55 protein-coding genes, 1 other RNA gene and 2 pseudogenes (2 of these 58 running past the window's edge) are annotated in these 55,725 nt (G+C 69.4%); 28 read left to right on the forward strand and 30 right to left on the reverse strand.

Features of this window, described 5'->3' with window-relative positions; genetic code table 11:
- On the forward strand, positions 1-963 hold the 3' portion of the coding sequence (locus QM711_RS16075; protein WP_415101145.1) for an MFS transporter. The gene continues 267 nt to the left of window position 1, outside the view; 963 of the gene's 1,230 nt are visible here — the last part of the coding sequence; its start codon lies beyond the left edge, outside the window; its stop codon occupies positions 961-963.
- 119 nt (positions 964-1,082) lie between these two features.
- The gene (locus QM711_RS16080) at positions 1,083-1,796 is read left to right on the forward strand and encodes a class I SAM-dependent methyltransferase (protein WP_415101147.1); all 714 of its coding nucleotides are present in this window, start codon (positions 1,083-1,085) and stop codon (positions 1,794-1,796) included.
- 264 nt (positions 1,797-2,060) lie between these two features.
- On the opposite strand, the gene QM711_RS16085 is transcribed toward QM711_RS16080, so the two are convergent.
- The 4 genes from QM711_RS16085 to QM711_RS16100 all read right to left on the reverse strand — a co-directional run bounded on the left by QM711_RS16085 (position 2,061) and on the right by QM711_RS16100 (position 4,575).
- A complete protein-coding gene (locus tag QM711_RS16085) occupies positions 2,061-3,389 on the reverse strand; it encodes a DUF222 domain-containing protein (RefSeq protein WP_415101149.1) in 1,329 nt (442 codons plus the stop codon).
- A gap of 297 nt (positions 3,390-3,686) precedes the next feature.
- Positions 3,687-3,842, reverse strand: a complete 156-nt coding sequence (locus tag QM711_RS16090) for a hypothetical protein (protein ID WP_415101151.1) — start codon at positions 3,840-3,842, stop codon at positions 3,687-3,689.
- Between the two features lie 95 nt (positions 3,843-3,937).
- Positions 3,938-4,234, reverse strand: a complete 297-nt coding sequence (locus tag QM711_RS16095; RefSeq protein ID WP_415101153.1) for a hypothetical protein — start codon at positions 4,232-4,234, stop codon at positions 3,938-3,940.
- A gap of 20 nt (positions 4,235-4,254) precedes the next feature.
- Positions 4,255-4,575 (reverse strand): ArsR/SmtB family transcription factor, encoded by a 321-nt coding sequence (locus QM711_RS16100; protein WP_415101155.1) that lies wholly within the window; start codon positions 4,573-4,575, stop codon positions 4,255-4,257.
- 265 nt (positions 4,576-4,840) lie between these two features.
- On the opposite strand from QM711_RS16100, the gene QM711_RS16105 reads away from it, so the two are divergent.
- Positions 4,841-5,188 carry an SHOCT domain-containing protein gene (locus QM711_RS16105; RefSeq protein WP_415101157.1) on the forward strand — a complete coding sequence of 116 codons (348 nt, stop codon included), beginning with the start codon at positions 4,841-4,843 and terminating at the stop codon, positions 5,186-5,188.
- Between the two features lie 8 nt (positions 5,189-5,196).
- On the forward strand, positions 5,197-5,700 hold the full coding sequence (locus tag QM711_RS16110; protein WP_415101159.1) for a hypothetical protein: 504 nt from the start codon (positions 5,197-5,199) through the stop codon (positions 5,698-5,700).
- Here the strand turns inward: QM711_RS16110 and QM711_RS16115 are convergent.
- Positions 5,690-8,224: a LuxR C-terminal-related transcriptional regulator gene (locus QM711_RS16115; protein ID WP_415101161.1), complete on the reverse strand. Its 2,535-nt coding sequence runs from the start codon at positions 8,222-8,224 to the stop codon at positions 5,690-5,692. The two genes, QM711_RS16110 and QM711_RS16115, sit on opposite strands and share 11 nt — an antisense overlap.
- Before the next feature lie 154 nt (positions 8,225-8,378).
- On the opposite strand from QM711_RS16115, the gene QM711_RS16120 reads away from it, so the two are divergent.
- From QM711_RS16120 to QM711_RS16140, 5 genes are all read left to right on the forward strand, one after another.
- The gene (locus QM711_RS16120) at positions 8,379-8,756 is read left to right on the forward strand and encodes an SHOCT domain-containing protein (RefSeq protein WP_415101163.1); all 378 of its coding nucleotides are present in this window, start codon (positions 8,379-8,381) and stop codon (positions 8,754-8,756) included.
- A 14-nt stretch (positions 8,757-8,770) separates the two neighbouring features.
- On the forward strand, positions 8,771-10,660 hold the full coding sequence (locus QM711_RS16125) for an alkyl/aryl-sulfatase (RefSeq protein WP_415101165.1): 1,890 nt from the start codon (positions 8,771-8,773) through the stop codon (positions 10,658-10,660).
- Positions 10,661-10,880: 220 nt separating this feature from the next.
- Positions 10,881-13,115: a carbon starvation CstA family protein gene (locus QM711_RS16130; RefSeq protein ID WP_415101167.1), complete on the forward strand. Its 2,235-nt coding sequence runs from the start codon at positions 10,881-10,883 to the stop codon at positions 13,113-13,115.
- A 5-nt stretch (positions 13,116-13,120) separates the two neighbouring features.
- Positions 13,121-13,369: a YbdD/YjiX family protein gene (locus QM711_RS16135; protein ID WP_415101169.1), complete on the forward strand. Its 249-nt coding sequence runs from the start codon at positions 13,121-13,123 to the stop codon at positions 13,367-13,369.
- A gap of 163 nt (positions 13,370-13,532) precedes the next feature.
- Positions 13,533-14,093, forward strand: coding sequence for a hypothetical protein (locus QM711_RS16140; RefSeq protein ID WP_415101171.1), 561 nt, complete (start codon positions 13,533-13,535; stop codon positions 14,091-14,093).
- 83 nt (positions 14,094-14,176) lie between these two features.
- Here QM711_RS16140 and rnpB read toward each other — a convergent pair.
- Positions 14,177-14,565, reverse strand: an RNA gene (gene rnpB / locus QM711_RS16145) — RNase P RNA component class A.
- Positions 14,566-14,727: 162 nt separating this feature from the next.
- Here rnpB and QM711_RS16150 point away from each other — a divergent pair.
- Positions 14,728-15,288, forward strand: coding sequence for a calcium-binding protein (locus QM711_RS16150; RefSeq protein WP_415101173.1), 561 nt, complete (start codon positions 14,728-14,730; stop codon positions 15,286-15,288).
- A 78-nt stretch (positions 15,289-15,366) separates the two neighbouring features.
- On the opposite strand, the gene QM711_RS16155 is transcribed toward QM711_RS16150, so the two are convergent.
- From QM711_RS16155 to QM711_RS16165, 3 genes are all read right to left on the reverse strand, one after another.
- Positions 15,367-15,957 carry a DapH/DapD/GlmU-related protein gene (locus tag QM711_RS16155; RefSeq protein ID WP_415101175.1) on the reverse strand — a complete coding sequence of 197 codons (591 nt, stop codon included), beginning with the start codon at positions 15,955-15,957 and terminating at the stop codon, positions 15,367-15,369.
- A complete protein-coding gene (locus QM711_RS16160) occupies positions 15,954-16,847 on the reverse strand; it encodes an acyltransferase domain-containing protein (protein ID WP_415101177.1) in 894 nt (297 codons plus the stop codon). Before QM711_RS16160 ends, QM711_RS16155 begins: the two co-directional genes overlap by 4 nt.
- Positions 16,848-16,944: 97 nt before the next feature.
- Positions 16,945-17,718 carry a VOC family protein gene (locus QM711_RS16165; protein WP_415101179.1) on the reverse strand — a complete coding sequence of 258 codons (774 nt, stop codon included), beginning with the start codon at positions 17,716-17,718 and terminating at the stop codon, positions 16,945-16,947.
- Positions 17,719-17,781: 63 nt separating this feature from the next.
- Between QM711_RS16165 and QM711_RS16170 the strand changes: the two genes are divergently transcribed.
- Positions 17,782-18,444 carry a winged helix-turn-helix transcriptional regulator gene (locus QM711_RS16170; protein WP_415101181.1) on the forward strand — a complete coding sequence of 221 codons (663 nt, stop codon included), beginning with the start codon at positions 17,782-17,784 and terminating at the stop codon, positions 18,442-18,444.
- A gap of 112 nt (positions 18,445-18,556) precedes the next feature.
- Here QM711_RS16170 and QM711_RS16175 read toward each other — a convergent pair whose 3' ends face one another.
- The 5 genes from QM711_RS16175 to QM711_RS16195 all read right to left on the reverse strand — a co-directional run bounded on the left by QM711_RS16175 (position 18,557) and on the right by QM711_RS16195 (position 24,775).
- Positions 18,557-19,996: an RNB domain-containing ribonuclease gene (locus QM711_RS16175; protein ID WP_415101183.1), complete on the reverse strand. Its 1,440-nt coding sequence runs from the start codon at positions 19,994-19,996 to the stop codon at positions 18,557-18,559.
- A gap of 75 nt (positions 19,997-20,071) precedes the next feature.
- Positions 20,072-21,754: an alpha/beta hydrolase gene (locus tag QM711_RS16180; protein WP_415101185.1), complete on the reverse strand. Its 1,683-nt coding sequence runs from the start codon at positions 21,752-21,754 to the stop codon at positions 20,072-20,074.
- A 237-nt stretch (positions 21,755-21,991) separates the two neighbouring features.
- Positions 21,992-23,671, reverse strand: coding sequence for a phospholipase D-like domain-containing protein (locus QM711_RS16185; RefSeq protein WP_415101187.1), 1,680 nt, complete (start codon positions 23,669-23,671; stop codon positions 21,992-21,994).
- A gap of 166 nt (positions 23,672-23,837) precedes the next feature.
- Positions 23,838-24,035, reverse strand: coding sequence for a hypothetical protein (locus QM711_RS16190; RefSeq protein WP_415101189.1), 198 nt, complete (start codon positions 24,033-24,035; stop codon positions 23,838-23,840).
- On the reverse strand, positions 24,035-24,775 hold the full coding sequence (locus tag QM711_RS16195; protein WP_415101191.1) for a zinc ribbon domain-containing protein: 741 nt from the start codon (positions 24,773-24,775) through the stop codon (positions 24,035-24,037). Before QM711_RS16195 ends, QM711_RS16190 begins: the two co-directional genes overlap by 1 nt.
- A 103-nt stretch (positions 24,776-24,878) precedes the next feature.
- On the opposite strand from QM711_RS16195, the gene QM711_RS16200 reads away from it, so the two are divergent.
- The 8 genes from QM711_RS16200 to QM711_RS16235 all read left to right on the forward strand — a co-directional run bounded on the left by QM711_RS16200 (position 24,879) and on the right by QM711_RS16235 (position 32,698).
- Positions 24,879-25,442, forward strand: a complete 564-nt coding sequence (locus QM711_RS16200) for a histidine phosphatase family protein (protein WP_415101193.1) — start codon at positions 24,879-24,881, stop codon at positions 25,440-25,442.
- Between the two features lie 3 nt (positions 25,443-25,445).
- Complete coding sequence (locus QM711_RS16205; protein WP_415101195.1) at positions 25,446-26,939, forward strand: aminopeptidase P family protein; 1,494 nt, start codon at positions 25,446-25,448, stop codon at positions 26,937-26,939.
- A gap of 49 nt (positions 26,940-26,988) precedes the next feature.
- Positions 26,989-28,038, forward strand: coding sequence for a magnesium and cobalt transport protein CorA (locus QM711_RS16210; protein ID WP_415101197.1), 1,050 nt, complete (start codon positions 26,989-26,991; stop codon positions 28,036-28,038).
- A 182-nt stretch (positions 28,039-28,220) separates the two neighbouring features.
- A complete protein-coding gene (locus QM711_RS16215; protein WP_415101199.1) occupies positions 28,221-29,537 on the forward strand; it encodes a TrpB-like pyridoxal phosphate-dependent enzyme in 1,317 nt (438 codons plus the stop codon).
- A 199-nt stretch (positions 29,538-29,736) separates the two neighbouring features.
- A complete protein-coding gene (locus QM711_RS16220; RefSeq protein ID WP_415101201.1) occupies positions 29,737-30,009 on the forward strand; it encodes an AbrB/MazE/SpoVT family DNA-binding domain-containing protein in 273 nt (90 codons plus the stop codon).
- Entirely contained in the window at positions 30,006-30,422 is a 417-nt protein-coding gene (locus QM711_RS16225) for a PIN domain-containing protein (protein WP_415101203.1), read from the forward strand. The genes QM711_RS16220 and QM711_RS16225 overlap by 4 nt, the downstream gene beginning before the upstream one ends.
- Before the next feature lie 117 nt (positions 30,423-30,539).
- Positions 30,540-32,483: an ABC1 kinase family protein gene (locus QM711_RS16230; protein ID WP_415101205.1), complete on the forward strand. Its 1,944-nt coding sequence runs from the start codon at positions 30,540-30,542 to the stop codon at positions 32,481-32,483.
- Positions 32,480-32,698, forward strand: a complete 219-nt coding sequence (locus QM711_RS16235) for a hypothetical protein (protein ID WP_415101207.1) — start codon at positions 32,480-32,482, stop codon at positions 32,696-32,698. Before QM711_RS16230 ends, QM711_RS16235 begins: the two co-directional genes overlap by 4 nt.
- Before the next feature lie 131 nt (positions 32,699-32,829).
- On the opposite strand, the gene QM711_RS16240 is transcribed toward QM711_RS16235, so the two are convergent.
- On the reverse strand, positions 32,830-33,792 hold the full coding sequence (locus QM711_RS16240; RefSeq protein ID WP_415101209.1) for a hypothetical protein: 963 nt from the start codon (positions 33,790-33,792) through the stop codon (positions 32,830-32,832).
- 239 nt (positions 33,793-34,031) lie between these two features.
- Here QM711_RS16240 and QM711_RS16245 point away from each other — a divergent pair, with 239 nt between their 5' ends.
- Entirely contained in the window at positions 34,032-34,895 is an 864-nt protein-coding gene (locus QM711_RS16245) for a hypothetical protein (protein ID WP_415101211.1), read from the forward strand.
- Here QM711_RS16245 and QM711_RS16250 read toward each other — a convergent pair.
- Positions 34,870-37,368, reverse strand: a complete 2,499-nt coding sequence (locus tag QM711_RS16250) for a BTAD domain-containing putative transcriptional regulator (protein WP_415101213.1) — start codon at positions 37,366-37,368, stop codon at positions 34,870-34,872. The genes QM711_RS16245 and QM711_RS16250 overlap by 26 nt on opposite strands.
- 158 nt (positions 37,369-37,526) lie before the next feature.
- On the opposite strand from QM711_RS16250, the gene QM711_RS16255 reads away from it, so the two are divergent.
- Both QM711_RS16255 and QM711_RS16260 read left to right on the forward strand, forming a co-directional pair.
- Positions 37,527-37,943, forward strand: a complete 417-nt coding sequence (locus tag QM711_RS16255; RefSeq protein WP_415101215.1) for a hypothetical protein — start codon at positions 37,527-37,529, stop codon at positions 37,941-37,943.
- Between the two features lie 28 nt (positions 37,944-37,971).
- Positions 37,972-38,463, forward strand: coding sequence for a hypothetical protein (locus QM711_RS16260; protein ID WP_415101217.1), 492 nt, complete (start codon positions 37,972-37,974; stop codon positions 38,461-38,463).
- A gap of 93 nt (positions 38,464-38,556) precedes the next feature.
- Here the strand turns inward: QM711_RS16260 and QM711_RS16265 are convergent, their stop codons facing one another.
- The gene (locus QM711_RS16265; RefSeq protein WP_415101219.1) at positions 38,557-38,976 is read right to left on the reverse strand and encodes a DUF2752 domain-containing protein; all 420 of its coding nucleotides are present in this window, start codon (positions 38,974-38,976) and stop codon (positions 38,557-38,559) included.
- 97 nt (positions 38,977-39,073) lie between these two features.
- Between QM711_RS16265 and QM711_RS16270 the strand changes: the two genes are divergently transcribed.
- Complete coding sequence (locus QM711_RS16270) at positions 39,074-40,180, forward strand: RDD family protein (RefSeq protein WP_415101221.1); 1,107 nt, start codon at positions 39,074-39,076, stop codon at positions 40,178-40,180.
- Between the two features lie 85 nt (positions 40,181-40,265).
- Here QM711_RS16270 and QM711_RS16275 read toward each other — a convergent pair whose 3' ends face one another.
- The 3 genes and pseudogenes from QM711_RS16275 to QM711_RS16285 form a co-directional block, all read right to left on the reverse strand.
- Positions 40,266-40,409: a hypothetical protein gene (locus QM711_RS16275; protein WP_415101223.1), complete on the reverse strand. Its 144-nt coding sequence runs from the start codon at positions 40,407-40,409 to the stop codon at positions 40,266-40,268.
- 350 nt (positions 40,410-40,759) lie between these two features.
- A pseudogene (locus QM711_RS16280) lies at positions 40,760-41,260 on the reverse strand (general stress protein); the annotation flags it as partial.
- A gap of 64 nt (positions 41,261-41,324) precedes the next feature.
- On the reverse strand, positions 41,325-42,512 hold the full coding sequence (locus tag QM711_RS16285; RefSeq protein WP_415101225.1) for a LacI family DNA-binding transcriptional regulator: 1,188 nt from the start codon (positions 42,510-42,512) through the stop codon (positions 41,325-41,327).
- 315 nt (positions 42,513-42,827) lie between these two features.
- Between QM711_RS16285 and QM711_RS16290 the strand changes: the two genes are divergently transcribed.
- From QM711_RS16290 to QM711_RS16300, 3 genes are read left to right on the forward strand one after another with little or no spacing between them, the layout of a single operon-like run.
- The gene (locus QM711_RS16290) at positions 42,828-43,304 is read left to right on the forward strand and encodes an SRPBCC family protein (RefSeq protein WP_415102288.1); all 477 of its coding nucleotides are present in this window, start codon (positions 42,828-42,830) and stop codon (positions 43,302-43,304) included.
- Entirely contained in the window at positions 43,301-44,662 is a 1,362-nt protein-coding gene (locus QM711_RS16295) for an MFS transporter (RefSeq protein WP_415101227.1), read from the forward strand. The genes QM711_RS16290 and QM711_RS16295 overlap by 4 nt, the downstream gene beginning before the upstream one ends.
- Positions 44,663-44,678: 16 nt before the next feature.
- Positions 44,679-45,179 carry a universal stress protein gene (locus tag QM711_RS16300; RefSeq protein WP_415101229.1) on the forward strand — a complete coding sequence of 167 codons (501 nt, stop codon included), beginning with the start codon at positions 44,679-44,681 and terminating at the stop codon, positions 45,177-45,179.
- Positions 45,180-45,249: 70 nt separating this feature from the next.
- Here QM711_RS16300 and QM711_RS16305 read toward each other — a convergent pair whose 3' ends face one another.
- The 5 genes from QM711_RS16305 to dapA form a co-directional block, all read right to left on the reverse strand.
- A complete protein-coding gene (locus tag QM711_RS16305; protein WP_415101231.1) occupies positions 45,250-46,404 on the reverse strand; it encodes an Mrp/NBP35 family ATP-binding protein in 1,155 nt (384 codons plus the stop codon).
- 183 nt (positions 46,405-46,587) lie between these two features.
- On the reverse strand, positions 46,588-47,118 hold the full coding sequence (locus QM711_RS16310; protein WP_415101233.1) for a DUF1003 domain-containing protein: 531 nt from the start codon (positions 47,116-47,118) through the stop codon (positions 46,588-46,590).
- A complete protein-coding gene (locus QM711_RS16315; protein ID WP_415101235.1) occupies positions 47,105-48,376 on the reverse strand; it encodes a magnesium transporter MgtE N-terminal domain-containing protein in 1,272 nt (423 codons plus the stop codon). The genes QM711_RS16310 and QM711_RS16315 overlap by 14 nt, the downstream gene beginning before the upstream one ends.
- Positions 48,377-48,418: 42 nt before the next feature.
- Positions 48,419-48,823, reverse strand: a complete 405-nt coding sequence (locus QM711_RS16320) for a sec-independent translocase (RefSeq protein WP_415101237.1) — start codon at positions 48,821-48,823, stop codon at positions 48,419-48,421.
- A 123-nt stretch (positions 48,824-48,946) separates the two neighbouring features.
- The gene (gene dapA / locus QM711_RS16325; RefSeq protein ID WP_415101239.1) at positions 48,947-49,828 is read right to left on the reverse strand and encodes a 4-hydroxy-tetrahydrodipicolinate synthase; all 882 of its coding nucleotides are present in this window, start codon (positions 49,826-49,828) and stop codon (positions 48,947-48,949) included.
- 116 nt (positions 49,829-49,944) lie between these two features.
- Here dapA and QM711_RS16330 point away from each other — a divergent pair, with 116 nt between their 5' ends.
- Positions 49,945-50,604 (forward strand): O-methyltransferase, encoded by a 660-nt coding sequence (locus QM711_RS16330; RefSeq protein WP_415101241.1) that lies wholly within the window; start codon positions 49,945-49,947, stop codon positions 50,602-50,604.
- 194 nt (positions 50,605-50,798) lie between these two features.
- Here the strand turns inward: QM711_RS16330 and glgC are convergent.
- Positions 50,799-52,017, reverse strand: a pseudogene (gene glgC, locus QM711_RS16335) (glucose-1-phosphate adenylyltransferase).
- A gap of 155 nt (positions 52,018-52,172) precedes the next feature.
- Between glgC and glgA the strand changes: the two are divergent.
- Positions 52,173-53,357 carry a glycogen synthase gene (glgA, locus tag QM711_RS16340; protein ID WP_415102290.1) on the forward strand — a complete coding sequence of 395 codons (1,185 nt, stop codon included), beginning with the start codon at positions 52,173-52,175 and terminating at the stop codon, positions 53,355-53,357.
- A gap of 62 nt (positions 53,358-53,419) precedes the next feature.
- On the opposite strand, the gene QM711_RS16345 is transcribed toward glgA, so the two are convergent.
- From QM711_RS16345 to QM711_RS16360, 4 genes are all read right to left on the reverse strand, one after another.
- Positions 53,420-53,593 carry a DUF3117 domain-containing protein gene (locus tag QM711_RS16345; RefSeq protein WP_298131522.1) on the reverse strand — a complete coding sequence of 58 codons (174 nt, stop codon included), beginning with the start codon at positions 53,591-53,593 and terminating at the stop codon, positions 53,420-53,422.
- Between the two features lie 137 nt (positions 53,594-53,730).
- Complete coding sequence (locus QM711_RS16350) at positions 53,731-54,132, reverse strand: DivIVA domain-containing protein (protein ID WP_415101243.1); 402 nt, start codon at positions 54,130-54,132, stop codon at positions 53,731-53,733.
- Between the two features lie 42 nt (positions 54,133-54,174).
- Entirely contained in the window at positions 54,175-54,915 is a 741-nt protein-coding gene (locus QM711_RS16355; protein WP_415101245.1) for a TIGR00730 family Rossman fold protein, read from the reverse strand.
- Positions 54,916-54,949: 34 nt separating this feature from the next.
- Positions 54,950-55,725 carry the 3' portion of an LCP family protein gene (locus tag QM711_RS16360; RefSeq protein ID WP_415101247.1) on the reverse strand. It continues 127 nt past the right edge of the window, so the window shows 776 of its 903 coding nt (coding positions 128-903); its start codon lies beyond the right edge, outside the window; the stop codon is at positions 54,950-54,952.

Below are 55,725 nucleotides of genomic sequence, written 5' to 3' on the forward strand. Positions count from 1 at the left end.
ACAATGACGGCGTTCGCACTGGTCGCTTGGCTGGGCATGACCGGCGTCCTCACCGGCACCGGACTGTTCGCGCTGTTCGTGCTGCTGCGCGGCGTCGGCTTCGGATCGGCGATCGCCGCCGTCCCGCCGACCGCGCAGGCCTACATCGCCGACGTCACCAGCGACGAGCAGACCCGGGTGAAGGGCATGGCCGGCATTGGGGCGGTGCAGGGCGTCGCGATGATCGGTGGTTCCGTGCTCGGCGGCGTCCTGGCCGCGTTCGGGCTGATCGTTCCGCTGCTCGCCGTCCCGGTGCTATTGGCGATCGGGCTGGTGCTGCTGGGCGTCCGGCTTCGTCGTGAGGCGCACACCGAACTCGTCGAACAGCCGCCCCGGATCAGTCCGCTGGACGCGCGGGTGTGGCCGTTCCTGCTGGCCGGCTTCGGCATGTTCACCGCGCTCGGCTTCATTCAGGTCATCACCGGGTTCATCGTTCAGGACCGGCTCGGCCTCGACGCACAGACCACTGGCCTGGTCACCGGCGGCGCACTACTGGCAGCCGGCGTCGGCATGGTGGTGGCGCAGGGCATCATCGTGCCGCGCAGCAGCTGGGCGCCGCCGACCCTATTGCGGGTTGGCAGCACGGTCGCACTGACCGGCTTCGCCGCCCTGATACCGGACGCCGGCGCGGCGGTGCTGTTCGTCGCGATCCTGCTGATCGGGCTGGGGCTGGGCGTGGCCATGCCGGGCTACACCGCCGGCCCGTCGTTGCTGATGCGGCGCGAGGAGCAGGGCGGCCTGGCCGGCCTGATCGGCGCCACCAACGGGCTCACCTTCGTGATCGCCCCCACCCTGGGCACCGCTCTGTACAGCCTCTGGCCGCTGCTGCCGGTCATCCTCGGCACGGTCGTGATGGCGATCGTGGCCGCGTTCGTCCTGCTCCACCCGCGATTCCGCGGCACCCCGGCAGCCATTATCGGTTGAGCCTCGACACCCCTTGTCAACCGCATGTTTGAGGTCTCGACCAGCTCGACCAGCCGGGAAGTGACCGGGTTCGGCATCGTCACGATCACTCAACCTCGGCCCATAGACGAAGGACACCGATGACCGACCACTACGCCGAGCTCGGCGAGTTGCACGACCTGTTCATGCCGGACGCCTGGGATCCACTCGTAGGGACGCTGGCAACGACCTTTGGCAGCCTCGGACCGGACGCAACCATCCTCGATCTCGGCGCGGGTAGCGGCGTGGGTACCGTGCGCTTGGCCCACGCAACCCGAGCCCAGATCGTCGCCGTCGAGCCGTCCCTCACCATGCGGTCCGTGCTGCTCGCCAGGATCGCCGACGACCCCGAACTGTGCGAGCGGGTCAGCGTGTACGCCGGTGCGGCACCCGAGATTCTCGACGAGATCGGGCCTATCGACGGTTTCCTCTGCGCGCACATGCTGGGCCATCTCAGCGCCGAGGAACGCCGAGCCACCTTCGAACGGCTGGCCACCCTGCTCACCCCGGACGGTGTCGGGCTGGTCACCGTCCGTCCACAGTCCGCGCCCGTCACCGACATCGTGATCGAGGAGCGCCGGATCGGGCGGCATCGGTACGTCGAGCGTCTGCTGCCGACCGAGTTCCCCGGCACCTCCGTCGCCGAGTACCAGGTCTTCGACGGCGAGCGGCTGATCCGGTCCGCATCGTTCACCTCGTCCTGGGCGATGCCGTCCCAGGACGGACTGCGCGACGAGCTACGCGACGCGGGACTGGCGCTGAAGACAGCCGATCGCGGCCTCGCGGTGGTGCGGCACACGTCAGTGAGTCAGTAGGCGACACGCCACGCGGGCCCCTCGACTCATGTGGGGCCTTTGCCCCGGACCCGCTTCGATTCCTTCGATCAGGCGGTAGCCGTGCCCGGATTGGACGTCGTCCTACCGCGTCGTGTCACCAACGGACTGAACGTAACTCTGGTGCCGGCGAGGCCGGTAGTCGCCCGGCATCCATTCCTGCCCTGCATCCATTCCTGCCCTGCATCCATTCCTGCCCTGCATTCAGTCCGCGGCGGCTTCAGTGCCGAGAGTGGATATCTCCGGCTATTCGGGTGGTCGGAATCGTTGGTGGCGTCGGGGACGTCGGTGTTTGTCCACAAACCGTGGTGGAATCAGCTCTGGTATCCCATCGTTCGAGATGCGGATCTGCCATTGCAACTCAGGCGCCCGTTTCGGGTCGGGTTCCAACAGATTGTGGTGATGCTTACACAACAAACACAGATTCGACAACGCGGTCGGCCCACCGTGCGCCCAGGGGGTGATGTGGTGGGCGTCGCAATCAGCCGCCGGCCGATCGCAGCCGGGGAACACACAACCCTTGTCCCTGACCTGCAGCGCGTGGCGGATATCGGGAGTGACCAGGCGTTGTTCGCGGCCCACGTCGAGCACGCCGGAGGGGCCGCCCAGGATCACCGGCAGCACGCCGGCATCACACGCGTGCTGGCGGAGCTGGCCGGCGGTCAGCTGGGTGCCGTCAGCCAGACCGGCACCGTGACAATCGGCCAGCAGATCCAGGTAGTCGATCAGCACCACCAGATGGGGTCGGTCGCCGCCATGTCGGGGTGCCGACTGCTGGATCGCGATCCGGCGGGCCAACTCGACCAGCGCATCGGCACGGCGTTGCGGCCAGGTCGGTTGCGGCACGCCCGGATCGCGTAGTTCCAACGCGGTGCGATGCATCTGCTGCGCCAACGCCTCAATCTGGGCTTTGATCAGCGCCGCGTCCGCGGTTGGCAGGCTGCCTTTGATGGTGGTGGACCCGTGCCCGTCATCAGCAAAGTTCAAATGCCGGGCTTGTTGGGCGTCGCGCAACTCCCGTTCCTGCCGTTTCGCCTCCACCTCCTCAGCAACCTCGGGAGCCACCACGTCCAGCAGATGCCGTGACAAGCCGGCGAGTTCATGACTGTCGAAGTCGCCGCAGTGGCCGATCATCGTCGCTTGCGCTTTCGCTTCAGCTTCGACACCCAGATCGCTGGGGAGCTTCTTCAACACCTGCGTGATTGCCCGGGCTTGCCGGTCGTTCGCCCGCCCGTCACGCAGCGCAGCACCGAGCTGGCTGAACCGGTGCAGATCGGCCGCATGATGAACCATCGCCGAGGCCTCGCCACGGGTGTGGCGCAACTCGGCGGCCAGCCAGCTGGTGGTGGGGATGCCGTGGGCGGTCATGGCTGCTTCGGCCCGGTCGACCTGGCCGAGCACGGTGTGCACCACCCCCGACAGCCGCGACTGCACCGTCAATAGATCAGCCATCAGATCCAACTGCTTCCGATCCGTCAACAAAGCCACACTATTGTGGTCGAGGTGATCGAGCAGACCAGTTACAGCCGTGGCGAAATCCGCCACCGCTATCCCGACCTCTGCCCCGATACTCATACCTGGACCCTAACCTCTGCCACCGACACTTTTCGCGAGCGGCCAGCCAGGAATAGATCCCACAGCCAGAATGATCGACCGATTCATGCATCCACGGTAAAGGCTTCCTCTGACAGTTTTCAGCCGGCGCGGCACGGATCGGTAGCGTTCGCGAAAGTGACAACACTCACACCGGTCCTGACAACACCTACGACAACACTGTTTCACTGGACAGACGTTGCCGAAATCAACAGCGGCCTGATCCCGCAGGTGACCCGATCCTGCGCTCGATCGGGCTGTCGGCATCTGCCGCTCACCCTAGGACACCCGGGTGTCACTGCGGGCCAGCATGTTGCCGAGTACCTGGTCTTCCTGCCGCTCGGCCGGCTGCTGTGCCAGCACTAGGCCTTCGGCGTCCAGCGCCCGGGCCCCAATGGCGTTGCAGCACCTCGGCTTCAGCGCACGCCCTGCCAACGCCGCGAGGCCGGTTCATCCGAAAGAACCCCCTCGCCGCCGGTCGAACTCGTCGAGACCAGGGCTCGACGAGCTCAGCCGGCGAGGACCACTACTCAGTGCTCGTCGTAGTGATCGCCATGGACGGCGTGCCGATGCCCGTCGTGGACATAGTCGACATGGTCGCCGTGCTCGACGGCCTCGTGACCGCAGTCGTCGCCATGGGCGTGGTCGGCCGGGGCGTGCTCGGCGACCTCCTCGTGCTCGTCGTAGTGATCCTCGTGCGCGGCGTGCCGATGGCCGTCGTGCAGGTAGTCGACATGGTCACCGTGCTGCACCTCCTGATGGCCGCAATCGGTGCCGTGAGCGTGCTCTGCCTGGGTGTGCTCGGCCGTGTCGTGCTGGGTGGTCATGAAAGCTCCCTTCCTGGAGTTCAGTCGTCCGTCTCTGGGTCGAGAACGGGTTCCTGGACGTGGGCGAGGGCGTCCGCGATGACGTGGGTGACGTGCCGGTCGGCAAGGTGGTAGGTGACCTCCTTTCCGGAACGACTGGCGACCACCAGGCCGCCCTGACGCAGCGTGCGCAGATGCTGGGAAACCAGCGGCTGCGAAAGTCCCGTTGCCGCGGTCAGCGCCCCCACGGTTCGCGGCTCCTCACCGATCAGCGTGAGCAACAACAACCGCGACTCGCTGCCGAGCACCTTGAACAGTTGCGCCGCCGCAGCCAGACCGGCCTCCGCGTCCATGGGCACCATGTCACCATACTTATAAATAGATTGCAATATGTCTATATCTGAGAGCGGTTCTCATGGTCATTGTGCCGGCCTCGGGATGCCGCGCGGACTCCTCCCCCGTCGTGACCGACCCGATCGTGCTCGATCATGCGGATAACCCGGCCGGGGTGATGTCGATGGGCGGGCAAAGCTGCGAGGATTGCCGTTCGGACCGCCGTGCCCACGCCGCGACGATCCCACTCACGATGGCCGCCCGAGAGGTAGCGCCCGACCGAAGGAGAAATCAATGCGTCGTCGACGAGCCGGACGCCCGTCCCTACTCGGCACCGCGGCACGCACTGCAGTCGTGGCCGGCACCGCAACCGCGGTTTCCGGCAACGTGGCCCAGAAGCAGGCCGCGCGGCAGCAGGCGGCGGCCCAGGAGGCTGCCGCCAAGCAGGCCCAGGCGACCGAGATCGCCGGCCTGCAGGCCCAGGTCGGTGCCCTGCAGGCGCAGGCACCCGCGGCTGCCGAGCCCACCGCGTCCAACGGCGGCGACCTGATCGCCAAACTGCAGCAGTTGGCCGATATGCACCGCAGTGGCGTCCTCGACGACGCCGAGTTCGCCGCGGCGAAGGCGAAGTTGCTGAGCTAGGACGCCCCATGCTGCCGAACCGCGCACTCGAGCGTCTCGGCACGGAGTCGGCGGTCTACGGAGTCATCCTGGTCGCCGGACTGGTGGTGATCCTGTCGGATTCGGACGCGGCCTCGTGGGACGTGCTGGTGAAGGTGGTCGCCACCGTGCTGGTGTTCTGGGCCGCGCACATCTACGCGGGCGCCGTCGCCCATCTGGGTGATGAGCTCGAACTCGACGTGCCCGCCGGACAGCGCCTGGCGCATGCCGCCCGACACACCGTCGAGCACTCCTGGGGGATGCTGGTGTCGGCGCTGCTGCCGGTGACCGTGCTGCTGCTCGGGGTGGCGAACGTCGTCTCCGACCAGGCCGCGATCTGGGGCACGCTGTGGCTCGCGGTCGTCGTGCTCGGTGTCCTCGGCTATCTCAAGGTCGCCGCGTGGTCGCAGCTGCAATGGCTCCGGATCGCGAGCGCGTCGGTGACCGCGCTTCTCGGCATGGTGCTGATCGGCCTCAAGGTCGTCATTCACTAGCGGCGAGCCGGCCCACCCGGACGGCATCGCGCCGGTTCGTCACGCCCAGCTTGCGATAGATCGACCGGACGTGCGATTTGAGCGTGTTGGCGCTGATGTACAGCCCCGCCGCGATCTCGGCGGCGGTCATCCTGGTCTCAAGCAGGCTCAGCACCTCTGCCTCACGTGCACTGAGCTGCGCACCGACCGCGGACGCCGTCACCGCGCGCTGGCGAGTGATCGCCTGCGCCAGGAACTGCTCGTGGCTCGTCCCTCGGTCGGCGTGTTCAGCGAGGAGTTCGGCCAGGTCCGGGTCGGGACGGCTGAACGGCCGCAGCAGGCCCTCCCGCGCCCCGAGCGCCAAGGCCTCCTCGATCAGGGTGTGGGCGGACGCCGTCGCACCCGTCCTGCGGTCGCAAAGTGCGGCCACCACGAGGCCGCCGATCCGGAAGTACCCGGGCAGGTCGCCGCGGGCAAGATCGGCCTGCCGCCTTGCCGCGTCCGGACGCCCGCAGCGCCAGTACAGGGCGGCCGCCTGAGCATTGGCGGCGGGTATCGCGTGGTCGGAGAAGATGACGGCGTCGAGGGTCGCCGCAGCCTCGTCCAAGCTGCCCCGGGCGGCGAATATCCCGGCCTGCGCGACGCCGCGGTACACCGCCCAGGGCAGGCCTTGAATCGAGTGATCGGGAATGTCGGCCAGCAGCGGCTCAACCCGGGCGAGCAGCACGGGGTCATTGCTCTCGACGGCGGCATCGAGCAGCCAGCACCGGGCCAACAGCGCATACGAGACCAGCCCGCCGCCCTGGTCCACGGCCCGCTGCAGGGCCTCCATCGCCACGCGGGCTTCACCTCGCCAGTACTGGATCCAGCCGAGGGTGAACCATTCGATCGCGCCATCGGCGCGGCGCCAGGTCCCTTCACCGGTCCCCGTCGTGCCCGACTCGGCGAGGACCGCCTCAGCGCCGTCGAAATCACCGGCGAACGCCAATGCGAAGCCGTAGTTGGCCCGGGCCCGTCCGGCCAGGTCATCGAGGCCCTCAGCACGACACCGCTGCGTCGCCTCGGCCAGGATCGGTAGGGCCGCCCGGACCCGGCGCAGCCGAAGCTCCGTCCAGCCGACCAGCAGCAGCGCGCAAGCGTGCAGGACGCCGTCGATCGGCGAGTCCTCCGACAGCCGCTGGAGGACCAGTCGGGACTCCTCGCCCAGCGCCCCGCCGTCGTCCAGCACGAAGAGCCGGGCGAGCAGTCGGGTCAGGTCGAAACGCCGGCGGCGGGCGGCGTCCAGCCTGGACGCCCCGGCGAGCGCCCGGCGATCGAGGTCGACCGCGCCGGCGGCGTCGCCGGCGTTGCGCCGGCACGCGGCCACGACGGCAAGGATGTCGGGGTCCTGCGACCAGGGCAGCGGCAACCGCCTGCACAGCTCGGCAAGCTCGTCGGAGTCGCCGCGCAGGACGGCGGCGAGCCAGTTCGACCGGATCAGCTCGGCGGCCAGAGCCGGGTCGCCGCCGCGCAGGGCGTGAGCTGCGGCCGCGAACGGATCCAGGGCGCCGATGGCGCGGGCCGCCACCAGATTGAGCCGTCGGGCGCGCGCCGGATCGCGGCGCAGCAGGATCTCACGTCCGCTGTGCGCCATCACCGGGTGCCACCGGTAAACCGGCTCGCCCTTGAACGAACTGATGCGCTCCAAAGGCAGGCCGGCGGCCACCACCCGCTCGAGTTGTTCGGCCCCGTTGTCGATGCCGACGAGCCGACCGGCCAGCGCCCCGGTCAGCCAGTCGCAGGTGCAGGCGGGCAGCACGAAGTCCCGCAGATCGGGTTCCAGAGTGTCCAGGACGTTCTCGACCAGGTACTCGGGCAGGTCGGGGATGCTCGGCCCGTCCGCGGGTGGCCCCACGACATCACCTTTTGTCGGAGGCGCGATAAGGGCGAGCCGCACCGCGACCGGCCAGCCGCCGGTGGTGGCCCACAGCCGCGAGGCCCGATCGGCACTGATCGGACGGCCGACCGCACGCCCGACCTGATCGACCTCGGCGACGCTGAACGCCAGGTCGTCGACGCCGAGCCGGCCCACCTCGCCGCTGGCGACGAGCCGGGTCAGGCCGGGCGGGGTCGCTCGCCCCGCCAGCACCAGGCGCAGACGGGCCGGGGGCTGCCCGATCAGGGGCACCAGCACCTGCCGCGCCTGCTCGACCGCCAGGTGGATGTCGTCGACCACGAGCACCCGCTCCACCCGCGCGACCGCGTCGCGCTGTCCCAGGCTGACCAGCGCCGCATGCAGGCCGCGCGCGAGGTGCTCGGCATGCCGGTCGTCCTCAGTGAGCGACAGCCAGGCCACCGTGCGATCCGCCTGCGCCGCCCACGCGCTCAGCAGCGTGGTCTTGCCGTACCCGGCAGGCGCGACGACCAGGGTGATCCGATGCTCACCGACCATGCCTTCCAAGCGGCGCCAAAGGGTCGGCCGCTCAATGTCCCGCCGACCCGGCGGCGGCCTGGTCAGCACGACTGCGGAGACGGCGGGTGCGACCGCCGGACGCAACGGCTGCATGGCGCGACTCTATTGACTCCCGCTCCGAACCTGCACTGATGATCGGCGAATCACCCTGCGAGGGTGATGCCGTCCCGAGATGCCCAGATCAGTGTTGACGCTGTCGCCGACAGCCGCCGGCTGCTGCGGCGCGAGACGAAACGGAGCGTGAAACGTGCATTTCTGGGACTTCTTCTGGCTGATGTTGTGGGCCTTCATCTTCATCAGCTACCTGATGGTGCTCTTCCAGGTGATCGCCGACATCTTCCGCGACCGCGGGCTGAACGGTTGGGCGCGCGCGGCCTGGGTGATCGCCTTGTTCATCGCGCCGCCGCTCACCGCACTGGTGTATGTGCTCGCCCGCGGTCGCGGGATGGCGCAGCGGCAGCGGACCGGGGCCGAGGAGGCCCAGGCAGCAGCCGAGGAATACATTCGTTCGGTGGCCGGCGAAGCCGACCCGACCGCGCAGATCACCCGGGCGAAAGCGCTCCTCGACAGCGGTGCGATCACCCCCGCCGAGTACGACCGGCTCAAGACGAAGGCCCTCGGCTGAAAGTGGAGGAAGCCATGACCGAACCCAAGCCGGCGACCCCGGCCATCGTCGCGCAGCATCGCGAACTGCTCGACTCTCTCCCGTTCGCCGACCGGCAGGACTTCGAGGACGCCCATCGCGGCTTCATCGCCGCACTCGAGCCCGGCGTCGTCCATGCCGCCGACGGACGCGTGGTGTGGGACAGCGACTCCTACGACTTCCTCGCCGGTGACGCGCCGGACACCGTCAACCCCAGTCTGTGGCGCCAGTCACAGCTGAACGCCATTCAGGGACTGTTCGAAGTCGTGCCCCGGGTCTACCAGGTGCGCGGGCTGGACCTGTCGAACATCACCTTCGTCGAGGGCGAGCGCGGGGTGATCGTGATCGACCCGCTGATCTCCACCGAGACGGCGGCGGCCGCCCTCGGCTTGTACCGCGCGCACCGGGGCGAACGTCCGGTCACCGGCGTGATCTACACCCACAGCCACGCCGACCACTTCGCCGGCGTCCGCGGCGTCGTCGACCAGGCCGATGTCGACTCGGGAGCCGTTGCGATCATCGCGCCGGCCGGCTTCACCAGCCACGCCGTCGCTGAGAACGTCTACGCCGGCACGGCCATGGCGCGACGAGCGGGCTATATGTACGGGGCCGCGCTGGAGCGAGGACCCCGGGCACAGGTCGGCGCCGGGCTCGGCCAGACCACGTCCACCGGAACGGTGACCCTGATCCCGCCCACCATCGAGATTCGCGACACCGGCGAGGAGCTCACCGTCGACGGCGTCCGGATGGTGTTCCAGATGGCGCCGGGCTCCGAGGCGCCGGCCGAGATGCACTTCCTGTTCCCCGACCTGCGCGCGCTCTGCCTGGCCGAGAACGCCACCCACGTGCTGCACAACATCCTCACCATCCGGGGGGCACTGGTCCGCGACCCACACGCCTGGGCGCGATACCTGGCCGACGCGATCCGGCTGTTCGGCGACCAGACCGACGTGGTGTTCGCGTCCCATCACTGGCCCACCTGGGGGCACGAGCGGGCGATGCGGTTCCTGGCCGAACAGCGCGACCTGTACGCCTACCTGCACGATCAGACCGTCCGGATGCTCAACCAGGGCATGACCGGCCCCGAGATCGCCGAGGTGTTCCAAATGCCTCCGGCGCTGGAGAACGCCTGGCACGCGCGCGGCTACTACGGTTCGGTCAGCCACAACGTGAAGGCGATCTACCAGCGCTATCTCGGCTGGTACGACGGCAACCCGGCCACCCTGTGGCAGCACCCGCCGACCGCCGCGGGCGAACGCTATGTCGCCTGGATGGGCGGCGCGGACGCCGTCGTCGCCAAGGCCCGGGACTCCTTCGCCGAAGGCGATTTCCGCTGGACGGCCGAAGTGCTCAGCCACGTCGTCTTCGCCGAGCCCGGTCATGCCGAGGCCCACGAACTGCTCGCCGACACCTTCGAGCAGTTGGGCTATGGCTCGGAGAACGGGACGTGGCGTTGTGCCTACCTGTCCGCCGCGCACGAACTCCGGCACGGCGGATTCGGCACCCCGGCCACGTCGGCGGCACCGGACCTGTTCGCCCAACTCACCCCGGAGCAGTGGTTCGACGCCATCGCGATCCGGGTGGACGGCCCCCGCGCCTGGAACGAGTTCCTGCGGGTGGACGTGGACCTGACCGACCTCGGCGAGGTGCATCACCTGACCCTCAGCAACGGCGTGCTGTCGCACACCACCGGCGTCGACAGCGCACCCGCCGATCTGGTGCTGCGGCTGCCCAGCAACCGGCTGGCCGCGTTGCTGACCGGGCAGGTGCCGCCGGACGGACTGGCCGCGGCCGGCATCGTCACCGAGGGCGACCTGGGCACGCTGGGTCGGCTGATGGCGGTGCTCGACGAGACCGATCCGGACTTCGCCATCGTCACGCCCTGACGACGGCGAGTCGTACGGCGAGCGGCCGGGCGCAGCCAGTGCGCCCGGCTGGGGTCGCGCAGTAGCCCAGATCGGTGGATCCGGGTCACGTGTCCCGAGACGGGTCGAATAGAGCACCGACCCCTTCGGGAAACAGGCCTTGACTGCTCCTGGGCGCGGCGGTTAGGTGAGGACACTCGGGCACCGCCGCCCCGGATACCCCGTCCGACCAGGAGTGATCATGACCACCGACCAGCTTCCCCCCGTCAGCCTCACGCCCGAGCAGATCGCCAAAGACCAACGTCGCTGGACGCCGGCGCGGATCGCCATCTGGGTGACGATCGCGCTGTTGGGCGGGACGGCCTGGCTGATGATCGCACTGGCCCGCGGCGAGACGATCAACGCGATCTGGTTCGTGTTCGCCGCGGTCTGCACGTACTTCATCGGCTACCGGTTCTACGCGACCTACATCGAGAGGAACATCACCAAGCCCGACGACACCCGGGCCACTCCGGCCGAATACCTGGAGAACGGGCAGGACTACATGCCCACCGATCGCCGGGTGCTGTACGGCCACCACTTCGCCGCCATCGCCGGCGCCGGACCGCTGGTCGGGCCGGTACTGGCGGCCCAGATGGGATACCTGCCCGGCACGATCTGGATCATCGTCGGTGTCGTCCTGGCCGGAGCCGTGCAGGACTACCTGGTGCTGTTCTTCTCGATGCGCCGGGGCGGACGCTCTTTAGGCCAGATGGCCCGCGACGAACTCGGCGTCATCGGTGGCACCGCCGCCCTGCTCGCGACGCTGACCATCATGATCATCATCGTCGCCATCCTGGCGCTGGTCGTGGTCAACGCCCTCGGCGAGAGCGTGTGGGGCGTGTTCTCGGTCGGCATGACGATCCCGATCGCGCTGTTCATGGGGGTCTACCTGCGCTATCTGCGGCCCGGGAAGGTGACCGAAGTCTCGATCATCGGTTTCGTGTTGCTGATCGCCGTGATCGTCGCGGGCGGTTGGGTCGCCAAGACCGACTGGGGGCAGCACTACCTGCACCTGGATCGTCCGATGCTCGCCTGGTTCGTCATCATCTACGGGTTCATCGCGGCCGTCCTGCCGGTGTGGCTGCTGCTGGCTCCGCGCGACTACCTGTCGACCTTCATGAAGGTCGGCACCATCGTGATGCTGGCCGCCGCGATCATCATCGTGCGGCCCGAGATCACCGTGCCGGCGATCAGCGAGTTCGCCGGACGGACCGACTCGCCGGTGGTACCGGGCGCCCTGTTCCCGTTCCTGTTCGTCACGATCGCCTGCGGCGCACTCTCCGGCTTCCACGCCCTGATCTCATCGGGCACCACCCCGAAACTGATCGAGAAGGAACGCCAGACCAAGCTGATCGGCTACGGCGGCATGCTGATGGAGTCCTTTGTGGCGATCATGGCGCTGGTCGCCGCCATCTCCATCGATCGCGGCATCTACTTCGCGATGAACGCCTCCGCGGCAGTCACCCAGGGCACCGTCGAGGGCGCCGTCCAGTTCGTCAACAGCCTCGGCCTCGCCGGCGTCCACGTCACGCCCGACGTGCTGGAGTCGACGGCGCAGGCGGTCGGCGAGCACTCGATCGTCTCCCGGACCGGAGGAGCCCCGACGCTCGCCGTCGGGCTGGCCACGATCATGCACCACCTCATTCCCGGCGAGGGGATGATGAGTTTCTGGTACCACTTCGCGATCATGTTCGAGGCGCTGTTCATCCTCACCGCCGTGGACGCCGGCACCCGGGTGGCGCGGTTCATGCTGCAGGATTCGCTGGGCAACTTCCTGCCCAGGTTCAAGGACACCTCATGGCGGCTGGGAGCCTGGCTGGCGACGGCCATCATGGTCGGCGGCTGGGGGGCGATCCTGATCATGGGGGTGACCGATCCGCTCGGCGGCATCAACACCCTGTTCCCGCTGTTCGGCATCGCCAACCAGCTGCTGGCCGCGATCGCGTTGGCGGTCTGCCTGGCGATCGCCGCCCGCAGCGGACGCAAGGCGTTGTGGGTGATCGTGCTGCCGCTGGCGTTCACCTCGGTGATCACCATCTACGCCTCGATCGAGAAGATCTTCAGCAGTGTCCCGGCGATCGGCTATTGGGCGCAGCACCAGGCGTACGCCGACGCGCTGGCCGCCGGCAAGACCAGTCTGGGCAGCGCCAAAACGGTGGCGGCGATGGAGGCGGTCGTCCGCAACACCTTCATCCAGGGCACCCTGTCGATCATCTTCGTCAGCCTGGCCATCATCGTGATCGTGACCGCGCTGATCGCCACCGCCCGGACGCTGCGCCACGGTGGCGGGGAGAGCACTGAGGACCCGGCCGTGCCGTCCACGATCTACGCACCGGCCGGCATGCTCACCTCGCAGGACGAGAAGGCTTTGGAGGCGGAATGGGCCGCGTATCACGCCGAGCATCCGCCGCTGGTCCGGCGTGGGCACCACTGAGTCCGATGACCGACATCCGCGCATCCCTGCCGTCCGGCAGGCCCTCATCCGGCCGGGCCTCGGTCGGACCGGACGCCGGCTGGTGGGCACACATCCGCTGGTTCGTCAACGGGTTGACCGGGCAGAACGCCTACCAGGCATACCTGGCCCATCACGCCCGCACCGGCTGCGCCGCGCCGCCGATGTCCGAGCGGGAGTACTGGCGTCAGCGCAACGACTGGCAGGACCGGAACCCCCAGGGCCGGTGCTGCTGAGTGTAGGCGAGCTCAGAGTCGGGTCTCGACAAGCTCGACCAGCGATGATCAGCGCTTCCCGAAGGGGGCGCTGACAGGTTCTCGACAGCCCTGGGCCAGGGCAGTCCCAGGAAGCGCGGGGATGGTTGAAGCCACGTACCACCGAGTCCGAGGAGTTCTCATCGTGTCCCGTTCCACCAAAGTCGCTGTCGCATCGGGCGCCATCGGCCTGCTCGCCCTGGGTGGCGGCCTCAGCATCGCCGCCCAGGCGTCCGCCGACCCGACCGCCTCCCCGTCGTCCAGCCCGTCCGCATCGCCGTCCACCCCGGGCACCGGCAAGGACGGCCACCGTGGCGGCCCCGGCCGCGGCGTCCACCAGTCCGATCTGGCCCAGAAGCTGGCCGCGAAGCTCAGCCTCGACCAGGCCAAGGTCACCGAGGCGCTGAAGGCCGTCCGCGAGGCGAACAAGCCGACCGCGCGGCCGTCCGCCGGAGCCAGCCCGTCCGCGCGACCGGACCCGGCGACCCGGGACGCGGCGCTGGCCAAGCAACTCGCCGAGAAGCTCGGCGTCGCCGAAGCCGACGTGACCAAGGCGCTGGCGGAGATCCGCGCCGAACGGCAGAACCAACGGGCCGCCGCGCTGAAGAGCCGGCTGGACGAGGCCGTCAAAGCCGGGACGCTCACCCAAGCCGAGGCGGACGCGGTCACCAAAGCCGTGGCGAAAGGGGTGATCGGCGGCCGGTGAGCCGGTGACAACCTGGCCGGAGCCTCGACGTCCAACCGAGGCTCCGGCGTCACCTCGAATGCATGACGCCTTGTCCGGTGGAAGGGACGAGCCGGCCATAAGCCGGATTCTGTGGCCCGAAGGCCGGTGATCATCCATCTGCGACCGCCGTTGCCGGCGGCCTTCGCCCGAAGGCGTGCGACCTACCCGGACGCCTCGCGCGGGCAGCGCTCGAACGGCGTCCGCGGGCCTCGCGTCCGAAGACACGAAGCCCTTCTTGGTCTTGCTCCGGGTGGGGTTTGCCGAGCCACCCCGGTCACCCGGGGTGCTGGTGGTCTCTTACACCGCCGTTTCACCCTTACCGCCGTCGCCGGCGGCGGTCTGTTCTCTGTGGCACTTTCCCGCGGGTCACCCCGGGTGGGCGTTACCCACCACCCTGCCCTGTGGAGTCCGGACTTTCCTCAGCTTTCGCCGCGATCACCCGGCCGACTCGTCCGCGCCCATGGTAACGCCGATCACCCGCGCGGTGCGGTGTGGCCGTCCCCGGCCAGATGAGGCGATCCTCATCAACCGATAACGCCGATCTCATCGGCGACCGGTGGACTGCGGGCAACAGCGGGCAACAGGCCCGCTCCCCCACTCCGAAGGAGCAGTCATGTCTGACGCCACCCTTGTCCGCCGGATCAGCCGCTGGGCGATCCTGCCCGCCGCAGCCGCCCTCGGCCTCGGCCTCAGCGCCTTCACGGCGTCCACCGCGGAGGCGGCCACCTACTACTGCAACGGCTTCAAGGCCACCATCGTCGGCACCAACGGTCACGACGACATCGAGGGCACCAGCGGCCGGGACGTGATCGTCGGCCTGGCCGGCAACGACGACATCGACGGCAACGGCGGCGACGATGTGATCTGCGCCGGATCGGGTCACGACGAGGTCGACGGTGGCTCGGGGAATGACTACATCCATGGCGGATCGGGACACGACGAACTCGAGGGCGGACGCGGCAACGACCGGATTCACGGCTCGTCCGGCAACGACCACATCGAGGGCGAGAGTGGCAACGACAAGCTGTACGGCGGCTCGGGACACGACCTGGTCGAGGGCGGCCCCGGCACGGACACGGTCAGCGGCGGCGCCGGCAACGACACCGTCAAGCAGCGCTACGCCAGCGAGCGCGAAGAGGACCGCTGGGAGGATCGGTACGGCTACGACGACTGAGCCAATCCCTCGGTCGCATCACATCCCGGCGCGGTGGCGCCGGGATGTCGCGCGTTCGCTTGACGGACGGGTTGGAACCTACCCCGGTGCGCCTGGAACCCGCCGGATCACCCGCGCCGGTGAACCGACGACGACCGTCCCGGCGGGCACGTCCCGGGTGACCACCGACGCCGCCGCGACGACCGCACCGTTGCCGATCGTGACGCCAGGCAGGATGGTGGCGTTCGAGCCGATCCAGGCGTTGTTGCCGATGACGACGGGCGCAGGTACGACGTCCGCGCGCCGGGCCGGGTCAAGATCGTGATTCAGGGTCGCAATGACGACGTTGTGGCCGATCAGCGCGCCGTCCCCGATCGTCAGACCACCCTGATCCTGAAACTTGCAGCCCATGTTGATGAAGACATCCCGGCCGATCCTGGTGTTGCGGCCGAAGTCGGTGTGGAACGGCGGGAAGACCGTCACCGTGTCGTCGACCGGCACTCCGGTCAGCCGAGCGATCAGGGCCCGAACCTCGGCCTCGTCGTGGTAACTGCCGTTGAGTTCGGCGGTGATCCGCAACGCGTCCTGGGCGGCGCGGTGCATCACGGCTAACAGCGGCGAGCCGCTGGGAATGGTCCGTCCGGCCCGCAGCTCGACAAGCAGGTCGTCGATCGTCAACTCGGCTGTCATGCCGGGCACCCTAGTGGCTGGGCGATCCGCCCGCGCCGCAGCGGCCAGTGCCCGCCCCGTTCCAGCCTGGACGCGACCGCCCGCTCAAGTCGGGTCGTCCGGGGCAGTCGGCGAAGGTCGTACGGTGCCTGCTCGGCGAAGGTGAAGTAGACCGCGTCGTTGTCGCCGTCACCGATGTGGTCGTCGAGGAGCCACCGGCGTTGGAACGCGGCGATGTTGGACCCGGGCAGCGCGGCGGCCAACTCGGGAGCCAGCAGCCAGCTGCGGCACCAGAAGTCGGTCGTCGGCAGATCGGGGAAGTGTTCGGCATAGAACCGGACGGCGCGGGCGAGCGACTCGTCCACGGCCACCGCACTCAGCCGGTCCGAGTCCGGTCCGTCGGCGCCGCGGCGTGGGATGTGCGTCGAGAGCACCCACTCGCCGTCCTCAAGCCGCTGCAGGTTGAACTGCAGCCGTCCGAGCCAGGCGAAGCCGCCGGCCCAGACCATCCTGAGCCAACCCTGGTTGTGCAACCCGAACCGCCCGTAGGTCAGCCGATGCACCCAGACCTGCTGACCCAGATCGGCCAGGTTGCGCCACGCCTGGTCCTCCTCGACGCCGCGACCGATCTGATAGCCGACCACCTCAGGGGCGACGGCGAGCAGCGCCAGCATCGGCACCAGCCCCTGATCGGGGTCGTCCGGCAGTTCCGCCCACGGGTCCGGGCCGTCCACCGCGAGCCGGCCGATCCCGGCCCGCAGCCGCTCGACACACCCCTCCAGCCGGGTCGAATCTGCCGGAAGGCCGTCGTCCAGCAGCGCGCGGAGGTCCATCAGGTCCTGCTGATGAAAGCCGAGCCGTCCAGCCCGGGTCAGCACCGCGACCGGGTCGAGCGGGGGATCGGACGGCATTTCGCCACCTTGCCGGACCGGGTGGCCGATGTCGAGCAAGGCCCCTCGGCCCTCGCGCCCTTGTGGGGCGTCAGCAGCTCGATCGACCGGTGACGGATCAGCCCAGCAGCTGGCTGATCGTGAAGGTTGCGCCCCCTGGGTCGGCCAGCGTCGCCTGCCGGAACGGCAGCCCGGGGGTGTCGGACGGCGGATCGAGCACGGCACCGCCGGCCGCCTCCGCTTCGTGGGCAGCCGCTTCGACGTCGGCGATCCAGAAGTCGACGTCCCAGCGGGCTGGTCCGGACCCCTCGACGCCGACGGCAACCACGTCCCGGGGCACTGGCTGGCTCGGTTCGCCGCCGACATATCCCGGGAGCCGCCACAGGCTGCTGGGGCCGTAGGACTCGCGACCCCAGCCGAACACCTCGGCGTAGAAGCCCTCCACCGCGCCAAGATCGGGTGCGGTCAGCGAGCTCATCGACCACGCGCTCGGCTCGTTGACGAGCTCGGCACCCTGGCGTCCGACCGGTTCGGTGGCACACAGGACGGCACCGGCCGGGTCGGCCAGCACCACCAGCTTGGACGCCGGCGACAGGTCCATCGGACCGGACAACACCCGTCCGCCGGCGGCTTCGGCGCGCCGGGCCGCCTCGGCCACATCGTCGACCCGGACCTCGGTGATCCAGGCGGGGACGACATCGTCGCCGGCCGCGGCGGCCGGTCCGATGCCGGCCACCTCACGGCCGCGCAGCCGGGCCAGCGCGTAGCCGCCGCCGACCTCGAAGGTCCAGCCGAAGACCCGGCGGTAGAACTCCGCCGCCGCATCGACATCGGCAGCCAGGCAGGTGACCCAGTTCGGGACACCGTGGGGGTAACTCGTTCGTTCGCTCATACCGGCCACCCTAGACCAGTTACTAGGTTTTTCCTAGTGTCTACTTGGATATACGATCCTCCTGTGGCGAAGCGGACCTACGACGACTCCTGCGGGATCGCCCGCGCCCTCGACCTGGTCGGTGATCGCTGGAGCCTGCTGGTGGTGCGCGAACTGTTGCTGGGACCGAAGCGGTACACCGATCTACAGGCCGCGTTGCGCCGGATCGCCCCCGACATCCTGACCCAGCGACTGCGCGACCTGGAGGCCGGCGGGCTGGCCGAACGCGCCGAACTCACCGGTCCCGGACGAGCCCGGGTCTACCGGCTGACCGAGCGCGGCCGCGAGCTTCAGCCGGTGCTGCTGGCCCTGGGCCGGTTCGGCAGTCGGTTGCCGCTGCCGGAGCACCCCGAAGAACTCAGTCCGGACGCCTTCGCGGTCGCCCTGCTCACCGTCTTCCGGCCCGAACGCGCCGCCGGGGTCACCGCGCGGATCGAACTGGTGCTCGGCGCCGAGCGGTTCACCGTCGTCCTGGACGACGGCCGGCTGGCCGTGGTCCGCGAACCGGAGAGCGCCCACGACGCCACGATCGAGACCACCCCGGGAGTGCTGACCCGGCTGCTCTGGCACGGTCTGCCCGCGGCGGAGGCGGAGGCGTCCGGCGCTCTCGGAATCAGCGGCGACCGGAGCGTCGTCGAAGCCTTCCTAGGAGTGTTCGCCGCGCGGCTCTCCGCCCCCGCTGGTTGAGCCTGTCGAAACCTCGCCGGGCCGTCGGGGGTCTCGACAGGCTCGACCAGCGACCAGCGACCAGCGACCAGCGACCAGCGACCAACCACAATCTCGACCTATGCGGCGTAGCTCAGTCGGCGAAGACCCGGAACTCGACCTTCCCGGCGACCAGATCGGCGGCCACCAGGGTTGCGGCGATCTCGGTGCCCAGCCGCAGCCGGCGTCCGCCCTTGACCCGGGCCTCGACCGCGGGTTCGCGCAACTGCAGCCGGCCCGCCGTCCGGTCTGGATCGACGTCGATCAGCAGCCCGGTGAACTCCCGGCCGATGCTCGGCGCCAGCACCATCGCCTCGACCAGGTCGACGATCCCGCGCTCGTAGCGGCCGGCCCGGCGAGATGAGGTCTCCATCTCGGACGGCAACTCGTCCAGGGCGTCCAGTACCCAGCCCGGCACCGGTGTTTCGGCACACACCGCGACACAGATCTCACCGGCGTAGCGGTCGACCAGCCGCCGCAACGGGGCGGTGACATGGGCATACGGTGCGGCGATCGCCGCGTGTTCGGCGCCCCGTGGCGCCCCGCCGGTGAACGCGTCGTAGCCGGCGCCGCGGAACAGCGTCGTGCAGGCGTTCAGCATCGCCGCCTCGCGCGGGACGGACGCGTCCAGGCCCCGGACGAACTCGGGGTAGCCCATCTGTTCGGGCCAGGCGATGCCCAGCCAGCGGGCGGTGCGGCGCAGCCGGTCGATCGCGTAATCCTCGGCGGGCGGCAGGGTGCGCAGGATGCCGACCCCGGCGTCCAGCATCATCCGGGCCGCGACCATGCCGGTGAGCAGCGAGATCTGCGCGTTCCAGCCCTCGCAGGGCAGGTTGGTGCGGTACTCCAGGGTCCAACTGCCGTCGGCGGCGACCCGGACCTCCTGTTCGGGCACGCCGAGGTTGATCCCGCCGCGCGCCGCCTCCGCCGCCTCACGCAGACGTCCGACCTCGGCCAGCAGCACCAGCACGTCTTCGGCCGTCCCGCCGTCGAGCAGCCCCTGCACCTCGACATAGGAGTACTGCCGGCGGCTGCGGACCCGTGCCCTGGCGACCGTGGACGCCGTGGGCGCGCCGGCGGCGTCCAGCCGGATCTCCCAGACCAGGGCCGGGCGGACGACGTCCGGCAGCAGGCTGGCGGCGCCCTCGCTGAGCACCTCCGGATGCAGCGGCGTCCGGCGGTTCGGCGCATACAGCGTCTCCACCCGCTGGTGGCATTCGGCGTCGATCGCGCCGCCCGGGGCAACGAAGGCCGCGACGTCCGCGATGGCGTAGCGGACCAGGTAGCCATCGCCGTCTCTGGCGATGTGCACGGCCTGGTCGAGGTCCACCGAGCCCTCGGGGTCGATGGTGACGAACGGCACCTCGGTGAGGTCCCGGTCCGGCAACCGGACGCCGGCCGCGGCGCGCTCGGCCTCAGTCAGCACCGACTCCTCGAAGACATCCGGGACGCCGAGCGAGTCGCGCAGTTGGGCGAGCCCCTGGCGCAGCGGCGCGGGCACCTCGTCGAGGAAGGCAATGGTGCGAGCGGGCATCGGCGACCTCCGTTCCCTGTCGGCATCACCCTAACCGTGCCGCAATCCCGCCACCGACCCCGAAACGCTGGTGTCCTATGAGCCGGAGGTGACAGCGCCGGAGAGCTTCCCTGGTGCCTTGAGCACCCCGACGGAGGTGCGGATGGCCGCGGTGATGGCGGTGATCGGCGCGTCGGTGCGCTGCAGCACGGCGGCCCACAGCGGCACCAGCTCGTCCTCGTAGATGTGGCCGTGCCCCGGCGGGGTGTCCAGGCTGGTCGCCATGTCGGTGGAGACCTGGAACCAGGTGACCAGCGGCCACCAGCGCAGCGAGGCGTTCACGTCGCTGCCGGCCCGCTCGCGCAGCCAGTCCGGCTCGCGCCAGGCCAGCGCGCCGGTGAACCGGCACATCGGATCGGACGCGTGCTGGGCGTACACCACGCGCGGCGACTGCCACTCGCCCAGGGCGCGGCCGTACGCGTCCGCGATCAACTCGGTCGGCTTGGTGACGAACCGGATGTGCCGGCCGTTGTCGATCACCGGGGTGATCTCGGGCGACCCGCGCATCCGGGAACTGGTCAGCCCGCGGGCGATCTCGGTGAACCCTGGGGTGCCGATCCACAGTGCGCCGTCCACCCTGGCCAGCATGTCGCTGACATCGGCGAAGGCACCGTGGCCGCCGTAGGAGCCCAGCGACTCGCCGCTGACGTACACCCGCGGACGCCGCTCGGGCGGCAGCTCGGCGATGGCTTCCTCCAACGCCGCGAACAGTGCCCGGGCGCAGGCGCGCGGCGTCTCGGCGTCGGCGAGATAGACGAATGCGCTGGCCAGCCGCGAATACTGCACCGAAACGGTCGCGCAGTCACCCGCGGTCAGGTACTCCACCGCCTGGACGGAGAACTCGTCCACCCAGCCGCGGCCGGCCGGGGTGTCGATCACCAGGGTGCCCCGGCTCAGCGCGCCGGTCCGCCGCACCTCCGCCATCGCCAGCTCGACCGCCGCCTCGACCCCGCCGTCGCCCTGCGAGGCGTACACCCGGATCGGCTCCAGCGCCGGGACGCCCAGTACCGCGGCGATGCCGTCGACGCTCGGCCCGCACGAGGTGAAGATCTGCCCGCGCCGGCCCAGCGCGTCCCAGGACTGGGCGGAGCCCGGCGAGCCGCTGCGGGTGGGCAGCTCGGGCGCCCGCAGGTTGCGCGGACGCCGTCGGTCCATCGCGTCGGCCTGTTTGGAGATCCGCTCGAGCGCCTGGTGGACGATCATCCGGTTGACGATCCGGAGCACCACGACCGCGATCACCAGCGCGCCGGCGATCGAGAGCACCGACGGCAGGAACAGGTCGAGGCCGCTGCTGATCCAGGTGGTGAACAGCACGATCGCCCGGACCAGCAGCATCAGCAGCACCAGGGTGGCCAGCGCGACCCCGGTGGCGGCGATGTCGTGCCAGACCGGTTGCTCGGCCATCCCGACAAGCCGGGCGGTCTCGCGGTGCTGGCGCACTGACCACCACCAGCCGAGGACCACCAGGGCCAAGCCCAGCACGGCGAGGATCCAGATCCCGCCGGGCAGCTGCCAGCTGACCTGCACGTCGAGGTCGAGCAGCCGCATCACGGCGTCCACGGTCATCTCGAGCAGGAAGCCCACCAGGTAGCCGGCGGCGGCGCTCACCCCGCCGACCAGGCCCTGCAACAGCCAGCGGCGCGGCAACAGGCTGGGCGCGAAGCTGACCAGGAACAACGCCAGCCCCAGGACCAGGCCAACCCCTGACCAGGCGCCCATTCTGGACTCCTCTCGCCGACTGCGGCCTACCCTAACCGGCCCGTGCCTCATCGACCGGATCGCCGTCGCTCAGCGCACGACTCCGAAATGTCTGCACTCGTCGGCCAACCCCACGCTCGGCGAGGCGGGCTGAGCTCAACGAGTGCAGACATTTCGGAGTCGACGCGACCGGGGCGGGGCGGGTTCGCACCGCCAAGTGGTGCGCGCGCACTCAGCGGCGTCCCACGACCGCGCTCATCAGCCGGGTTGGGCGCCACTCATCTCGGCCAGCTTCGCCACCCGCTTGGAACGCAACGTCCCGGGGGCATACTTCTGCGTCCAGCTGTCGTCCTCGACCAGGTCGAGGGCCTGCTCGTCGGTCGCCGGCGCACCCGGCCGTCCGGAGATCCGCTGCACCACCGAGCGGAAGTAGTAATGGAAGAACAGCCGGTTGAACTCGGTGAAGTAGATGTCGGCGACCCGCCGGTCGCCGCGGATGATCACCATGTTCTCGTCGTTCTCGAGCGTGGACGCCCGGGAGAAGTTGGCCGAACCGGTCACCACCACCGGGTCCGGACCGAGCGGATCGCAGAGCAGGAATTTGTCGTGGATGAACGCCACGTGCACGTTCAGGCCAAGCTCCCGGGTGGTGGTCTCGGCCACCCACTTGCCCAGCGGCTGGTCGAGTTCCGAGCCCCACGCCTGGTAGACGTTGCGGCTGGCGTCCAGCCGGACCGTCGCCTTGCCGCGGGTCTCCAACAGGAAGAACCGCAGCGGGCCGTCCGGGGTGCCGGCGGACGCCGCGTCCGCGATCTCCTGGGCGATGCCGAAGGCGAAGGTGGCGCAGACCAGCGAGGTCGCGTCGCCCCCGATCAGCCGCGCGTAGAGGCTGAGCGCGCCGAGGTCGGGTCGCGGACTGAACACCGGTGTGATCCCGGACGCCACCCCGGCCCGCCCGGCCGGGGCCGGACTGAGCGTCGCGACGTCCGCCTTGAACGCAGCGTTGCGGGTGCGCTTCTCGGACGCCGAGTCGTCGCGGCGTCCGCCCGGGTCGGTTGCCAGCAGGTCCCAATAGGAAGCGAACGCCCTTGCCGTAGCGCCATCGGTGATCAGCTGGCCGACGTTGGACTGGCCGTGCACCCCGCCCAGAGTGAGATTCGTCGACCCGGTCCAGACCTGCTCGGGGACACCGGCCCTGGCCAGCACCAGGAATTTGTTGTGGGCGATCGCCGAGACCCGCGCCTGCCGCTCGATGATCACGCCGGCCGGAAATCCCGCGGCAGCGATCGCCACGGCACTGGCCTGCCGGGGTCCGCCCGGGACGTCCTTGAAGTCGACCACCAGCTTGACGTCCACCCCGCGGGTGCCGGCCGCCACCAGTTCGTCCAGCACCGGGCGGTAGTTGAACTCGTAGAAGGCGCCGTGCAGGGCGTCGCCGGGGACGGCTGAGCGGATGAACCCGAGCAGCACCTCGTCCAGATCGCGGCTCAGCCAGTCCAGCGCCGCCTGTCGGCGTTCGGGGGTCGGCTGCTGGTCGGGCGACTTGCCGCCGAACTGCCGCTGGTAGGCCTGGCTGGACGCCACGCCGCGGTTGAACACCACGTCATGGACGGCCCCGTGCAGCGGTTCGGTACGGACGGTAAGGGTGACCGGCTGGTTGCGTCGCGGCTTGACGGGCGTCCCGCGCATCGGGTGGAAACGGTAGGTGTAGACGGTGTCCGGCCGCAGCGTGAAGTCGTCCCAGACCAGCGACTGGATCGGATGGGTGTAGGTGGACACCTCGTCGTCGGGCTGCGGGTCGGGCACCAGCGAGCGGAACACCTTGAAACCGCGCAGCCACAGGAACGGCCCACCCTCAGCCGCACGCTCGACGCAGAAGCCGAGCAGGCCCTTACGGGCGAAATCGGACGCCGTCAGCGCGAACGAGACGCTGTTCACTCCGCAGACGGCGTGGGCCCGGATACCCCGGACCGAACGGGACCGGTATCGCATGTCTCAAGGTAGCCCCGCAGCGCCGTTCTGATACCGGCGGCGACTGGGCCGTTGCCGCCAGCGGGAGCCGGCCCGTGAGCCCACCACGAGGGCAATCAGGATGAGGCCCTCGTCAGATTACGTCCGGTCTGCGGGGGGCTTCCGGCTCAGCAGCCTCGGATCGCTCAGGATCGGACGTCATCTCGCGGGCCGGCTCGGCGTCCTCGACGCTCGGACGGACCGGGTCGTCCGGGCCCTGGTCGTCCGGGCCCTGGTCGTCCGGGCACTGGTCGGACGGCGCCCCCTGCGGCAACCGGGGCGCCCGTGCCATCACAGCCCCGATTCCGACGTCCGGATCAGGATCCGGTTGCACTCCTCGCAGCGCAGCACCTGATCGGGCGGCGCGGCCCGGTACCGGGTCAGGTCGGCGCTGGTCGCCTCCAACTGGCAGCCGGAGCATCGCCGGTGGATCAGCTCCGCGGCCCCCGAGCCGCTCTTGGCCCGGATCCGGTCGTACAGCTCGAGCAGGTCCGTCGGCAGTTCCGCCGCGACGCCGCTCCGCTCGGCACCGCGGTCGGTGAGGTCGGCGTCCAGGACGGCCAGCTGCTTGTCGCGCGCGGCCAGCAACGCCCGCAGCTCGGCCTCGCCCTCGGCGCGGGCGGCGACCACCGCGTCCCGGGTGCCGGTGGCCTCTTCGAGACGCTCCATCAACTCCAGCTCGATGTCCTCGAGGTCGTTGATCCGGCGCTTCAGGTGCTCGATCTCGTCCAGCAGGGCGTTCAACTGCTTCGGATCGGTGACCGCCCCCGAGTCGACCCGCTGCCGGTCCCGGTCGAGCCGCTCACGCACCGGCACCAGGTCGGCCTCGGCCTTGGCGACGTCGAGCTCCAGGTCGCTGACCGCGGTGTTCGCGGCGATCAGCTGCTCACCCTGCCGGCGTCTCACCTGCTGCCTCTCGGCGATCCGGGCAAGTTCGGGCAGGGAGCGGCGTCGGTGCTCCAGCTGGGCGATCGCGGTGTCGATCGACTGCAGCGCCAGCAGCCTCGATTGAGCGGTGGCAGCAGCCTGCATGGCGACCTCCTGGAGTTGTGGCCACCGACTCTACCGCCCGGACGCCGCGAGCCGTCGCGTCCGGAACTCCCCACCGGGACGCCGAACACGGTTAGATGGCGGCATGACGCTGCTGTACCTGGTCCGCCACGGACAGACCGAATGGAGCAAGTCCGGTCAACACACCTCCTACACCGACATCGACCTCACCGCCGACGGCGAGGAACAGGCCAAGGCACTGCGCTCGCGCCTCGACCCGAGCGAGTTCGGCCTGGTCCTGACCAGCCCCCGGCTGCGCGCCCGGCGCACCGCCGAACTCGCCGGCTTCACCGACTACGAGGTCACCGACGACCTCCAGGAATGGGACTACGGCGACTACGAAGGCATCACCTCCCTCGACATCCGCGCCCACCACCACCCCGGCTGGCGACTCTGGTTCAACGGCGTCCCCAACGGCGAAACCGCCGACCAGGTCCGCGAACGCCTCACCCGCGTCGTCCACCGGGTCCGCGCCTCCGGCGTCGACAAGGCCATCTGCTTCGGCCACGGCCACGCCTCCCGCGTGCTGGCCCTGTGCTGGCTCGACTTCCCCCTCATCTTCGGCCAGGCCTTCCCGGTCGAGACCGCCAGCCTGTCCATCCTCGGCCGCGAGAAGGAATCCTGGGCGGTCCTACGCTGGAACAGCTGAGCCATGACCGACGACGACACCGCGCCCACGACCGGCGAACAGCCGCTGCCCAACCGGCAAACCCCGTTCTCGGAGGCGTTCAAGGCGTTCATCCCGCAGGACTGGGCGCCCTACTCCGACGAGCTTCCGGACGCCCTGCCGGCGACGGCGTTCACCGCGGCTCGCCGGTCGGCGATCAGCGCCCAGTTTCCCGGCGACCGGCTGGTGATCCCGGCCGGTGAGTTGTCGGTCCGCTCCAACGACACCGACTACCGGTTCCGTCCGCATTCGGCGTTCGCGCACCTGACCGGGCTGGGCACCGACCGGGAACCCGGCGCGGTGCTGGTGCTCGAGCCCACCGACGACGGCCACGACGCCACGCTGTACTTCAAGCCGCGCGCGCCACGCACCGATCCGGAGTTCTACGCCGACGCCCGGTACGGCGAGATGTGGGTCGGGCAACGGGAGTCGCTGGCCGAGATGGAGGCGCTGACCGGCCTGGCCTGCGCTCCGCTCGCTCAATTCCCGGACGCCCTGGCCAAGAACGCCGGCGCCACCCGGGTACTGGTCGTGGCCGACGCCGATGCCGCCCTCACCGCGTCCCTGACGGCACAACGCATCAGCCACGGCGCCGAGGCCGACGCGGCGTCCGACCAGCGGCTGAGCGTCGCGCTGAGCGAACTGAGGCTGGTCAAGGACGACTTCGAGGCCGACGAACTGCGAGCCGCCTGCGACGCCACCGCGGACGGCTTCGAGGCGGTCGTCGCCTCGCTGCCGGAAGCCGTCCGGCGCGGACGCGGCGAGCGGTGGGTGGAGGGGGTCTTCGGACTGTACGCCCGGCACGCCGGGAACGCGGTCGGCTACGACACCATCGCCGCCTCCGGGGATCACGCCAACACCCTGCACTGGATCGGCAACGACGGCGACCTGCGACCCGGCGACCTGCTGCTGCTGGACGCCGGGGTCGAACGGGACAGCCTCTACACCGCCGACATCACCCGCACCCTGCCGGTCTCCGGACGGTTCTCGCCCGCCCAGCGGAAGGTGTACGACGCCGTCCTGGCGGCTCAGCAGGCCGGGATCGAGGCGGCCCGCCCGGGTGCGAAGTTCGCCGACGTGCACGCCGCCGCGATCCGGGTGATCGCCGAGCACCTGCACGCCTGGGGACTGCTCCCGGTGAGCGTCGAGGAGTCGCTCGACCCGAGCACCGGCGGCCACCACCGGCGCTGGATGGTACACGGGACGTCCCACCATCTCGGCATCGACGTACACGACTGCGCCCAGGCCCGGCAGCAGAACTACCGCGAGGGCACCCTGGCCGCCGGCATGGTGATCACCGTCGAACCCGGGCTGTACTTCAAGTCGACCGACCTGCTGGTGCCCGAGGAACTGCGCGGCATCGGCGTCCGGATCGAGGACGACGTGCTGATCACCGCGGAGGGCTGCGAGGTGCTGTCGGACCGGCTCCCCCGCAGTGCTGAGGCGGTCGAAGCCTGGATGGCCGGGCTGCTTCCCTGAGCCTGGATCGCGGCGTAGCATTGCGGCGGCTCGGGCAAGGAGAGACGCCATGACGACAGCTCAGAGCAACTGGGACGCCCCGGTCGCCGGTGACGACGAATCCGGTTATGTTCCGCCGGAGTGGACGTGGGCGCGCTATCAGGCCGGCCGGCGGTTGCCGTCGGACGAACTCGAGTGGGCGGTCGCCGCGGCCCGGGCCGGGGACGGCTACATCTGGCTCGGCCTGCACAATCCGTCGCAGCACACGATGACCACCCTCGGCCACCACCTCGGGCTGCACGAGCTGGCGATCGAGGACGCCGTCCACGGCCATCGCCGCTCGAAACTCGAACGCTTCCAGGAGCACCTGTTCTTCGTGGTGTCCACCGTCGCCTATCAGGAGCGGGCCAAGGATGCCCCGCCGGAGATCGTCACCACCGGCGAACTGATGGTCTTCCTCGGCGACTGGTACGTGATGACCTCCCGGCACAGCGGACCCTCCCGGATGCCGGAGGTGCGGAAGCTGGTCGAACAGGAGTCCGAGGACATGCCGCGCGGGCCGTCCCGGGTGCTGTACGCGTGCCTGTCGGTGGCCATCGACGACTTCGAGCGCGTCGCCCAGCAGATGGAGGACGACGTCGAGGACTGCGAACAGCTGGTCTTCGGCGATCGCCGTGAGCCCGATCTCGAGCGGACCTACCAGATCAAGCGCGAGCTGATCGAGTTCCGGCGCTGCGTCGCCCCGCTCTGCGCACCGCTGACCGCGTTGTACACCCGCGAGTTCGGCCAGATCCACGCCAACGCCAAGCCGTACTTCCGCGAACTCGCCGAGCGCGTCCAGGCCGTCCGGGAAACGGTGGCGGCCCTGGAGGACCAGCTCACCAACATCCTGCAGACGGCGCTGGCCCGGGCCAGCTTCGACGACAACCGCGACATGCGGAAGATCTCCTCCGCGGTGGCGATCGTGGCCGTCCCGACCACCCTGGGCGCCATCTACGGGATGAACTTCGACAACATCCCCGAGTTGCACTGGGGCCAGGGCTACTACGTGGTGATGGCGATGAACGTGATCGGGATGACCGTGCTCTACTTCCTGTTCCGAAAGTTCAAGTGGCTGTAGCCCGGTCCGGCGAACTCCGGAACGAGGGGACGGTTCTTTCGGTCACCCGCCCGAACGCCGGGGACGGTTCTTTTGGTCACCCGCCCGAACGCCGGGGACGGTTCTTTCGGTCACCCGCCCGAACGCCGGGGACGGTTCTTTCGGTCACCTCCCTTCGGCGCGGTTCCGCTAGTGTCCGAGGAGTGAGCGCACCTACGAAGACGAAGGTGGTCCTCGACGAGTCGAAGATCCCCACCCACTGGTACAACATCGTCGCCGACCTGCCCGAGGCACCCCCACCCCCGCTGCATCCCGGCACCCGCGAGCCGCTGACCCCGGACGACCTGGCGCCGCTGTTCCCGATGGGGCTGATCGCCCAAGAGGCCAGCACCGAGCGCTGGATCGAGATCCCGCAGCAGATCCGCGACATCTACCGGTTGTGGCGTCCGTCGCCGATGATCCGGGCCTGGCGACTCGAGCAGGAGCTGGGCACCTCTGCCCGGATCTACTACAAGTACGAGGGCGCCTCGCCGGTCGGCTCGCACAAGACCAACTCCGCGGTCGCCCAGGCCTACTTCAACGCCCAAGCCGGACGGACCAAGCTGACCACCGAGACCGGGGCCGGGCAGTGGGGTTCGGCGCTGGCCTTCGCCTGTGATGTGTTCGACCTGGAGTGCGAGATCTGGCAGGTCCGGTCGTCGTACGAGGGCAAGCCGTACCGGCACGTGCTGATGGAGACCTTCGGCGCCACCGTGCATTCGTCGCCGTCCGAGCTGACCCAGGCCGGACGCGGGCTGCGCGAGCGTTTCCCGGACACGACCGGCTCGCTGGGCATGGCGATCTCGGAGGCGATCGAGGTCGCCGCCGGCGACCCGAACGCGTCCTACTCGCTGGGCTCGGTGCTGAACCACGTGCTGCTGCACCAGACCGTGATCGGGCAGGAAGCGCTGCTGCAGCTGGCCGAGTTCGGCGAGGAGCAGGCGGACGTCGTCTACGGCTGCGCCGGCGGCGGATCGAACCTGGGCGGGCTGGCGCTGCCGTTCCTGCGCGAGAACCTGGACGGCCGCACCAGCACCCGGCTGGTGGCCTGCGAGCCGAAAGCGGCGCCGTCCCTGACCGAGGGTGAATACCGCTACGACTTCGGCGACACCGCCGGCATGACGCCGCTGCTGAAGATGTACACCCTCGGCCCCGAGTTCGTGCCCGACCCGGTGCACGCCGGCGGCCTGCGCTACCACGGCATGGCCCCGTTGATCAGCTTCGTCAAGCACCTCGGCCTGATGGACGCGATCAGCATCAAGCAGCGCGAGGCGTTCGCCGCCGGCGTCCTGTTCGCCCGGACCGAAGGCATCGTGCCGGCGTCCGAATCGAATCACGCCATCGCCGGCGCCCTGCGCGAAGCCCGGCAAGCGGCCGAGGACGGCACCTCCCCGGTGATCGTGATCGGCGTCTCCGGCTCCGGTCAGCTCGACCTGCCGGCCTACTCGGAGTTCCTCGCCGGCGAGATGGCCGACAGCTGACCCGTAGTCCCCAGCCACACCTCCGCGCTCGCCTAAGTATTTCGGGCTCGCTGAAATTCAGCGAGCGGCAAGTAGTTCGGCGAGCGTTGGGGGTCGGGCGAGGTGAGCACGCTGCACCCGCCCGCCCACGGTAAGGAACCAGGTTTCTTTCCTTACGGCATCCCTCGGCGTAAGTTGGGGTTCCGATGGAAGGACGAGTGTGTCGACGGCAACGCTGAGCAGCAAGGGACAGCTCACCGTCCCGAAGGACGTGCGCGACGATCTCGGGCTCGTCGCCGGGTCCAAGGTGATGTTCGTCAAGATCTCTGACGGCCAGTACCGGATCGTGCCTCGGACCGGTCGGGTCGATGATCTGATCGGCATGCTCCATGACCCCGACTCGCCGCCGCTGACTCTCGCCGAGATCGACGACGCGATCGCCGAGGGCGGTGCGGCCAGTGGCCTGCGTGGCCTGCCGGAGGGACGGCCGTGACCGAGTCCCGGTCGCGACGCGTCGGAATCGACACCAACGTCGTGCTCCGCGCGCTGCTGCAGGACGACCCGGTGCAGGGTCCCCTCGCGGCACGGGTGTTCCGTGGCCTGACGCCCGATGCACCCGGCTTCATCACCCAGGTGAGCTTGGCCGAGACCTACTGGGTGCTCGCCCGTGCCAAACGGTTGCCGCGGGCGACCTGCCTTGCCGCGGTCCGCCGACTGGTCGAAACCGACGTCCTGGAGTTCGACGACGGCGAGGGCGTCGTCCGCGCACTTAGCCTTGCTGAGGCCGGCGCCGATTTCGCCGACGCACTCATCCAGGGCGCCATGGAACTGTTCGGCATCGACGAGACCGTCACCTTCGACCGCGCCGCCGCGGAACGCCTCGGCTGGACTCTGCTCGGCTCCTGACGGTCCACCACCCAGCCCCACCGCTCGCAGGGGTGGGGGCGGCGGGTGGGGCTGGGTGTGGTAGGGGTGGTGCCGGCCACCGCCGGGACGGCCCGGGCCCGTCTATACAGTGAAGCCATGACGACCCTCGGCGTACTGATCTCGTCGCTGATCAACGCCGTCATCATCGGGTGGCTGGCCCGCCGCCTGCTCGGAACGCCCGTCGGCTGGCCGCGCACCCTGGTGCTGTCACTGATCGTCAACGCCGCAACCGCTCCGCTGCTGACCTGGGCACTGCCCCAGCTCGGTGTGAACACGGTCACCGAGTGGAGTCCGGACGCCGGTGCGGCGGTGCTGGTGATCGCCCTGTTCGGGGCCTGGATGATCGCAATCGAAGTCGGACTGCTCGCCATCGGCGAGGCGATCGTGCCGACGGGACGCGTGCCCGGGCCTGTTGAGTTGCTCCGTTCGCTGCCGCAACGGTGGCGCCGCAGCCGCCGGTATGCAGCGATCCTTCGCATTCTGATCCGGCGTGGCCTGCGGCGCTATCTGCGACCAGGCGCTCGGACCGGAGGTGAGGACGCCCGGACCGCCCGCGCATTGCGCGATGCGCTGGCCGACGGTGGGGTGACCTTCGTCAAGCTCGGACAGATGCTGGCCACCCGGCCCGACCTGTTGCCCGCGGTCTACATCAAGGAACTGTCCACGCTGCACAGCGACGTCCCGCCCGAACCGGCGAGGCGCGTCCGAGCCGTGATCGAGCAGGAACTCGGAGCCTCACCGGATGAGTTGTTCGCCGGCTTCGATGACGAGCCGCTGGCGGCTGCGTCGGTCGGCCAGGTGCACCGGGCTATGTTGCCGTCCGGGGAAGCGGTCGTGGTCAAGGTGCAACGCCCCGCGGCGCGGGCCACGGTTACCGCCGACCTCGACATCGTCAATCGGCTGGCCTCCCTGGCCGAACGCCGGACGGCCTGGGGCAAGGCGCTGGGCACCGTCGACCTGGCCGCCGGATTCGCCCGCTCCCTGGATGAGGAACTCGACTACCGGGTTGAGCTGCGCAACCTCATCGCCTGCGGCTCCGGCCAGATCGTCGTCCCCCGCCCGCATCCGGCCTTCTCATCCGCTCGGGTACTGACCATGGACGCCCTGGACGGCGTCCCGCTGTCCCGGGCGACGGTCGATCTCGAAGCTCTCGACACCGAAACCCGTCGACGCCTCGCCGAAGAGTTGCTGCTCGCCGTCCTGCAGCAACTGCTGGTCACCGGCATCTTCCACGCCGACCTGCACGGCGGCAATGTGATGCTGTTGCGTGACGGACGGCTGGCACTGCTCGACTTCGGATCGGTGGGCCGGATCGACGCGACCACACGCACCTCGCTGGCCCTGTTGCTGCTCGCCCTCGACCGGCAGGACGGCGCCGCGGCGACGTCCGCGCTGTGCGATCTGCTGATCGCGCCATCGGGGCTGGACGAGCGTGCGCTGGAGCGCGAGGTGGCCGAACTGATCATGCGGCTCGGCGGGGGGCTGCCGCTGGGCGACACCATCGCCGACCTGTTCGAGCTGGTGATCCGGCACGGGCTTCGGGTCCCGGGCCAGATCGCCGCCGCCTTCCGGGCGCTGGGTGCGGTGGAGGGCACCCTGCGGCTGCTCGACCCGCACCTCGACCTGGTCGCTCTGGCCCGCACCCTCACCCCACGGCTCACCTCGGACGGGCTGGCGCTTCCCGGTCCCGACAGCCTGCGGGACCTGGCCATAGCCCATCTCCCCGCACTGCAGCGACTGCCTCGGCGACTGGTCGGCATCGCCGAACGCCTGGAGGCCGGCACCCTGGCGGTCCGCGTCCAGGGGTTGGCCGAGGCCGGTGAACGCCGGTTCCTGACCGGGCTGATGCACCAGCTGGTGCTGGTGGTGCTGGCGGCGACCGCCGCCGCCTGCGGCGTGGCGCTCACCCTGAGTGAACTCGGCCCGCAGCTGACTCCGGTGCTGCGGGTTTCCACCTTCGGTGGGCTGACGCTGCTGCTGTTCGCATTCGTACTGGGCTGCCGCGCGCTGGTGCTGGTGTTCCGCGGCCGAGAGCCGTGAGCCACCAGTCACCCCGCCGCGTCCTGTTCGCCCGGACCGAGGGCATCGTCCCGGCGTCCGAGTCGAACCACGCCATCGCGGGCGCCCTTCGCGAAGCCCGTCAGGCGGCCGAGGACGGCACCTCCCCGGTGATCGTGATCGGCGTCTCCGGCTCCGGCCGGCTCGACCTGCGCGCGTACTCGGAGTTCCTCGCCTGCGACATGCCCGACAACTGATCCGTCTGTGGGTTCGGTATGCGTCCAGAAGCGACTTCCCGCGAGGTTGGCCTGGATTTCGCGTTCGAGGCGCCAATCGGTCGGACGCCGGCAGCAGGTCACCACCCTGCCGCCGGCACATCGACGGTCCCTCACCCGGTGGCTATGCCGGTGAAAACCGGCTCCATGGCCTTGAATACGGCGACCGCAGCGTCCTTGCCGGCAGTGCCCACGCTGACGTAGGCGGCCCGGTCGGCGGCGAGCTGGACTTTCAGCGTGTCGCTCCAGCCGACCCAGCCGGCTTTGAAGCCCAGGCCGGTAACTTCCTTGAAGCCCGCCTCCTCTGCGCTCACATAGTCGGAACTCTTGAACGTGCCGGCCGTCACGGACTTCGTGCCGGTGCCCCACAGGCAGGTGAGGGCGTTGTTGAACAGTCTCCCGCGGCGGATCATCGGCTCGACCCCCAGTGCCTCGGTTGCGGTCGCCGAGCCTGCCGAACACAGGCCGTCGCCCGCCGTGAGGCTGGGCCGAGCCGCCCTGGCGACCTCGGCTACCGCAACCTTCAGCAGCGCGGTCAAGGCCTTCTGGTCTCGCCGGTCGAGCGTCGGACCCAACGAGGCCGACACCAATACATCACCGGTCTGGGCGAACCCTCTCGCCCCTCCATAGAGGGTGAACGCTCCATCGCCGATCTTCGCCGACTTGAAGGCCGATGAGGCCTTCTCCCGGTCTACCATCGCCTTGAACTTCTTTCTGTCGAACGGGAGCATCGTGACGCCGATCGTCCACTCCTGAACGCTGCAATACTCCATCGCGGGGCCATACTTGTTGCCGCCGCCGAAGCCGACGTAACGGGAAGTCGGAACGTCGCCTTTGGTGGCCTTGCGGAGCGCGGCTATCTCCGGCTGAGCACAGATGGTGCCGGCCCAGTCGGCCTGCGGCGTGCCCTGTGTCGGGACCGCGCCCGCCGTCGGGGCAGTGGTCGATCCGGCTGCCGCCGGTCCGGACGCCGGCGCGCCGGCACATGCCGAGAGCAGTAGGGCGCTACCGCCCAGTCCCGCCACCACCCGCATCGCGATTCCCCATCGGCCGTTGCCGGCCCGCTTGTCGATCATCCGATCCTCCCATCGGTTCACTGCCCTGGCTTGGGCCGTGTGGGTAAGGATTCCGGGGTGGTGCTAAGGCAGCGTTAAGGAACGCGGATCATCATTCGGTGAACAGGTGGAGAGCCGGTCCGGCCACCAGCTCAACCGGCGAACGCCGCATTGATCAGCACTTCGTTCGGTGGCATGCTCCCGCCAATCGGCGGGGGCATCCCCTCCGACCATCGATCACTCACCGGGGAGGCTGCGCGATGGGAAACTGGGAAAGCGATAACGTGCTGGTGACGACGGACGCCCGCGCTTTCGTGCAATCGCTGAGAGCTGGCGACGTGCTCATCTTCGATACGCTGATCTGGCTGTCGAACCTCATCAAATTCGCCGACAACGCGCCAGCCAATCATTGTGCGGTGGTGCTCTCGGAGGGTCGACTGGCGGATGCCGGCGAGAACACTCAGAACCATCCGCGCGACACGGCGGTGACGATCTTCGGCCTGCACGATTACCTTGCGCACAGTCCGCGGACGCACACCGTCCGCGCCCTGCGGCCCCGGGCCTTCGATCCCAGCCAGGTGCCAGATCTTGAGGCTTCGGTGAACCGGTTCGTCAGCCCGAAGCACGAGTTCGCCGTCATGGACATGATCTGGCTGGCCCCGTCCGCACTGCGGCGCAGCTACGAGGAACAGCTTCGCCAGGGCGGCGAGCCGGGACCCGGCATGACCGACACCTTTCTGCGCTGGCTGCACCGCACGCTGCTGGCCGCCGCCAAGCTCGCTCACGGCAGAGTGCAAGCAAACGAGTTCGCCCTCACCTGTTCGGAGTTCGTCTACCGCGCACTCACCCGCGCCGGCCTCGAGTTGCAGATCGAGAGTCCCCTGACGCTGGCACCCCCGGCCGACGGCTACGCCGGACCGTGGTCCGCGGAGGAGGTCGACGAGGAGGCGGAGCTGATTGCCGGGCTCCGCGACCGCAATGCTCGAATCGACCCCGAACTGGCGCAGCAGACGTTGTCTCCGGCGGGAGTCGAGGCCGACCGGGTCACACCCGGGGACCTGTTCCGGTCGCCGTCGCTCGATCCGGTCGCGGTACTGCTCAAGCCCGGGCCTCCGCCCTACTGAGGGCGGCGCAGTTCGCGACCCAGGCATCGGCGCCGGCCACCACGCTCTGCGCGTGAGCGGCGGCCAGGAACCGACGGGCCGCGGCGTGGTCGCCCATCGTCCGGGCGGCCAGGGCCAAGAACCGGTCGGCCGGCCCGAAGCTGGCGCTGATCTGGCCGAACACCAGGAACTGACCGGTGTACCCCAGCAGTCTGGTGTGCACCTGCGAGGCCAGCACGGCATCGGCGGTCGAAGCCTCCGCCAGCACGCCGAGGGTCATGCCTACCCCTTCGTCGGCAGTGGCGATGTCCACCTGGCTGAGGGCACGCCTCGCGGCCGCTGACGCGCCCTCGGCATCGCCGGTCTGAGCGAGCGCCAGCGACCGCAAACCGAGCGCCACCAACTCGTCCGGACGGGAGGCCAGGAATGCGTCGATCTCGGGAAGGAACCGCGCCACACCGCCCAACTGGAAGGCGACCTGCAGTCGATGCAGGACCATCGCGGGGCGAGCGTCGCCGATGCCACGAGCGGCACCGTGCAGCATCGCTTCCTCGGCCCAGCGGTCTGCCTCGGAGACATTGCCGCGGTCGCGCTGCAGCGATGCCATCGTCAGGTGGTGATGCCAGAGCATGCGGTGCGACACTGCGTGACTCGCCTCGCGCTTGAGCCGCTTGCAGAGGCTCTCCACCTCGGCCAGGTCAGCGGCCGTGTAGCAGTCGAAAATGCGCGCCACCAGTGCCCGGGCGCGCCACCAGGGGTCGCCGACGTCTGTGACCGTGGCCGACAGCTGCGCCGCCCAGCCTCGGCGAGCGGCCTGCGCCGCGGTGCCGCGCATCAGTACGTGGCGTGCGTTGAACACCGTCGCAAGCGACTCAGGATCGCCGATCGCGGCGGCGTCCGATTGCAGCTGGTCCAAGTCGTTCTCGAGGAGGATGCCCGGCCGTCCCAAGAGAACGGCCTCAAGCAGCAGCGACCCCTGGACGGAGACCCGCACGGCGCTGCTGCCCGGTCCGAGTCGCTCGAGTGCTTCGGTCAGCAGGGCGCAGAGCTCCGCCGACCCGTCCACGCTGCGCCGCTGCCAGTTGCGCGCAAGGACCACCAGCGCGAAGCGAGTCGGGTTGCCGGTCGCCCGCGCTTCGGCCACGGCAACCTGCCAGACCCGGGTCGCTTCGGCCGGACGGCCCTGGGCCGCAAGGCTGCGGGCCAGCGCGATCCGCAGGTCGATGGTCTGCCCCTCGTCCGGAGCCGCGTCCAGGGCGGCGCCGGCCAGCGACTCGACTACGCCGTCCGCCCCCACGCGGGCAGCCAGGTCGAGTGCGCGGTGCAGCAGTGACCAGCGGTCCGTCCGTCCGATCGACCCGGAGGCCACCAGGTGCCAGGCGGCACCAACCAGATCCGCCGGCTCGTCGCAGTGCCAGGCCAGCAGCTGACCGGCCGTGCCGTGCAGCCTGCGCCGCAGCGCCGGCGTGAGCGACCAGACCACGGCATCTGCCAGCTCCGGCCGCACGAAGGACACCTCGTCGCTCGCGGAGCGAGTCAGCAGCCCGGCCCGGGCACCCAGCTGCAGCAGCCGATCGAGCCTGGATGGCGGCAGACTGAGCGAACCCGCGACCTTCGCCCTCGCGACCGGTTCGCCGAGTACAGCGAGCAGCCGCACGAGGGTGGCGGCATCCTCCGGCAGATCCCTGAGGCGTTCGTCGGCGAGATCGTGCATCGCTTCGGCGGGCTTCGACAGGACCCGGACGGTCCGTGGCGGTCGCAGATCCAGTCGTGCCGGTGCCCCCGGTGCGGCTTCGCCCAGTTCGGCGTCCTGCCGCAGAATGCGCAACTCCAGGCGCCGCAACTCCTGACCGGGATCGACGCCCAGCTCGCCGGCCAGCCGATCCCGCAGCGCGCGGTAGGCCTGCAGAGCGTCGGCCTGCCGACCCGCCCGATAGTGCGCCAGCATCAGTTGCGCCGTCCGCTGCTCGCGCAACGGTTCCGCCCGGACGAGGACGATCAGATCCGCCGCGGCCTGGGCGTGCCGGCCCAGGTCGAGCAATGCCTGCGACCGCGCCTCCTCGGTGGCGAGCCTTCGCTGGTCGAGCCGTTGCGCGGCGCTGGTCAGTTCGTCATCATCCAGGCCGGCGAACGGCCGATCGCGCCACAGCGCCAGTGCCTCCTCGCACCGGCGCAGCCGGTCTTCGGCGTCCCCGTCGGCGAGGTCGGCGGTCAGCGACTCGAAGACCATCGCGTCGGTGTCCACCAGAGCCGGATCGAGAGCGTAACCGCGACCGGTGAACGACACAGCCGCTGGAGCGGAGAGCATTGCGCGCAGCCGGGTGAGATGCACCCGTAACGCCGTGGGCGCACTCGGGGGGCCCCCGGACGGCCACAGTCGGTCGATCAGCTCATCCGAGCGCAGGACGCGTCCGGGCCGAACCGCCAACAGTGAAAGCAGTGCGACCTGAAGAGGCCCGGTCACCCGCGTCGTCGCGGCCGGCGTGACAACCATCGGCGGACCCAGCAGAAGGACCCGTGCCGCAGGCGCCGAGCCGGACATGAACTCTCCTCCCCTCAGCGCAGAGGGTAGCCCGGCTAACGGAGATTTAGCACCCGCGCTGCACGCTCATTGCCGAGGCCTCAGGGTGAGGCCGGAAAGGAACCCCAAAGATGAACATCCGGACCAGGCTCGCGGCGGCAGTTGCCTCGATCGCTGTCCTCGCCGGCGGGGTCGTGGCGGCAACACCGGCTCACGCCGCCATCCTCGAAACGGACGAGGTCACCACACTGACAGCAGGCGGCGGAGTGAAGGGCACCGTGTACTGGCGCAACTACAACGACGGCTTCGCGCAGCTCACTCTGTTCAATCCCGACGACGGCTACTGCGTGTCACTCCAACACCGCGTCCAGCGTGGCGGAGTGTGGGGCGGCTGGACGGACCTCGGCGCCTACTGCAGGGAAGTCCGCTACACGGTCAACCTCTTCACCGGCAACACCGGTCAATGGATCAACGCCTGGCAGATCCGGACCCGACCCGCGTACACCAGCACGTGGACCTACGACACCAACGTCCCCGGCGGCGCGTGAATCCCAGACCACAAGGAGGAACACAGAGATGCCCAATCTCACCATCACCTTCGACCCCGCGATCGTCGAAGACCTCGAACTCTACGAAGCGGCTGCCGATGAACTACGGAGCCACGGTGCGGAGGTCACCGTCGAGGAACCACCGCCCGGCCGGGCCGTGGTGCCATTCATACCGGTCGTCCTGGCCGCGGTGCTGGCCGTCGGCGCCGTGATCAACTTCATCCAGTGGTGGCGCGACAACCACCAGTACGAACAAATCATCACGTTCAAGGACGGAAAACTCGACGTGACGATCGTTCCGGTCCGGAACGGCAAGATCCTGGTGTTCGCCGACAAGGACACCGCGGTGCAGATCACCAGTACGAGTCCGCTGCTGGACCTGACCGAGATCGCCAAGGCAGCGCTGACGAAGGGTGCCGAGGCCGCAGCGAAAGCGGCGAACGCGGTCGGCGCCGTCGCGGCTATGGTGCAGCCCGCCGACCTGCGCACCCGGCTGCAACTCCAGGAACTGGCCTCCTGAGCCTGCGCTCCGTCCCGGCCAGCCACAGCCGAGCGTCGGGACGGAGCGCGGAGGCGGATCCTGTGCACGGCACGACCGCTAGCCGCGATGACTTCAGCCAGCAAGCGGCTGGAGATTGCGCAAGAAGCCGAACAGCAGAGCGCCACCTCCGATCAGCAGCCACCAGCGACGGGACGGCCAGCGCAACGCCCTGGGTGGCCGGACGGCGGGTCCACCAAGGGCCTCAAGCGTCCAGAACAGCCCGAGCACGACGAGCACACCCAGGCCCACGACCACGAACTGGTTGGCGGCCCAGGCGTCCGCCAGATCGCCACGCAGCAGCGCCATCCCGACGTGGGTGCCACCGCAGAACGGGCACAAGGTGCCGGTGAGCGCGCGCCAGGGACAGGGAATGCCGAGCCCCGTGGTGGCGGCCAGTCCGCTCAGGCCGAGACCGGTCGCGCCGAAAATGGCCAGCGATCGCAGGCGGCGTCCAGCGCTGGACCGTTCGACGCGCACCCTTTCGGAGGTCATCGGGCCATTATCGCCCGCACCCCGGTGCCATAGCCCCCGTAAGGACCGCACCGCGCCGTAGGATCGGCTTCACCTGATCTCAACCCAGGAGAGTCACGTGAGCAACCAGACGTGGAACAACGACCCCAAGCCGGACGAGTCCGGCGACAACACGCAGAACCAGGGCGGGTATCCCCCTGCCGGCAATGCGCCCGACCAGGGCAGTGAGGCGATCGGCTACAACCCGCCCAGCTGGGACGCCGGATCGACCCCCGCGCCCAGTGGTCCGAGCGGTACCGACGCACCCTCCGGGGGCTACCAGCCGCCGGCCTGGGACAGCGGCACGACCGGTAGCGGCGCGGACGCCCCGCAGGGCGGCTACAACGCACCCGGCTACGGCCAGGGCTACTCCGCCCCCAGCGGAGCCAGCGGCACCGACGCCCCGCAGGGTGGCTACAGCGCGCCCGGCTACGGGCAGGGCTACTCCGCCCCCAGCGGATCGGACGCAGCCTCGTCCGGCTACGGCCAGCCGCCGACCACCCCGGACCAGAGCTTCGGTCAGACACCCTCCTACGGCGCGCCCACCCAGGACGCCTACGGGCAGGCACCCGGCCAGGGCGGCTATGACCCGAATGCCGGCGGCTACGGCTCTGCCCCTCAGGGCAACTACGGCCAGGGCGCCCCGGGTTACGGCCAGGAACAGCAGCCCTACGGCGCGCCCCAGGACGGCGGCTACGGCGCCCCCGGCGCATACGGTGCGGCACCCAGCCCCTACGGCGGCGGCTACCAGCCGAACCCCTACGCGTCGTCCGGACCGGTGCTGGCCACCTGGGGCCGGCGAGCGATCGGCGGCCTGATCGACTTCCTGGTCCCAGGGATCGCGATCGGTCTCCTGGTCGGCCTGGTGCTGCCCAACAGCGGCTATGGAGCCAATCTGCTGTCCACCCTGCTTGCGGTCGGATGGTGGGCGTACAACACCGGGTACCGGGTGGCCACCACGGGTTACTCGTTCGGTCACAAGATCGCCAAGGTGCGGGTGGTGATGGAGGATTCCGGACAGACGCCACCGCAGAACACCGCGATCCTCCGGGCGGTCGCACACTTCCTCGATTCGCTGGTCTGCGCCCTCGGCTTCCTGTTCCCGCTGTGGGACGCCAAGAAGCAGACCTTCGCCGACAAGATCGCCAAGACCGTGGTCATCGACGAGCAGAACGTCCAGCGCTGACCGCGTTGCACTGATCGACCAAGCACATGGGCCGCCCGCTCGGGCGGCCCATTGCTGTGTCCCGACGTCATTCCGGCGCTACGGCTCAGCCGCCGTCCAGGTGGCCGACCAGCCCACGGTTGGCGAACTGGCGACCGATTCCGGACGCGTCCGGGCTGGTCCGCCTCGGCTCACGCCAGAATCGGTCGCTGTTCGACGAGCCGGACGCCGCGACCGGGCACGACGTCACGCCCGCGCTCAGTTGTCGCCGCGCGGCGTCCGTCCGTCGTTCTCGGACTGGGGAGCCTCGCCGATTCCACCCTCGCCATAGGCGCCGTAGGGACGCGGGCCACCGGGCTCGGCGGACGGCTCCGGTGTGGCCGGCTGGGCGGGTGCGCCATAGCCGGGCTGGGCCGGGTAGGACTGCGCCGGGTACGGCTGGGCTGGGTACTGCCCAGGCTGGCCCGGATACTGCTGACCCTGGGCGGGCGGCGTGGGCTGACCCGGATAGGGCACCTGGCCCGGGTACTGAGCGGGCTGAGCGGGGTACTGAGCGCCGGGCTGCTGTCCGGACTGCCAGGGCTGAGGGGCGTTGCGCGGGTCGAATGCCGCCGCTCGGGCACCCGGCATCGTGGCGAGCATCTGCCGCGCCTCGCCGGCCACCTTGTGCTCACAGAGCACCTCGTAGCGGGCCGCGACGGTCTGGCTGATCGAGTTGAAGTCCCGCTTTCCCCTGGACGCCGCGTAGCCGATCGCCGCGAACACCACCCCGATCGCCACGCCGATCAGCAGCGCGCCGGGCAACAGCACGAACGGGTTGGCCTGCGGCTGCAGGAACCATAGGATCAGGGTCACCATCAGACCCGTGGAGATGCCGTTCTGGCCGCCACGGAGCAGCACCGTTCCCCAGCTGCGGCGTCCGGTGACCCGTTCGACCGACTTGAGGTCGGTGCCGACGATCGCCAGGTTCTGGACGGCGAATTTGGCGTCGGCCAGGAAGTCCACCGCCGCCTGCGCCTGCACGTAGCTGTCGTAGCTGCCCACCGACTGCGGGTACTCCAGTTCGAACAGCGAACTGAGCCGGGGGTTGGGCTGGGTCATCGGGTTCCTTCCATCGGTCGTGAATTCGCGTTACCGGAAAGCGTCGTCCCGGACGACGCGGACATCAAGGGAGAGCGTTCGGGCCGTCTTGTTCATTCCACCCCGGCCCGGTCCGTCGCCGGTCGGCCTCGTCCGGACCCGGCCGGGGTTGATCGGACGGCAGCCAGTCGTCCGCCCGTTCGGCCGGCGGCGAGGCGTGCGGCCAGAACCTCGGCGGACAACTGCTGCCCCGCAGCAGCAGCTGCACCGGGTGGACGAGCGCCTGCGGAGCCGGAGTTCCCGGCTCGTCGCCCAGCAGCTGCCGCAGCATCCGGGCGGCGGCCCGGCCCTGCGCTCCGACGTCCTGCGCGACCGTCGTGAGATCGACGAACTCGGCCATCTCGGCGTTGTCGATCGCCACGATCGACACGTCCTGCGGCACCCTGAGGCCGGCCCTCCGGAGCGCCCAGAGAGCACCCACGGCGAGCTCGTCGAACTCGGCGAACACCGCGCTCGGCAGTCGCGGCCTGGCCAGCAGCTCGGTCATCGCCGTGGCACCGCCGTCGATGCCGTGCGGGCCTTCCACCACCAGCCGCGGATCGAATCCGATCCCGACCGATGCCAGCGCCTCTTCGTAACCCAGCCGGCGGCTCATCGACGCGGTGAAGTCGAACCGGGTGTCGTCGGGGCGTCCGGCGATCAAGCCGATCCGCCGATGGCCCTGGTTCAGGAGGTGGGTGACCGCCAGCCGCGCGCTGGCTTCCTCGTCGATGCCGACCGACGGGAATCCGTCGATGTGCGAGCCGATACTGACCAGCGGCAGGTTCAGCGCACGCAGGGCGAGCGTGTGCACCTCGGTCAGCGGCATCGACAGCGACAGGATGCCGTCGACCCGGGACGCCAGCGGCATCCGCCCGAAGAAGTCGTCCCGTGCGGCCGCATCGCCGAGGTGGTAGAGCAGCACGTCGTAGCCCCCGGCCCGGAGCACGTCGAGCGCGGCCACCGTGGCGTTGGCGAAGAACCACCGGGTTACGAACGGCACGATGATCGCGACCGTGCGGCGCCGACCCGAGCCGTCGGCCGACGGCTCCGCAGCCGCCCCGTAGGAAAGCTCCCGAGCGGCTTCGATGACCCGCCGGCGGGTCTGTGCAGACACCTTGTCGCTGGTACCGAGCGAGCGTGACGCGGTCGCCACCGAGACGCCGGCCAGGGCGGCGACGTCCGCCAAGCGGGTCCGCTGCGGCCTTCTCGGTTCGTCCGGCAGCCCAGTCACGCGCCAACCCTACGACATCGCCTCGCTCGACCCGGGACCGGGTTACCGGGCAGACCGACGCACGACGACTGCCATAAAAGCGACAAGACGCGCGCATCGACTGCAAGAAGTGCTGCGGGCCGGCCGCGAAACACCGCCGTAGCTGGACAAAGCGACGGATTCTCGGGCAGCTCTTGCAAATTTCGATGACAGCCTGTGAAACTCGGCACGGAAGGTTTCCACTCAGTGCAACGATGCGCCCTCGCCGATGCTGGCCGGGACCGCCTCGGTGCCAACCCCACAGTGAGGTGGATAGGCGTGACAGCCAATGTGATCGTGACCGTAGAGCGCGAATTCGAGAAACCCCGCAGGCAGGTATTCCAGGCCTGGACAGATCCCCGGCAACTCGTTCGATGGCGTGGCTCCCCCGGATGGCACGTCGAAACCGAGACGGTGCGAGGCACGACCGAGCTCGGTGGCCGGCATTACCACGTCAAGATCCGGGACGCGGACCCGACGACCAGGGTCGCGACCGAAGGCGTCTACACCGAGTACTTCGAACCGGACGTCTTCGTCTCCCGGGAGCGGATCACCGGGGATCCGGGGATCGATCCGAACGTGCCTCTCGAGCTGCGGGTCGAGTTCAACGACATGGGCCGCGATCGCACCCTCGTCCGCATCATCCAGGGACCTTACGAACCGGACGTCGCCGGCTGGCACGGGCAGGCCTGGGAGAAGGAACTCGTCCGGCTGGACGCCTTCCTGGACGGCACTGGTCCCGGCCGCGGCACGAGTGAGGGGGCAACCGCATGAGCACCGACACCGCCAAGGTGAGCGTCGTGCGGACCAAGCCGCTGATGACGATGCCGCAGATCCTGGTGATGAACCTCGGCTTCTTCGGCATCCAGTACAGCTTCGGCATGCAGCAGACCGCGGTGAACCCGGTCTATGAGTTCCTCGGCGCCAATCCGCACGACCTGCCGATCCTGAATCTGGCCGGGCCGATCACCGGGCTGGTGATCCAGCCGCTGATCGGTGCGTTGTCCGACCGGACCTGGAGCCCACGATGGGGACGCCGCAAGCCGTTCTTCCTGATCGGCGCCATCGGCTGCAGCCTGTGCCTGTTCCTGTTCCCGTTCGTCACCGCGGTCTGGATGGCGGTGCTGCTGCTGTGGCTGTTGGACGCCAGCAACAACACCGCGATGGAGCCCTACCGGGCGTTCATCGCCGACAAGCTGCCGCCGTCCCAGCTGGGCAAGGGCTTCCTCGCCCAGTCCTTCTTCACCGGTCTGGGGATCACCCTGGCCAACGTGTCGCTCTTCGTCTTCCAAAAGTTCATCGAGGGTGGCACCGCGGCCGGCATCCCCTACTGGGTGCTCGGCTCGTTCATGCTCGGCGCAGTCTGCTCGATCGGTTCGGTGCTGGTCTCGGTGCTGCGGACGCCCGAGATCCCGCCCAGCCCGGAGGAACTGGCCGCGCTGCGCGCCAAGAAGGGCGGCCTGGGTGCGGCCCTGAAGGAGATCGGCGAAGCCTTCCGGGACATGCCGCCGGAGCTGCACAAGCTCGCGGTCGTCTACTTCTTCCAGTGGTACGGCATGGTCATCTACTGGCAGTTCATCGCCTTGACCATTGCCCAGTCGATGTTCCCGCACACCCAGGAGGGCAAGGAAGAGGCGGTCGCCTGGACGGGCCTGGTGAACGGCTGGTACAACATCGTGACCTTCAGCGTCGCGTTCGTGCTGGTCGCGTTCGCCAAGAAGCGCGGCGCGAAATTGGTCCACTGCGTGTGTCTGCTGCTGGCGGCCGCAGGCCTGGGCACCGTGCCGTTCATCACCAACCAGTACCTGATCCTGGTGCCCATCATCGGCCTCGGCATCGCCTGGGCTTCGATCATGGGGGTGCCCTACATCATGGCGGTCCGGATGATCCCGTCGACGAGATTCGGGGTCTACATGGGCATCATCAACATGATGATCGTCGTCCCGATGCTCATCCAGTCGGTGAGCTTCGGCTGGGTGTACAGCCATTTCCTCGGCGACAATCCGGGCAACGCGATCCTGTTCTCGGCCGCATTCCTGGCCATCGCCGCACTGCTGATGCTGTGGATCAAGGAGCCCAGAACCATCCGCGACGTCGACGACGTCACCGCCATGCCGATGGCCGGCCACTGACCGGAAGGAGTGATCGATGACCATGAAGGACTATCGCACCATCGTCGTGGGCACGGACGGCTCGTCGCTGGCCGAACCCACCGTGGGCCGGGCCGCCTGGCTGGCCAACCACGACGACGCCAATCTGGTGATCGTCTGCGCCTATGCCAGGCTGTCCCGCCGAGACGAGGCCAAGAACGTGACCACCTTGGGCGGCGACTCCCGGGTCGGCCAGGTGCTCGGACGCGAGGCCGCCGGCCTGGCGCTCACCGAGGCCATGGCGACCGCCGGCAAGGAGGGCGCCGTCGTGACCGCGGCGCTGCTGATCGACGGCGAACCGGCCGAGGCGCTGGTCGCCACCGCCGGTGAGCAGAACGCGGACCTGATCGTGATGGGCGCCCTGCACGATCGTTCGCTGGCCGACCGGCTGCTCGGCTCGACCTCTGAGGAGGTGCTCAAGCGCGCCCGCTGCGATGTGCTGATCGTGCGGCCCGAGTACGAGAGCGGCGAGTTGGAGGTACCCGAGGACGGGTCGTAGCACCTGTCCCTACTGCCATCCGGAAGAGCGTCAGATCGGGCACCGCTAGCGGTGCCCGATCTGACGCGCTTCAGCCGACCGGGGTGAGGTTCAGCGACCGTCCGGCCAGCGAGCGCTTGCGCGCGGTCAGGGTGTGGGCCAGTCCGGCGAGTGCTCGCGCGGCGGGCTTGGCGGCGTCCGCCACCACCACTGGGAAGCCGTCGTCACCGCCGATCCGCACTGCCGGGTCCAACGGGACCTCGGCCAGCAGCGGGATGTCGTAGCCCAGCCGGGTGGTCAGGGTGTTCGCCACCTCTGCGCCGCCGCCGCTGCCGAACACGTCCACCCGGTGCGTGCTGTCGCAGTGCGGGCATTCGACGTCCAGGTAGCTCATGTTCTCGACCACGCCGATCACCTTCTGCTCCAGCATGGACGCCATCGTGCCGGCCCGTTCGGCCACCTCGGCGGCGGCCTGTTGCGGCGTGGTCACCACCAGCACCTCGGCGTTCGGCAGTTTCTGGCCGAGCGACAGCGCGACGTCGCCGGTGCCGGGCGGCAGGTCGAGCAGCAGGAAGTCCAGGTCACCCCAGAACACGTCGGAGAGCAGCTGGTGCAGGGCCCGGTCGAGGATCGGCCCGCGCCAGGCGATCACCTGGTCCCGGCTCGCCTTCAGCATGCCCATCGAGATCACCTTCATGCCCATCGTGGGCACCGGCAGGATCATCCCGTCCAGGGACGTGGGCGTGGCGTCCGCCACCCCGAGCATCTGTGGGATCGAGTGGCCGTAGATGTCGGCGTCCAGCACGCCCACCGACTTGCCCTGCTCGGCCAGCGCCATCGCCAGGTTCACCGTCACCGAGGATTTGCCGACGCCGCCCTTGCCGGAGGCGACCAGGATCACCTGGGTGAGGTTGTTGGCGTCCGCGAACGGGATGGCGCGCTCGGCGATGCCGCCGCGCAGCTGCCGTTTCATCTCGGCGCGCTGTTCGTCGCTCATCGCGCCCAGGGTCAGGTTGATGCCACAGACGCCCGGCACCGAGGTGACCGCGGCGGTCACGTCGTGCTCGATGGTGCTCTTCATCGGACAGCCCGGAATCGTCAGCAGCACGGTGACCGAGACCACGTCGTCGGCGTCGACGGTGACCGATTCCACCATGCCCAGCTCGGTGATCGGGCGCTTGATCTCGGGGTCCACCACCCCGGCCAGCGCCTCCTGGACGGCGGCGAGCAGTTCGTTGTCGGGCATGCCAGCACCCTACTCCGGGCCTCACCGGCCGCCGTCCGGGTATCGCGGTGGGCGTAGCTGGACGACGGCGGGGTGTGCCGCGTACCGCACCACCTGGACCGAAAGAACCGTCCCCGGCGTACCGGCCAGCCCCAGGTGGACCGAAAGAACCGTCCCCGGCGTACCGGAACCACGGGACCGAGGTCAGCGGCCGCTGCCCCGTCCGGAGTCGCGGGACGGGCCGCGCGGGCCGTCCTCGGTGTCCTCGCCTTTGTCGAGTTCCTCGAGCAGGTCGCGCAGTTCGCCGCGGATGAAGTCGCGGGTGGCCAGGTCGCCGATCCGCATCCGCAGCGCGGCGATCTCGCGGGCCAGGAAGTCGGTGTCCGCGCGGGCCTGCGCGGCCACCTCGCGGTCGTGCTCGAGGCTGACCCGCTCGCGGGCCTCCTGCCGGTTCTGTGCCAGCAGGATCAGCGGTGCCGCATAGGACGCCTGCAACGACAGCAGCAGGGTGAGGAAGATGAACGGGAACGGGTCGATCTGCCAGCTTCCGCTGGCGATCATGTTCCAGGCGATCCAGGCCACGATCAGCACCGTCATCCAGATCAGGAAGCTGGCCGTGCCCATGAACCGGGCGAAGCCCTCGGCGAAGCTGCCGAACATCTCGGCGTCCATCCGCAACTGGGGCAGCCACCGGCGCTGCCGTCCGGGCGTGTTCAAGCGGTCACTGCCGGACACCGCTCACCCCTTCCCGCAGCTGATCCAGCTGAATGCCGCGCCAGTCGTTGGGCAGGATGTGGTCGAGCACGTCGTCCACGGTCACCGCCCCGAGCAGCCGGCCCTCGGCGTCCACCACCGGCGCGCAGACCAGGTCATAGGTGGCGAAGTAGCGCGACACCAGCGCGATGTCCGAGCTCGGGGTCAGCGGGGTGATGCCCTTGTCGACCAGGGACGCCGCCAGCGTGGACGGCGGTTCGCGCAGCAGCCGCTGAATGTGTACGCCGCCCAGGAACCGACCGGTCGGGGTGTCCAGCGGCGTCCGGCAGACGAACGCCAGGCAGGCCAGCGCCGGCGGCAGTTCCTCGTTGCGCATCATCGCCAGCGCGTCGGCGACGGTGGCGTCCGGGGCCAGGATCACCGGCTCGGGCGTCATCAGGCCGCCGGCGGTGGACGCGTCGTAGCTGAGCAGCGAGCGGACGTCCTCGGCCTCCTCGGGCTCCATCCGCTCCAGGATGTCCTCGGCCAACTCCGGCGCCAACTCGGCGATCAGGTCGGCGGCATCGTCGGGATCCATCTCCTCCAGCACGTCGGCGGCCCGTTCCGCCTCCAGTGATTGGATCACCTCGACCTGCTCGTCCTCGGGCAACTCCTCCAGGGCCTCGGCGAGCAGTTCGTCGTCCATCGCCTGGACGACCTCGGCGCGCCGCCGCGGGTCCATGTCGTGCAGTTCGCGAGCGACGTCGGCCGGCTTCATCTCCTGCAGCGCGGCGAGCACCTGGTCGGCACCACGACCGGTGATCAGGGTGAAGTCGGGCACCTCGTCCCAGGCCACGATGGTGATGTGCGGCTTGGCGAACGGACGCCGCCGCGACTGGTCGCGCAGGGCGACCTCGGACAGCTCCCAGTCCCGCTGCCGGGCCTGCCGGATGGCCAGGTCGTAGATGGTGAACGGCTGCGGATTGCCGCGCCGGAAAACGGTCCGGTCGAACAAGTCGTCGATGGCCAGGTTCTCCTGCTCGCGCGACTCGAACCGCCTGGTGTTCACCACCCCCGAGATGATCACCTGGTTGGGGTCGATCGAATGCACCCGCTCCATCGGGAAGAAGATCCGGCGCAATGCGAACAGCTCGACGACCAGGCCTTTCACCCGCGGTGCGCGTTTACCCGGACGGTTCTGCAGGACGACATCGCGCACCTTGCCGACCTGGTCGCCACTGGCGTCCAGCATCGGCAGTCCCTTGATCCGGGACACGAAGATCGACGAGCTGGAGGTCACCCTGGGAGGTTAGCGCGTCGTCCCCCGGACGCGCCCGGAAAGTCAGGTGGCTTCGGCGTCGAACGGCGGCAGTGCGCGTTCCGTGGGCTCGGCCTCGGCGTCCCCGTCGGCATCGGTCGCGGGTGCGTCCTCGAGCTGAGCGGTGACCGCATCGTCCAGGCTGGTCCGGGCGCCGCGCAGCTCACCGGCCACCGAGTCGAGTTCGGCGGTGGCATCAGGCCCCAGATGCTTGGCGATGAAGGCCTTCGGGTTCAGGTCCGCGAGCTGCAGATCGGCGTACTCAGGGCCGAGTTCCTGGCGCAGCCTGCCTTGGGCGTCATTGGCGATCCGACGCACGTAGTGCAGCACCCGGGCGGCCTTGCGGGCCAGCTCGGGCAGCTTCTCCGGACCGAACAAGATGATGGCCAACACGAGCAGGAGGACGATCTCGCTCGCGTTGAAATCCATGGCTCACAGGGTAGTGCGAACTGCCGCGGTGGCCGTCCGCCGTCTCCCCACCTCACCGCTCGCCGAACTATCTACCGCTCGCAGAGTTCGGCGAGCGGTAAGTAGTTCGGGGAGCGTGCGGTGTCAGAGGCCGGCGGCGTCCAGCAGGGCGACGAAGGCGGACGCCTGGCCGGACGAGGCCGGCAGCAGCGGTTGACGCAGGACGGCCGGGCCGAATCCGCGGGCCGCCAGGCCGGCCTTGACCAGCATGCAGCCCTGGGTGGCGAACACCCCGGTGAACACCGGCAGCAGGGCGGCGTTGTCGGCGATCGCGCCGGCCGGATCGCCGGCCAGGAACTTCTCGATCATCGCCTTGGCGCGAGCACCGGTGAAGTGCGTCGAGGTGCCGACCACGCCGACCCCGCCGACGGCGAGCAGCGGCAGGGTGAGGGCGTCGTCGCCGGAGTAATAGTGCAGATCGGTGGCGGCGATCACCGTGGCCGAGGCGACCAGGTCACCCTTGGCGTCCTTGACCGCGACGATCCGCGGATGCGCGGCCAGCTCGATCAGGGTGGCGGTCTGGATCGGGACGCCGGCCCGGTGCGGAATGTCGTACAGCATCACCGGCAGCTCGGTGGCGTCCGCGACCGCCCGGAAGTGGGCGGCGATGGCGTCCTGCGGGGGCTTGGAGTAGTAGGGCGTCACCACCAGCAGGCCGGACGCGCCGGCGTCCGCCGCCTGCCTGGCCAGCTCGATCGTGTGCCGGGTGTTGTTGGTCCCGACACCGGCGACGACCCGCGCCCGGTCGCCGATCTCGTCGACCACCGCAGCGATCAACTCGGCCTTCTCGGCATCGCTGGTGGTGGGCGATTCACCGGTGGTGCCGTTGATCACCAGCGCATCGTTGCGCTGCGCGTCGATCAGGTACGCAGCCAGCTTTCGCGCCTGGACCAGGTCGATCCCACCGTCGGCATCGAACGGTGTGACCATTGCGGTGAGCAGGCGGCCGAACACGGGCTGGGGCATGACGGCAGTGTAACGGCGCAGCATGATCGGCCGGCAGCGGACCCGCCCGCGTCCGGACCGGTCCGGTTGGGAACACCCGGCAGTCAGGCCGGGGGTGCCTTCGATAGGCTGCCCCCGTGAGTCCTGCATCGCGCCCGGCCGCCAAGGCCGCCACCCCGTCCCCGTCCTGGGCCTTCTCTGAATCGTTCGTCCCCGACGACGACACCATGCGGCTGGCTCGCGCCGCCAGCCGCCAACTCGCGCTGACGCCGGCCAGCCAGGGCGTCACCTCCGCGCTGACCTTCTTCGCCCGGCTGATCAACGCCCGGGCCGTGGTCGAGATCGGCACCGGCGCGGGCGTCTCCGGGCTGGCCCTGATCCGGGGCATGGCGCCGGACGGCATCCTCACCTCGATCGACCTGGAGACCGAGCACCAGGTCGCCGCCCGGCAGATCTTCGCCGCCGAGGGCGTCCCGCCGCGGCGGGCCCGGCTGATCGCCGGCTCGGCGCTCAACGTGCTGCCCAAGCTCAGCGACGGCGCCTACGACATGGTTGTGGTGGACGGTGACCCGCTGGAGTTCGTCGAGTACGTCGACCAGTCCCAGCGGCTGTTGCGCGGCGGCGGGCTGCTGGTGCTGCACCACGCCCTGTGGAAGGGACTGCTGGCTGAGGAGTCCAACGAGGACGACGAGACGGTGATCATCCGCGAGGCGCTGCAAGCCGTCCAGGACATCGAAGGACTGACCGCCACCCTGCTGCCCGTCGGCGACGGCCTGCTGGTCGCGGTCAAGGCCTGACGCCACCGTCCTCGATCCCCCGCGCCGTCGGCTTCCCGGCACCGCTAGGCCCTCCCTAACTACTTCTGCCCTCCCGCATGTGGGAGGGCAGAAGTAGTTAGGGAGGGCTTTGCGGCGGCTGGCAAGCCTGGACGCCGAACGGCCGGCCCGGGGGTCCGGGCCGGCCGATCATGGCTGCGAGTGGACGGGGGCGACTACGGGCTGGGAATCGGGAAGTTCTTCGGCACCACGGTGACGCCGTCCTCGACGAAGAAGCCGCGTGCCTTGTCGTGCTCGGCGTCCACGCCGATCTCGACGCCGTCCGGCACGTGCACGTTCTTGTCCAGGATGGTCCGGCGGACGACGGCGTTGCGGCCGATCCGGCAGCCCGGATAGATCACCGACTCCTCCACCTTGGCCCACTTGTCGACGACCACGTTCGGCGACAGCACCGAGCGGTCCACGTCGCCGCCGGAGATGATGCAGCCGGCGCTGACGATGGAATCCTCCGCGTTGCCGCGCAGGGTGAATTTGGCGCCCGGAGCCTGCAACTGCTCGGTGAACATCGACCACCGGCGGTTGTACAGGTTGAAGTCGGGATCGACCGAGATCAGGTCCATGTGGGCCGCGTGGTAGGCCTGGATGGTGCCCACGTCGCGCCAGTAGTTCAGGTCGCGTTCGGTGGCGCCGGGCACCGCGTTGCGGGTGAAGTCGTACACCCCGGCCCGGCCGGCATTGACGAAGTCGGGGACGATGTTGCCACCCATGTCGTGCTTGGTGTCGGCGTTGGCGTCATCGTTGAGCGCTTCGACGAAGGCCTTGCGGGTGAAGATGTAGTTGCCCATCGACGCGAAGGACTCCTCCGGGCTGTCGATCAGGCCGGGAGGATCGGCGGGCTTCTCCAGGAAGGTCTTGATCTTGGCGTTTTCGTCGGCGTCGATCACGCCGAATGCGGACGCCTCGGAACGGGGTACCCGGATGCCTGCGACAGTGCAGTCCAGCCCCGATTGGATGTGGGCGTCCAGCATCTGCGAGAACGTCCATCCGGTAGATGTTGTCGGCGCCGAAGACGACCACGTAGTCCGGATCCTCGTCGTTGATCAGATTCATGGACTGGTAAATGGCGTCGGCGCTGCCCTGGAACCACTGCTTGCCGGTCCGCTGCTGCGCCGGCACCGAGGTGACGTAGCTACCGAGCATCGGCGACAGCCGCCAGGTCACTGCGATGTGCCGGTCGAGCGAGTGGGATTTGTACTGGGTCAGGACGCAGATCTTGGTCAGGTCAGAGTTGACGAGGTTGGACAGGACGAAGTCGATCAGCCGGTAGGTGCCACCGAACGGCACCGCAGGTTTGGCTCGATCGGCCGTGAGAGGCATCAGGCGCTTGCCCTCACCGCCCGCCAGGACGATAGAGAGAACGGTCGGGTTGCTCATGCTCCGAACATAGGCCCCGAGGCACCCCTGGCACAGCCCCCAGGGTGAAATTCTCACGCCCGCCGCGGGTGCGGGTCCGCGCCGGTGAGTGTCCCGCGGGCACTCCGCAGCCCTCCCCCCATCCGGGTGCGGTGTGCAACGATCCATTCATGTCACTGCGTGTATCCATCCTCACTCGTGAGTATCCGCCGCACATCTACGGGGGTGCCGGTGTCCACGTCGGCCAGCTGGTCCCCCAACTGCGCAAGTTCACCGAATCCGTCGACGTCCAGTGCATGGGAGAGCCTCGCGACGGCGCGACGGCCCATGCCGAGGACTACCCGGCGGGTGCCAACGCCGCGCTCCGCGTCCTCGGCGCCGACATCTCGATGGCGGCCGCCATCCCCGAGGTCGACGTCATCCACTCCCACACCTGGTACGCCCAGTTCGCCGGCATCGTCGGCGGCCACTTCCAGGACGTCCCGCACGTCGTCACCGCACATTCGCTCGAGCCCGACCGGCCCTGGAAGGTCGAGCAGCTGGGTGGCGGCTACCGGGTCAGCTCCTGGATCGAGAAGACCGCGTTCACCCAGGCCGACGCGGTGATCGCCGTCTCGGCGGCGATGATCACCAACATCACCAACGCCTACCCCTCGATCGATCCGGCCCGGATCCACGTGGTCAAGAACGGCATCGACCCCGAAGAGTTCAAGCCGGACACCAACACCGACGTGATCGACTCCCTGGGCGTGGACCGGGACAAGCCCATCGTCACCTTCGTCGGCCGGATCACCCGGCAGAAGGGCCTGATCCACCTGGTCCGGGCGGCCCAGCAGTTCGACCCGGACACCCAGGTGCTGCTGCTGGCCGGCGCCCCCGACACCCCCGAGATCGCGGCCGAGTTCGACGGCGCGTTCGCCGAGCTGAACAAGACCCGCAGCGGCGTGAAGTGGGTGCAGGAGATGCTGCCCCGCGCGTCGGTGCGCCAGGTGCTCACCCATTCGACGCTGTTCGCCTGTCCGTCCATCTACGAGCCGCTGGGCATCGTGAACCTGGAGGCGATGGCCTGCGAGATCCCGGTGGTGGCCTCGGCCGTCGGCGGCATTCCCGAGGTCGTCGTCGACGGCGAGACCGGCCTGCTGGTGCCCTACGACCCGGCCCAGGCCGGCGATCCGGAGTTCGTGGCGGGCTTCGAGGCCACATTCGCCGAAAACGTGAACACGATCACCCGCGACCGCGACCGGGCACGCCAGATGGGTCTGGCCGGACGGCAGCGCTGCATCGACGAGTTCAGCTGGGAGAAGATCGCCCAGGAGACCGTCGAGGTCTACGAGAAAGCGATCGAGACCCACAACAGCTGATCGGACGACGAAGGCCCCTGGGACCGATCCCAGGGGCCTTCATCGTCGTTGGGGAGTGGAACTCACGCGGGGTTGACGACACCCGTCAGTGCCTCCAAAAGCTCCGCCGCTTCGGCTGCATTCATTTCGATGACCAGACGTCCGCCGCCCTCGGCAGGGATTCGCATGGCGATCACGCGTCCTTCCTTGGCCACCTCAATGGGTCCGTCGCCGGTCCGCGGCTTCATTGCTGCCATTGCTCACCCTCGTTCTGATCGGGAACCTACCCGGCCATTATTCCAGAACGCCGTAGCCGATGCCCGCAAGCGCGAGCGGAGGGCCGCAACGACCTCCGGGCGGCCGGGACGGACGCCGACGCGCGGCCGGTAGACGGTCAGGCTCGCTGGCCGCCGGCCTCCCGGGACCACGGCGGCGGGTCGCCGGCACCCGGCTCCAGGGCGTCCCCCTCGGCGAGCGGAACGCCCGGGTCAGCTGACGGCGAAACGCCGGGGTCAGCTGACGGCCGCGTTCCGGGTGCGACGGAAGATCCCGGCGGGACGGCGTCCAGCTGCCTGGACAGCCGGTCGAGCAGTTCGTCCACCTGGTCCATCGAGTAGCCGCGCGGAGCGACGGCGAATCGGATGCCGCGCAGGTCCTCGCCGGTCATCACCCCCGGGGGCAGGTGCGGTCGCGGCGTGTTCGTCACGGTGCCGGGCAACTCACCGAGCCGTCCGGACGCCGCCACGGCCGCCAGCCCCAGCACAGCGACGGCGATCATCCATAGCACCCACTGCATGTCGGCCAGCGTAGTGGCGCGCGGGCGGGGCACCGACCCCGATCACGTCCCGTTGCCGGCGCGGCCGATGCCGGTCACCCAGTCGATCGCGTCCGGGATGCTGTCGGTGACCATCAGCAGGTCGAGGTCGATGTCGGAGACGTAGCCGTTGGCGAGCACGGTGTTGCGGACCCAGTCCAGCAACGGTGTCCAGAACGCGGTGTCGTAAAGCACGATCGGGAAGGACGTCACCTTGCGGGTCTGGACCAGGGTCAAGGCCTCGAAGAGCTCGTCGAAGGTGCCGAATCCGCCCGGCATCACGATGAATCCCTTGGAGTACTTGAGGAACATCACCTTGCGGGCGAAGAAGTAGCGGAAGTTGATGCCCAGGGTGACGTGCTTGTTCAACGCCTGCTCGAAAGGCAGTTCGATGCCCAGCCCGACCGACACCCCGCCGGCCTGCGCCGCCCCTTTGTTCACGGCCTCCATGATCCCCGGGCCGCCGCCGGTGATCGCCGCGAATCCGGCCTGCGCCAGGCCGCGTCCGATCTCGACGCCGGCCTGCCAGGCCGGGCTCTGCTTGGGTGTCCGGGCCGAGCCGAAGACGCCGATCGCCGGGCCGAGCTCGGCCAGTGTGCTGAAGCCCTCGACGAACTCTGCCTGGATGCGCAGCGTGCGCCACTGGTCACTGTGCACCCAGCCCGCATCGCCCTTGCCGGCCAGCAGCCGCTGGTCGGTAGTGGTCTGTTGAACCTGTCCCTCGCGCCGGATGACCGGGCCCTGGGTTCGCGTCCGCTTGCTCACGCCGCCAGCCTAACGGGGCGGCCGAGCCGCCGATTCAGCGCACCCAGGCGTCCACGTTGTCGGAGTTCAGGGCATCGCCCAGCGCCGCGACCCGCTGCCGGTCGGGCAGCAGGTAGGGCACGCCGTTGTCGGTCACGCCGCCGCCGGAGGTGGGCAATTTGATCGGTTCGGGCCGGCGCGGTGTCGCCCGCAGCCGCAACTCGATGAACAACTCCACCATGGCCCGCGGATCGAGGCCGTCGTCGACGACGATGTCCCCTGCGAGCTGGTCCAGCACCGCCTTCACCGTGCCCGGGTTGAGCAGCGCGTTGCTGGTCAGCAGCCGCTCGACGATGCCCTGGAGCACCAGCCGCTGGCTCTCGGCGCGGTCCAGGTCGGTTCCGCTGGAGCCGTCCTGGCGGACGAAGGCGAGGGCTTCCTCGCCGGAAAGGGTGATCTGGCCGCGGGGAAACTCCGGCGTGCCGAGCGGATTGTCGACGGGGATCTTGCCCAGCAGATCGATCAGCCGGGACATCCCTTCCATCCTGGTCAGCGCGACATGGTCGATCCGGATCGCCAGCAGCTTCTGCACCGAGTCCACCACGGCTACCGGACCGCCCTCGGCGTAGCGCCGGTTCAGCCGCGTCGGAACGGCGGCGGTGGTGTCGACAAGCAGGTTGTGCGGCAACGAGATGACCTCGACCTGTTTCCGGTCCGCGTCGATGTGCACGACCAGCAGCACGTTGGCGGCCGCGCCGGCGGCGCGGGAGTCGGCGCCGATCAGCAGCATGTTGAGCGCTCCTGGCACACCGCCGGCGGGTGCGCCGGCGG

Source organism: Micropruina sp. (assembly GCF_047602385.1).
Lineage (GTDB): Bacteria > Actinomycetota > Actinomycetes > Propionibacteriales > Propionibacteriaceae > Micropruina.

What these genes read in the sequence shown, in the direction of transcription:
- QM711_RS16240 (WP_415101209.1), bottom strand. Translation starts at nt 33,792, where the DNA reads ATGATCGACAAGCGGGCCGGCAACGGCCGATGGGGAATCGCGATGCGG.
- QM711_RS16195 (WP_415101191.1), bottom strand. Translation starts at nt 24,775, where the DNA reads ATGCAGGCTGCTGCCACCGCTCAATCGAGGCTGCTGGCGCTGCAGTCG.
- dapA (WP_415101239.1), bottom strand. Translation starts at nt 49,828, where the DNA reads ATGCCCCAGCCCGTGTTCGGCCGCCTGCTCACCGCAATGGTCACACCG.
- QM711_RS16100 (WP_415101155.1), bottom strand. Translation starts at nt 4,575, where the DNA reads ATGGTGCCCATGGACGCGGAGGCCGGTCTGGCTGCGGCGGCGCAACTG.
- QM711_RS16305 (WP_415101231.1), bottom strand. Translation starts at nt 46,404, where the DNA reads ATGCCCGACAACGAACTGCTCGCCGCCGTCCAGGAGGCGCTGGCCGGG.
- QM711_RS16205 (WP_415101195.1), top strand. Translation starts at nt 25,446, where the DNA reads ATGACCGACGACGACACCGCGCCCACGACCGGCGAACAGCCGCTGCCC.
- QM711_RS16085 (WP_415101149.1), bottom strand. Translation starts at nt 3,389, where the DNA reads ATGAGTATCGGGGCAGAGGTCGGGATAGCGGTGGCGGATTTCGCCACG.
- QM711_RS16160 (WP_415101177.1), bottom strand. Translation starts at nt 16,847, where the DNA reads ATGCCGTCCGATCCCCCGCTCGACCCGGTCGCGGTGCTGACCCGGGCT.
- QM711_RS16210 (WP_415101197.1), top strand. Translation starts at nt 26,989, where the DNA reads ATGACGACAGCTCAGAGCAACTGGGACGCCCCGGTCGCCGGTGACGAC.
- QM711_RS16180 (WP_415101185.1), bottom strand. Translation starts at nt 21,754, where the DNA reads ATGGGCGCCTGGTCAGGGGTTGGCCTGGTCCTGGGGCTGGCGTTGTTC.
- QM711_RS16095 (WP_415101153.1), bottom strand. Translation starts at nt 4,234, where the DNA reads ATGACCACCCAGCACGACACGGCCGAGCACACCCAGGCAGAGCACGCT.
- QM711_RS16345 (WP_298131522.1), bottom strand. Translation starts at nt 53,593, where the DNA reads ATGGCAGCAATGAAGCCGCGGACCGGCGACGGACCCATTGAGGTGGCC.
- QM711_RS16245 (WP_415101211.1), top strand. Translation starts at nt 34,032, where the DNA reads ATGGGAAACTGGGAAAGCGATAACGTGCTGGTGACGACGGACGCCCGC.
- QM711_RS16230 (WP_415101205.1), top strand. Translation starts at nt 30,540, where the DNA reads ATGACGACCCTCGGCGTACTGATCTCGTCGCTGATCAACGCCGTCATC.
- QM711_RS16110 (WP_415101159.1), top strand. Translation starts at nt 5,197, where the DNA reads ATGCTGCCGAACCGCGCACTCGAGCGTCTCGGCACGGAGTCGGCGGTC.
- QM711_RS16165 (WP_415101179.1), bottom strand. Translation starts at nt 17,718, where the DNA reads ATGAGCGAACGAACGAGTTACCCCCACGGTGTCCCGAACTGGGTCACC.
- QM711_RS16125 (WP_415101165.1), top strand. Translation starts at nt 8,771, where the DNA reads ATGACCGAACCCAAGCCGGCGACCCCGGCCATCGTCGCGCAGCATCGC.
- QM711_RS16190 (WP_415101189.1), bottom strand. Translation starts at nt 24,035, where the DNA reads ATGGCACGGGCGCCCCGGTTGCCGCAGGGGGCGCCGTCCGACCAGTGC.
- QM711_RS16250 (WP_415101213.1), bottom strand. Translation starts at nt 37,368, where the DNA reads ATGGTTGTCACGCCGGCCGCGACGACGCGGGTGACCGGGCCTCTTCAG.
- QM711_RS16300 (WP_415101229.1), top strand. Translation starts at nt 44,679, where the DNA reads ATGACCATGAAGGACTATCGCACCATCGTCGTGGGCACGGACGGCTCG.
- QM711_RS16200 (WP_415101193.1), top strand. Translation starts at nt 24,879, where the DNA reads ATGACGCTGCTGTACCTGGTCCGCCACGGACAGACCGAATGGAGCAAG.
- QM711_RS16320 (WP_415101237.1), bottom strand. Translation starts at nt 48,823, where the DNA reads ATGGATTTCAACGCGAGCGAGATCGTCCTCCTGCTCGTGTTGGCCATC.
- QM711_RS16350 (WP_415101243.1), bottom strand. Translation starts at nt 54,132, where the DNA reads ATGCAGTGGGTGCTATGGATGATCGCCGTCGCTGTGCTGGGGCTGGCG.
- QM711_RS16115 (WP_415101161.1), bottom strand. Translation starts at nt 8,224, where the DNA reads ATGCAGCCGTTGCGTCCGGCGGTCGCACCCGCCGTCTCCGCAGTCGTG.
- QM711_RS16135 (WP_415101169.1), top strand. Translation starts at nt 13,121, where the DNA reads ATGACCGACATCCGCGCATCCCTGCCGTCCGGCAGGCCCTCATCCGGC.
- QM711_RS16295 (WP_415101227.1), top strand. Translation starts at nt 43,301, where the DNA reads ATGAGCACCGACACCGCCAAGGTGAGCGTCGTGCGGACCAAGCCGCTG.
- QM711_RS16155 (WP_415101175.1), bottom strand. Translation starts at nt 15,957, where the DNA reads ATGACAGCCGAGTTGACGATCGACGACCTGCTTGTCGAGCTGCGGGCC.
- QM711_RS16105 (WP_415101157.1), top strand. Translation starts at nt 4,841, where the DNA reads ATGCGTCGTCGACGAGCCGGACGCCCGTCCCTACTCGGCACCGCGGCA.
- QM711_RS16080 (WP_415101147.1), top strand. Translation starts at nt 1,083, where the DNA reads ATGACCGACCACTACGCCGAGCTCGGCGAGTTGCACGACCTGTTCATG.
- QM711_RS16260 (WP_415101217.1), top strand. Translation starts at nt 37,972, where the DNA reads ATGCCCAATCTCACCATCACCTTCGACCCCGCGATCGTCGAAGACCTC.
- QM711_RS16175 (WP_415101183.1), bottom strand. Translation starts at nt 19,996, where the DNA reads ATGCCCGCTCGCACCATTGCCTTCCTCGACGAGGTGCCCGCGCCGCTG.
- QM711_RS16255 (WP_415101215.1), top strand. Translation starts at nt 37,527, where the DNA reads ATGAACATCCGGACCAGGCTCGCGGCGGCAGTTGCCTCGATCGCTGTC.
- QM711_RS16265 (WP_415101219.1), bottom strand. Translation starts at nt 38,976, where the DNA reads ATGACCTCCGAAAGGGTGCGCGTCGAACGGTCCAGCGCTGGACGCCGC.
- QM711_RS16130 (WP_415101167.1), top strand. Translation starts at nt 10,881, where the DNA reads ATGACCACCGACCAGCTTCCCCCCGTCAGCCTCACGCCCGAGCAGATC.
- QM711_RS16150 (WP_415101173.1), top strand. Translation starts at nt 14,728, where the DNA reads ATGTCTGACGCCACCCTTGTCCGCCGGATCAGCCGCTGGGCGATCCTG.